Below are 57,671 nucleotides of genomic sequence, written 5' to 3'. Positions count from 1 at the left end.
GTCGTCGGCACCGCCCGTCCCGGAACCTCCGGTGCCGCAGGCGGAGACCGCGAGCGCGGTGGCCGCGGTGAGCGCGAGGGCGCCAAGACCGCGGCGTGAGAGACGGTGAAGCAAGGTCGTGTCCCCTTTTCGACGTCGTCGTCGGGACGGCGCCGGCGGAGTGCGCCCGGCCGTCCGTGGTGGTGCCGGGGAGCATGGTCGACTCGGCTCCGCGGTCGACACAGAACTTTCAATCAATGAGATTGATACTGAGTTGTCTCACGTGTCGGGTTCGGCGTGCGCGCGCCGCAGGACGAGCCCGATCTCCATCGCGACGGCGCGCAACGCGGGGAGGAAGCCGAAGACCCGGTCGTCGTTGGGCACGATCACCGACAGCGCGGCGACCGGTGAGCCGTCGGCCTCGCGCACCGGCACGGCGAGACCGCAGGCGACGTGCTCGACCCAGCCGGGCGAGGTGACGAAGCCGTTGCGGCGGGCCTCGGCGAGCGCGGACCGCAGCCGGTCCGGATCGCCGATCGTCCGGCGGGTGTAGGTCGGCAGCGGCCCGGCGAGCGCCTCCTCCTGGCGTTCCGGATCGGCGTGCGCGAGCAGCAGGACGCCGGGGGCGGTCGCGGTGGCGGGCATCCGGCCGGCCACCCGGGACAGATTGACCACCGCGCCCGGGGCGGAGAGCCGCTCCAGGAACAGGATGTCCATCCCCTCCAGCACGCTGAGCTGCGCGTGATGGCCGACCAGGTGCGTGAGGTCCTTGAGGAACGGCAGCGCGACCTGGCGCAGGGTCAGCGTCGGCGACGCCCGCAGACCCAGCTCCCACAGCCGCAGGCCAATCTGCACGGTCCGCCCCGGGCCGCGGGAGAGCAGGCCGTGCCCGGTCAGCTCGGCGACCAGCCGGGACGTCGTCGAGATGTGCAGCCCGGCCCGCCGGGAGATCTCCGAGACGCTCAGCGTCGTCTCGCCCGGCGAGAAGGCCTCGAAGATCCGGACGGCGCGGGCGAGCACCGACTCCCCCGTCGGAGTGCGTGACACGCCGGGATTCTGACACGGGCACTCCCGTCGAATGAAACTCCGCTGTTCGGGCCGGTGGCCCGCCACGCACCATCGCCGGGGAACGGCGAACGGTCGACGAGGCGGGGAGTGACCAGGTGGGATCGGACGAGCAGGTGGCCGGGGCGATCGGGCGCAGGCTGGCGGAACTCGGCGTGACCGACGTGTTCGGGGTGGTCGGGAGCGGCAACTTCCACGTGACGAACGCGCTGGTCGCCGGGGGTGCGAGCTTCGTCGCCGCGCGGCACGAGGCCGGCGCGACGGTGATGGCCGACGCGCACTCGCGGGTCACCGGCAGACCGGCCGTGGTCTCGGTGCACCAGGGCCCGGGGCTGACCAACGCGGTCACCGGGATCGTCGAGGCGGCGAAGAGCCGGACCCCGCTGCTGGTGCTCACCGGCGCGACCGCGCTGCCCGACGTCACGAGCAACTTCGTGCTGGACCAGACCGCCCTGCTGCGCGCGGCGGGCGCCGTCGTGGAGACGGTCACGACGCCGGCCACCGCGGTGCAGGAGGCGGTGCGCGCCTACCGGCGGGCCCGGGACGGGAACACGGTGGTACTCCAGCTCCCGCTGGACGTGCAGGACGCGCCGTGCCCGCCGGCCGCGGCCGCGCCCGGGCCGCCCGAGGTGCTGGTCGAGTCGGAGCCCTCGGCCGAGGCGGTCACCCGGCTCGCCGATCTGCTCGCCGGCGCCCGGCGGCCGGTGCTGCTCGGCGGGCGCGGCGCGCGGAACGCGCGCGGCCCGATCGAGGAGCTGGCCGACGCCACCGGTGCGCTGCTCACCACCTCCGCGGTGGCCCGCGGGTTGTTCGCGGGCAACCCGTGGAGCGTCGACGTGTCCGGCGGGTTCGCCACGCCGACCGCGGCCGAGCTGCTCGGCGGGGCCGATCTGCTGGTGTCGTTCGGCGCCTCGCTGAACCAGTGGACCACCCGGGGCGGGTCGCTGCCCGGGCCGGGGACGACCGTCGTCCAGGTCGACCGGGACCCGGCGGTGATCGGCGTGCACCGCGGCGTCGATCTCGGGGTGGTCGGCGACACCGGGCGCACCGCCCGCGCGCTGCTCACCGAGCTGGCCCGGCGCGGCGGCCCACCGTCGGCGCAGCGCACCCCCGAGCTGAAGGCCCGGATCGCCGGCGGCCGCTGGCGCGACGTGCCCTACGCCGACACCGGCACGCCCGGCGACGGCGGCGGTGCGCTGATCGACCCGCGGACCGTGACGATCGCGCTGGACGACCTGCTGCCGGCCGACCGGACGCTCGCCGTGGACGGCGGCAACTTCGTCGGCTACCCGAGCATGTTCCTCGACGTCGTGCAGGACGGCTTCGTGATGCCGCTGGCCTTCCAGTCGATCGGCCTCGGGCTGGCCGCCGGGATCGGGGCCGCCGTCGCGCGGCCGGACCGGGTGACCGTCGCCGCGGTCGGCGACGGCGGCTTCATGATGAGCCTGGTCGAGCTGGACACCGCCGTCCGCGCCCGGTTGCCGCTGGTCGTCCTGGTCTACGACGACGCCGCCTACGGCGCGGAGGTCCAGCACTTCGGCCCCTCCGGGCACCCGACGGACCTGGTCGAGTTCCCGGACACCGATCTCGCGGCGATCGCCCGCGGCTTCGGCTGCGACGCCGCCGTGGTGCGCTCGGTGCCGGACGTGACCGCGGCCGTGACCGATTGGCTGGCAGGCCCGCGGGACCGCCCGCTGGTGCTCGACGCGAAGATCACCGCGTTCCCCAGCTGGGTGCTTGCGCACTCGTTCGAGGATCACTGACCGGCACCGCCCGCCCGGCGCTCAGCGTCCGCCCGATCCCCCGGGCGGCGGCCAGCAGGACCGGCACATGGGCCTGCGCGTGGCCGTCGTTCGGGACGATCACCGACAGCGCGGCGACCACCTCGTTCAGCGCGCCCCGGACCGGGACGGCGACCCCGGCCGCGTCCGGGTGCAGGTGGCCGGGCAGCACGGCGTACCCGGTCCGCCGGATCGTGGCCAGCGACTCGCGCAATGCCTCCGGGGTGGCCACGCTGCGCGCCGTGCAGCGCTCCAGCGTCCCGGCGAGCACCCGGTCCTGCAGCTCGCGCGGTGCGTGCGCGAGCAGCACCTGCCCGGACGACGAGAGGTGCAGCGGGATCCGGCCGGCGATCCGGCTGTAGTTGATGATCGCGTCCCGCGCGGAGAGCCGTTCGACGAACAGCACGTCGGTACCGTCCAGCACACCGAGCTGGGTGTGCTGGACGACGACGGCGTGCACGTCCTCCAGGTAGGGCAGCGCGGCGTCGCGCAGCGACATGGTCGGTGACGCCCGGGCCGCCAGCTCCCACAGCCGGACGCCGACCCGCACCTCGCGGTGCGGCCCGCGCTCCAGCAGGCCGTGCGTGACCAGCTCGGCCACCAGCCGGGACGCGGTCGCCACGTGCAGCCCGCTGCGGCGGGCGATCTCGGAGACCCGCAGCTCCGGCTCGTCGGGGGTGAAGGCCGCGATCACCCGCACCGCGCGGGCCAGCGACGACTCCCCGGTGGCGGCTCTGGACACGGCGCGATCCTGCCAGCTCTCTCGTCCATTGAGAAGTTGCTACTCCGGCGGCCGGTTGTCGGCGGAACCTGATGACGACGACGAGGAGGTCGGGTGAGCGATACCCAGGTGTTCGAGACCGGATCGGCCGGATCGGCCGGGCCGGCAGCGCGGAGCGACGCGGAGGCCACCACCCTGCGGGTCGCGGCGAAGCGTCCGCGGGCCGACGGCGTGGTGGAGCTGGAGCTGGTCCCGCCCGCCGGGCGGCGGTTGCGGGACTGGGCGCCCGGCGCGCACATCGACCTGCAGCTGCAGAACGGCATGACCCGGCAGTACTCGCTGTGCGGGGACCGCTGGGACCCGCACCGCTACCGGGTGGCGGTGCTGCGCGAGCCGGACGGCCGCGGCGGTTCGGCCGCCGTGCACGACGAGCTCGCGGTGGGCGACGAGATCGGCGTCGGCGGGCCGCGGAACAACTTCCCGCTGGTGCCCTCCGAGCAGTACCTGTTCGTGGCAGGCGGGATCGGGATCACCCCGCTGCTGCCGATGGTCGTGCAGGCCGATCTGCTCGACGCCGACTGGCGGCTGCTCTACGGCGGCCGGAGCCGCAGCTCGATGGCGTTCCTGGACGAGCTGGCCGGCTACGGCGACCGGGTCGTCGTCGCCCCGCAGGACGAGACCGGGCTGCTCGACCTGCCCGGCTTCCTCGGGACGCCGCGCCCCGGGGTGCGGGTGTACGCCTGCGGCCCGGCGCCGCTGCTCGCCGCGACCGAGACCGCCTGCGCGGACTGGCCGGAACACACCCTGCACACCGAGCGCTTCGTCAGCGCGGAACCGGCCGCCCCCGCCCGTCGCACACCGTTCGAGATCGAGCTGGCCCGCACCGGCGTGACGGTGCGGGTCGCCCCGGACCGGACCGTGCTCGACGCGGTCGCCGAGGTCGGGGTGGAGGTGCTGTCGTCCTGCCGCCGCGGGGTCTGCGGCACCTGCGAGACCGAGGTCCTCTCCGGCGACCCGGACCACCGCGACGCACTGCTCACCGATCACGAGCGGGAGGCCGGCGACTGCATGTTCATCTGCGTGTCCCGCTCCCGCAGCGACCGGCTCGTGCTCGATCTCTGATCTCCCGAACCGCGGAGGAACCGCTGTGACCAGCACACCGACCAGTACACCGACCGGCACCCCCGGCGTCCCCGGGGGTGCCGTGCTGCCCACCGACGACACCGACCCGTTCTCGCACGACGTGCTGGAGGACCCGATCCCGCTGCACACCGCGCTGCGCGACGCCGGCCCGGTGGTGCACCTGACCCGGTACGACGTGTACGCGTTCGCCCGCTACGAGCAGGTGCACGCCGCGCTGGTGGACTGGCAGGGATTCCAGTCCTCGGCCGGGGTGGGGCTGTCCAACTTCCGCTACGAGAAGCCGTGGCGACCGCCGAGCCTGCTGTTGGAGGCCGACCCGCCGCGGCACGACGCGCCCCGCCGGGTGCTGAGCACGGTGCTCGGCCCGCGCGCGCTGCGCCGGCTGCGCGCGGGCTGGCTGGCCGACGCCGAGGCGCTCCTCGACGAGGTGCTGGCCGACGGCGACGAGTTCGACGGGGTCCGCTCGCTGGCCGAGGCGTTCCCGCTGCGGGTGTTCCCGGACGCCGTCGGGATCGGGAAGGACGGCCGGGAGAACCTGCTGCCCTACGGCGACTTCCTGTTCAACGCGTTCGGCCCGCACAACGACCTGGTCGCCGCGGCGGCGCCGCAGGCCGGCGAGCTGGCGGCCTGGGTGAACGCCCAGTGCGGCCGCGACGCGCTCAGCGAGGACGGCTTCGGCGCCCGGATCTGGGCCGCCGCCGACCGCGGCGAGATCACCCACGAGCAGGCCCCGCTGCTCGTCCGCTCGCTGCTCTCCGCGGGCGTCGACACCACCGTGCACGCGCTGTCCGCCGTGCTCCACGCGTTCGCCACCGCTCCCGGGCAGTGGGAGCGGCTGCGCGAGCGGCCCTCGCTCGCCCGGGTCGCCTTCGACGAGGCGATCCGCTGGGAGTCGCCGGTGCAGACCTTCTTCCGGACCGCGACCACCGACGTCCGGGTCGGCGACCACGTGATCCCGGAGGGCAGGAAGATCCTGATGTTCCTCGGGTCCGCCAACCGGGACCCGCGCCGCTGGACCGACCCGGACGTGTTCGACCTGTCCCGCGACCCGTCCGGGCACGTCGGGTTCGGGATGGGCCTGCACCAGTGCGTCGGCCAGCACGTCGCCCGGCTGGAGGCGGAGGCGCTGCTCACCGCGCTGGCGTCGCGGGTACGCGGCATCGAGCTCGCCGGCCCGACCGTGCGCCACCACAACAACACCCTGCGGGCCTGGGAGTCGATGCCGCTGCGCATCCAGCGGTGAGGCGGGCGGGCCGGGCCGGATCGGGAACGCGTCAGATCGCGCCCAGCCCGACCACCGCCAGCGTGCCCGCCGCGGCCAGGCCCAGGACCAGCCCGATCACCGCGTTCGCCCAGCGGGCCGCGCCACCGGCGCCGTCCCACCCGGGCCAGTGCGCCACCGCTACCCCGAGGCCCGCGCCGAAGGCCAGGCAGCCGAGCATCCAGGGCGCGACCAGCCACCAGGACACCCCGCCGCTCATGGAGGCGATGGCCAGGAAGAACAGCCCGCTCCCCGCGGTGCCGGCGAACTCGACCCGGTTCACCCGGCCCCGGCGCCCGGGCCGGCCGCCGAGCGCACCGAACAGCGTGGTCAGGCCGCCGACCAGCGGAAACAGCGTGCCGACGACGATCGGGAGCCCGTCCCGGACGAGCCCCGCAGTGCCACCGCCGGAGCCGGGGAACGGCGAGGGAGCCTCGAGCAGTCGCACGGCGAGCGCATCCACCGGGCGCCCGGAGTTGCCGAACACCACGACCGCGTCGCCGGTCGCCGGCTCGGTGAGCACGGTCGTCCAGGTGCCGGAGACCCCGCCGTTCTTCCACAGCAGGGTGCGCCCGTCGGCGTCGAGGATCTCCCAGCCGTAGCCGATCCGGCCGAGATCGGAGTCGGCGCGCGGCCGCGCGGCGAGTGCCACCGGCGAGGCCGGGTCGCCGGTCGCGGCGGCGTAGCGGACCAGGTCGTCGACGGTGGACCACACGCCGATGCCGGCGGGCGCGTCGCCCGCGCCGCGCCAGACCGGTTGCGGGCGGCCGGCGAGATCGTGCGAGCGGGCCGCGCCGGGCGGCGGTGCGTCGAGCACCGCGGTCCCGGTCATGCCGAGCGGGCCTGCGACGATCTCGTCGATGAGCTGCGGGTACGGCGTCCCGGCCCGTTCGGCGAGCGCGTGGCCGAGCAGCGCGCTGCCCAGGTTGGAGTAGTGGTGCTCGCCGCGACCGGACAGCTCGGCCCGGTCGGCGGCGGCGAGGATGTCCGCGACGTCGTTGCCGTAGGGGTTCGCGCCGACGGCGCCGCGGGCGAACTCGGCGAGCCCGCCCGGGGTCCGCGGCAGCCCGGCGTGGTGGGTCGCGAGCTCGGCGAGCGTGACGTCGCCCGCGCCGCCGGGCCGCCACGGGTGGCCGGGCAGCAGATCCCGGACCCGCTCGTCGGACCGCAGCTCGCCGCGCCGCTCCAGCTCGGCGAGCACCGCCCCGGTGACGGTCTTGGTCACCGAACCGATCTCGAACGGGGTGGCCGCGCCGATCGGCTCGCCGCGGCCGTCGTCGCCGATCCCGGCGACGGTGACCCACCCGTCCCGGACGACGGCGGCGACCAGCCCGTACCGGCCGGTCCCCGCCTCGGTCCGCAGCCGCTCGGCCAGCGCCGGATCGCCGGTGGTCTGCGGGCCGGGCGTGCTCGGCGCCGGCGCGAGCAGCCAGCCGAGCAGCCCGGCGACCAGTGCTCCGGCCACCGCGGCGGCGAGCGTCCGCCGGGTGCGGACGGCGGGCGGGGACGGGTGACCGGCGACGACCATGCCCCTACGTTATTCCGTAATTACGTCTGAGCCAAGTCAGATGGCGGTGAGCAGGCTCAGCGCGAACCGCCGGTCCGGGTCGATCCAGCGCCGGGTCGGCTCGAAGCCGGCCGCCGTGACGAACTCGTCGACGACCTCGGTGCGGAACTTGGCGGAGATCTCGGTGGCCATCTCCTCCCCCGCCAGGAAGCGCACGTCCAGGTCCAGTGCGCGCACCCGGACGTGCATGTCCCGGGAGGCGCGCAGCCGCATCTCGATCCATTCGTTGGTGGCGTCCCACAGCGCGACGTGCTCGAAGGAGTCGACCTCGAAGTTCGCGCCCAGCTCGCGGTTCAGCACGTAGAGCACGTTGCGGTTGAACTCGGCGGTGATCCCGGCCGCGTCGTCGTAGGCGGGCACCATCACCGTAGGGTCGGTGGCCAGGCCGGTGCCGAGCAGCAGCTGCTCGCCGGGCGCCAGGACGCCGCGCACATGGGTCAGGAACTCGTGCCGCGGCCCGGGCAGCAGGTTCCCGATGGTCCCGCCCAGGAACGCGATCATGCGCTTACCGCCGGGGTCGGCGCCGGGCAGCCGGTCGAGGTCGCGGGTGAAGTCCCCGACGACGCCGTGCAGCGCCAGCGACGGGTAGTCCCGGTGCAGCTCGTCGACGGCGCCGCGCAGCGCCGACTCGCTGACGTCCTGGGGCACGTAGCGGCGCAGCGTCCCGGCCGCGGCGAATGCGTCCAGCAGCAACCGGGTCTTCGTCGAGGACCCCGATCCGAGCTCAACGACGGTGTCCGCCCCCGAGGACCGGGCGATGTCGGCGACCGAGTCGGTGAGCAGCGCCCGTTCGGTGCGGAACGGGTAGTACTCCGGCAGCTCGGTGATCTTCTCGAACAGCTCGGAGCCGCGGGCGTCGTAGAACCACTTCGGCGGCAGCTCCTTGGGCTGCGCGGTCAGGCCGCGGGCCACGTCGGCGCGCAGCGCGGCGTCGGCGTCGGCGTCGGTGAGGTGGACGTCGAGCTGGATCAGTCCGGGAGTGGACACACTGCTCCTCTTGTCGGTCACCCGCGGGCTCGTGGCCCGGTCAGCGGGTACAGGTCGTGGTGCCCGGGCCGGGCCACCACCAGGTGCCGGTCGGGCACCTGTGTCCAGTCGGGGAACTCGTGGGTGGGCTCGGACGCGACCGTGGTCGCGCCGTCGTGGCCGAGCACGGCCAGCGCGTGCCGCCAGGCCGTCGCCCAGATCGTGGCGCCGTCGGTGAGCAGCAGGTTCAGCCGCGAACCCGGCGCGTCCCGGTCGACGGCCGCGCAGGTGCCGGCGAGCACGTCGGCCGGATCGTCCCCGGCCCGCAGCCGGGCCCGGACCAGCGCCCACAGCACCGCCGAGTCGGTCGGCGCGTCCAGGGTCATCAGGTCGGTCACCGGCAGCCGGGCGGCGGCACCGGCCAGCGAACCCGGCCAGTCCCGGACGACGCCGTTGTGGCTGAACAGCCAGCGGCCATCGGTGAACGGCGCGGCGGCCGTCTCCACCACGGGCATGCCGACGGTGGCCGACCGGACCGCCGCCAGCGCGGCACCGGTGCTGGTCGCCCCGGCCAGCGCGGCGAACGAGGTGTCCGCCCACAGCGGGCGGGCGGATCGGACCCGGGCCGGGCCGGCGGAACCCGCCGGGTACCAGCCCGCACCGAAGCCGTCGGCGTTGATCGTGCCGCCGCCGCGCATGTCGGCCGGCGCGTAGGACTGCCGGAGCAGCCCGTGCTCCGGTTCCAGCAGGATCTCCGCCAGGGTGCGCGGCGGACCCAGGTACGCCAGGTGCCTGCACACCGTCAGAGATCGGGGCCGGCGTCGCGGGCGAGCCGGAACCCGGAGAAGATCTGGCGGCGCACCGGGTGGTCCCAATTGCGGAAGGTGGCCCGGATCGCGGACGGATCGGTGCCGAACGAGCCGCCGCGCAGCACCGCGTAGTCGCCGCCGAAGAACACCTCGGAGTACTCCGGGTACGGGAACATCCGGAACCCGGGGTACGGGTGCCAGCCCGAGTCGCACCACTCCCAGACGTCGCCGAGCAGCTGGTGCACGCCCAGCGCCGAGGCGCCCGCCGGGTACGCCCCGGCCGGGGCCGGCCGCAGGTGCCGCTGGCCCAGGTTGGCGTGCGCGTCGGTCGGCCCGTCGTCGCCCCACGGGAAGCGCCGCGACCGGCCGGTCGCCGGGTCGTACCGGGCGGCCTTCTCCCACTCGGCCTCGGTCGGCAGCCGCTTGCCGGCCCACCGGGCGAACGCCTCCGCCTCGTGGAAGGTCACGTGCACGACCGGCTCGTCGGCCGGAACCGGCTCGACGACCCCGAACCGGCGCCGCCACCACGTGCCGTCGGCGTCCCGGGACCAGAACCGGGGCGCGGTGAGGTCCTCGGCGATCCGGTGCGCCCAGCCGGCGTCGGTCCACCAGCGCGGGTCGTCGTAGCCGCCGGCGTCGACGAACGCGGTGTAGCGGCCGTTGGTGACCGGATAGGCGTCGATCACGAAGGCGGGCAGGTCGACGGTGTGCGCCGGCCGCTCGTTGTCCAGCGCCCACGGCTCGGCCGAGGTGCCCATCTCGAACGGGCCTGCCGGGACGGCCACCTCGGCGGTGTCGTCGACCGGCGCGGCCGGGCGCGGCGGCGGCGGGGCGTCGAGCACCGGGGCGCCGGCCCGGAGCTGGTGGGTGGCGAGCATCGTCTCGTCGTGCTGCTGCTCGTGCGCGACGATCATCCCGAAGGCGAAGCCGTCGTGTTCCAGCGGCCGGCCGCGCAGCGGGCTGCGGTGCAGCGCGTCGAGCGCCTTGTCCCGGACCTCGTCGACGTACCGGCGGGCCTCGGCCGGGGTCAGCAGCGGCAGTTCCACCCGGGACGAGCGGGAGTGCTGGAAGGCGTCGTAGAGGCCGTCGATCTCGGGGCGCAGCGGTTCCCGGCCGCCGACGTCGCGGACCAGCCAGAGCTCCTCCTGGGAGCCGATGTGCGCGAGGTCCCAGACCAGCGGCGACATCAGCGGGGAGTGCTGTGCTTGCAGCTCGCCGTCGTCGAGATCGGTGAGCCGGGTGCTGCGCTCACGGGACCGGCCCAGCAGCGCGGCCACCCGCTCGCGGAGCAGTTCGGGGGTCTCCCCCGGCCCGGCGGGACCGGTGACGTGTGCGGGCCGGGCCCGCTCCGGCGGTCCCGGGTCCGGCCGGGCGGTTTCCGTGCGGGTCACGTCGGACTGGGTCACCTCACACCCTCCTGGATGCGTGCGGGATTCCGGGCCGGGTCGCCGGACGCGTCCGGTGGGACGTCGCCCAGGTACAGCCCTGGGGGGAACGGCACGGCGGTGGTCGCCGCGCCGTCGATCGTGTTCTCCAGCGGGTAGATGTCGTCGGCCGGGCAGCGGCCGCGCAGCACCCGGTGCTCGGTCACCTCGCGCAGCCGCGACAGCAGCGGTCCGGGGGCGTCGACCAGCGGATGCCCGCCGGCCGAGAGCACGTCGTGGGCGAGCGGGAACAGCGCCGCCGCGGCGGTGCCCAGCGCCGGATCGGCGAGCGCGTCGCGGGCGGCGGGCACCCACGCGTCCCGGACCGGCGCGCAGATCTCCCGCACCCGGTCGACCACCGCGTCCGACGAGGTCAGCGCCAGCAGCACGGCGGTCGGCAGCGCCCAGTCGTCGCCGGGCTGGCCGTCGACGTAGCGCACCTCCAGATGCCCGTGCGGCCGGACCGGCGGGAACAGCGTCGAGATGTGGTAATCGAGATCGGCCTCGGTCGGCGGCCGCTCCAGCACACCCTCGGCGACCCGGCCGGACACCCAGTCGGCGAACGTCACCCCGGGCGGGACCGCCCAGGTGCCGGTACCGCGCACGCACAGCAGCGGGGTGTCCAGCACCCGCCGCGCCCAGGTCGCGGCCGGATCCGGGTCGGTCACCGGCGGCGGCGCGGTGCGGCCCGGATCGAGGCTCAGCCAGCACGCCTGCCGGGACGACTTCCAGCCGGTGCGCCTGCCGTGCTGGACCGGCGAGTTCGCGAACGCCGCGACCAGCACCGGGCCGAGCTCGTGCAGCACCGCCCAGCGCTGCGCGATCCGGTCCGCCGGGCCGGTGTCCAGGCACACCTGGACCGCGGCGGTCGAGCACATGCCGCTGCGGCCGTGCGGTCCGACCCGGTCGAACACCGACTCCATCGCGGCGTACCGCGGGAGATCGAGCAGGCGCTGCGCCGGGCGGACCGGATCGGCGGCGCGGTCGTGCGGCGCCAGTCCGTGCCGGGCGAGCAGGTGATGGAGGTGCGCCGCGTCCGCTGTGACGTCTCCCACCAGCGGGAACAGCCCGTCCGACGGCGGGCTGGAGATCTCGATCTGGCCACCGGGCTCGACGGTGACGATGCCCCCGGCCGGCAGCGGCATGCCGTGCGAGGACGGGTTCAGTGCGGGCGGGGTGTGCGCGCCGAGTGCCGTGCGCAGGAGGTCCAGGTCGACCGGCTCACCGGGCCGGTCCGGGTGATGGAGCATCCACTCGATCTCGACTCCGACCAGGGCCGGGGGCCCGTGCTTGAAGCACACCGACGCCACGTAGGCCTCGGCCGCGGCTCTGCTGCGGAGCCGGCCGTCCCCCCGTGCGACGCTCTCGTCGTCCGCTGTCACCACGACGACGCTACCCCCGCCGGGTGACGGTCGCAGGTCGTCGAGAGGGTAAGCGACGCCACGTCGCGTCGCTCCCCGGCAAGCCGGACAAGCGTACGGAATACTGGGGTGCATGCCCCGCGTCAGCACGGACCAGCTCGCCGCCCGGCGCAGGCAGATCCTGGACGGTGCCCGGACCTGTTTCGCCGACCACGGCTACGAGGGCGCCACCGTCCGCCGTCTGGAGCAGTACACCCGGCTGTCCCGTGGAGCGATCTTCCACTACTTCCGGGACAAGGAGGCGCTGTTCCTGGCGCTCGCCGAGCAGGACGCCACCCGGATGGCCGACGTCGTCGCCGAGCAGGGCCTGGTGCAGGTCATGCGCGACCTGCTCGACGCCGACTCCGACCGCAGCTGGCTCGGCACCCGGCTCGAGGTCTCCCGGCGGCTGCGCACCGAGCCGGAGTTCCGGGCCCGCTGGCAGGAGCACTCGGTGGCGCTCACCGCGGCCACCCGGGCCCGGCTGGAACGGCAGGCCGCCGCCGGCGCGCTGCGCGACGACGTGCCGGTCCCGGTGCTCGCGCAGTACCTGGAGCTGGTCCTGGAGGGGCTGGTGTCGCACCTGGCGATGGGCCTGCCGACCGACGACCTCGATGCGGTCCTGGACGTCGTCGAGAACGGGGTCCGGGCGGTCACCCGCACTCCCTGATGCGGCCCGGCGGCACCGCCAGCATGATCGGGTGCATGCCGTTCCCGTTCCATCCCGCCGGCGACGACCCGGTCCCGGCCGCCGTCCGCGGCTTCGCCAGGGCACATCCCGACCTGGTCGAGCTGCACACCGATCCCGTCCACCTGGTCGCCCGCAGGCGGTCCCCGCAGCGCCGGGTCGGGCTGGTGTCCGGCGGCGGTTCCGGGCACGAGCCGCTGCACGCCGGGTTCCTCGGCCGCGGCATGCTCGACGCCGTCGCCCCCGGCGCCGTGTTCACCTCCCCGCACAACAAGGCGGTGCTGCACGCCTCCCGGGCGGCCGCCGGCCCCGACGGCGTGGTGCACGTGGTCAAGAACTACACCGGGGACCGGATCAACTTCGGGATCGCCGCCGAGCGGCTGCGGATGGAGGGCATCGACGTCCGCCGGGTGCTGGTCGACGACGATCTCGCCACCGACGGGCTGGACACCGCCACCGGCCGCCGCGGGACCGGCGCGACCGTGGTCGTGGAGAAGCTCCTCGGCGCGGCCGCCGACACCGGCACCGGCCTGGACCCGCTCGCCGAGCTGGGTACCGCCGTGGTGGCCGCGTCGCGCAGCCTGGCCGTCGCCTCCCGCGCGCAGAGCTCGGCCCGCACCGGCGAGCCGGCGTTCGCGCTCGGCGGCGAGCTCGACTACGGCGTGGGCATCCACGGCGAGCGGGCCCGGCGGTCGATCCCGCGGCCGCCGACCGAGGAGCTCGTCGGCCGGATGCTGGACGAGATCGTCGGCGGCCTGCCGGACGGGGACCCGGCCGCGGTGCTGGTCGTCAACGGGATGGGCGGGACCTCCCTGCTGGAGCTGTACGTGCTGGCCGAGCTGGCGTCGGCCGGCCTGGCCGAACGCGGGCTGGAGCCGGCCGGGCTGCTGGTCGGCACCTTCGTCCCGGCCCTGGACATGGCCGGGTTCTCGCTGACCGTGACCCGCCTGCGGCCGGACTGGATCCCGCTCTGGGCCGCCCCCGCCGAGACCCCCGCCTTCCCGCGCGCCACCACGGAGGACCAGTGAGCCGACTCGACCAGGACGCCGTGCTCGACCGTTTCGCCCGCGCCGTCGAGGACGGCCACGCCGCGCTCACCGATCTCGACCAGCACTCCGGCGACGGCGACTTCGGCGACAACCTGCGGGCCGGGGTACGGCAGGCGGTGCGGCTCGCCGAGGGCCGCCGGCGCGGGTTCGCCGCGCTCGGCGAGGTGTTCCTCGACGAGGTCGGCGGCACCAGCGGGCCGCTGCTCGGGCTGCTGTTCACCGAGATCGCGAGGGCGCTGGGGACCGTGCAGTCGGCCGACGGCGATCTCGCCGCGCTGACCTCCGGTGCCCGGGACGGGCTGACCGCGATCCAGCGGGTCGGCGAGGCCCGGGAGGGGGACCGGACGCTGGTCGACGCGCTCGCGCCCGCGGTGAGCGCGCTCGGTCACGGCTACGCTGCCGCGGCGACGGCGGCCCGGGAGGGCGCCGAGCGGACCGCCGATCTGACCGCGCGGCACGGCCGGGCGTCGTACCTGGGTGAGCGGGCGCGGGGCAGGCCGGATCCGGGCGCGGTCGGGGTGGCGCTGCTGTTCTGGGCGGTCGCGACGGTCGCCGAGCCGGACGCGGCGGCGCCGAACCCGCTGGACGGCGTCTGAGGCCCGGGCCGGGTCAGCGGGTCGTCGGCACCGTCTCCGGCGCGAACTGGGTCCGGTGCAGGGTGGCGTACCGACCGACCGCGGCCAGCAGCTCGTCGTGGGTGCCGGTCTCGACGACCCGGCCGGCCTCCAGTACCGCGATCCGGTCGGCGGCCCGGACGGTGGACAGCCGGTGCGCGATCACGATCGCGGTCCGCCCGACGAGTGCCTCGGCGAGCGCCTCCTGCACGGCGACCTCGGACTCCGAGTCCAGGTGCGCGGTGGCCTCGTCGAGGATCACCACCCGCGGCCGGGCCAGCAGCAGCCGGGCGATGGTCAGCCGCTGGCGCTCGCCGCCGGAGAGCCGGTAGCCGCGCTCGCCGACGACGGTGTCCAGGCCGTCCGGCAGCGCGGCCATCAGGTCACCGAGCCGGGCCCGCCGCAGCGCGTCGAGCATCTCGTCGTCGGTGGCCTCCGGGGCGGCGTAGCGCAGGTTCCCGCCGATCGTGTCGTGGAACAGGTGCCCGTCCTGGGTCACCATGCCGACGGTGCGGCGCAGCGTCGCGAAGTCGAGGTCCCGGACGTCGACACCGGACAGCTCGACGGCGCCGGAGTCGACGTCGTAGAGCCGCGGGACCAGGCCGGCCAGCGTGGACTTGCCCGCCCCGGAGGTCCCGACCAGTGCGAGCAGCCCGCCACCGTGCACGTGCAGGTCGATGCCGTGCAGCACCTCGGTGTTGATCCGCCGGTCGAGGACCGCGACCTCCTCCAGCGACGCCAGGGACACGTCGGCGGCGTTCGGGTAGGTGAACCGGACGTCGCGCAGCCGCACGTCCACCGGGCCGTCCGGCAGGGTCCGCGGGCGCTGCGGCTCGGTGATCGACGGGACCAGGTCGAGCACCTCGAAGACCCGCTCGAACGCGACGAGCGCGGTCATCACGTCCACCCGGGCGTTCGCCAGCGCCGTCATCGGCGTGTAGAGCCGGGTGAGCAGCAGCCCGAGCGCGACGACCGTGCCGGCCGGGATCTGCCCGGTCACCGCCAGGTAGCCGCCGAGCCCGTAGATCAGCGCCTGGGCGAGCGCGGACACCAGCTGCAGCGCAGTCACGAACAGCCGGGACACCATCGCCGACCGGACGCCGATCTCGCGGACCCGGGCGACCTGCCCGCGGAACACCCCCGCCTCCTCGGCCGCGTCGCCGAACAGCTTCACCAGCGTCGCGCCGGGGGCGGAGAACCGCTCGGTCATCTGGTTGCCCATGGTGGCGTTGAGCTCGGCCGCCTCCCGGCGCAGCTCGGCCAGCCAGATGCCCATCCGGCGGGCGGGCAGCACGAACACCGGCAGCAACAGCATCGCGAGCAGCGTGACCTGCCAGGCCAGGCCGAGCATCACAGCGATCGCCAGTACCAGCTGGATGGTGTTGGCCAGCACCGTGGACAGGGTGCTGGTGATGGCAGTCTGGGCGCCGATGACGTCGTTGTTGAGCCGGCTGACCAGTGCCCCGGTGCGGGTGCGCGCGAAGAACGCCAGCGGCATCGCCTGCACGTGCCGGAACACCGCGACCCGCAGGTCGGCGATCAGGCTCTCGCCGAGCCGGGCCGAGAACCAGCGTCCGGCGAGCCCGACCACCGCCTCCAGGACCGCCATCCCGGCGATCGCGCCGGCGATCACGATGATCACCCGGGCGGCGTCCGGGATGTCGTTGGCGGCGACGATCGTGTTGACCACCCGCCCGGCCAGCAGCGGGGTGAGCACGCCGATCACCGCGGTGACCGTGGTCAGGGCCAGGTAGCCGGCCAGCCAGCGCCGGTAGGGCCGGACGAAACCCCAGATGCGGGGCCAGGTGCCCTGCGCGATGGAGCCGCGGCGGATGGACTGTGAGTCCGCTCCCCGGATGACCCCGCGCATCAGGGTGAGCGGGCGATCCAACGATGTTCCCCTTCGCCGGTGGTGGACGGCGAGGGTTCACGTTACGACGGGGATGATCCGCCGGCGCGCCGGCTGTGCCCGGTCCGGCTGTCGGGCCGGGTCCCGGCGTGCGACGACGCCGTACCGGGGCCGTGTCGGGCCCGGTCGGCGTCGCCGGTGGTCGTGTGCGTCCGTGCGGTCCGCCCGCTGCTCGACGGACCGGTGGACGGCTACTTCTTCTTGGTGCGGGTGGCCCCGCCGCGACCGCGCAGGGTCACCCCGGTCTCGGAGAGGACGCGGTGCACGAATCCGTAGGACCGGCCGGTCTGCTCGGCGAGCGACCGGATACTGGCGCCCTTCTCGTACTTCTTCTTCAGATCGGCCGCGAGTTTCCCCCGCTGCGTCCCGGTGATCCGGGCGCCCTTCTTCAGCTCGGCCATGGGCCCTCCTCATCCCCACCGCGGATGCCCCCGCGGACCGCCGCATCCGGCGCGACGATCAGGCCATGATGATCCAGATGACGATTTCTGGCCAGAACGCGGAAAACGCGATCGGTGAGCGGTTACCCCGAATGGCGCACACGCTTCGGTGACCAGTCGGGAGTTCGTCCGTCCACCAGCAGAATGGCGTCACCCGTTGGAATCCATCTCGCACCATTCCGGCCGTTGCCGGTCACGGAGCCTCATCAAGATCGACGATCTTGGTGGTCCGGACGGGTGACCACGGGCCCGTGCGACGACCGGTCGGCCGACGCGCCGGTTCAGGCGAGCTGGACGAGCTCCAGGTAGTCGGCCGACCAGTGGTCCTCTGTACCGTCCGGCAGCACGATCACCCGGTCCGGCTCCAGCGCCTCCACCGCACCCGGGTCGTGCGTCACCAGCACGACGGCGCCCTCGAACCGGCGCAGCGCGTCGAGCACCTGCTCACGGCTCGCCGGGTCCAGGTTGTTCGTGGGCTCGTCGAGCAGCAGCACGTTCGCCGCCGACGACACCAGCCCGGCCAGCGCGAGCCGGGTCCGCTCGCCACCGGACAGCGTGCCGGCCGGCTGGTCGAGCTGCTCGCCGGAGAACATGAACGACCCGAGCAGGGTGCGCAGCTGCTGCTCCGGCGAGTCCGGCGAGGCGTGCCGGAGGTTGTCCCAGACCGACGCGTCCATGTCGAGGGTGTCGTGCTCCTGGGCGAAGTAGCCGGTCCGCAGCCCGTGCCCGGGCACGACCTCGCCGGAGTCGGCGGCCTCGGTGCCCGCGAGCAGCCGCAGCAGGGTCGTCTTGCCCGCGCCGTTGAGGCCGAGCACGACCACCTTGGTGCCGCGGTCCACCGCCAGGTCGACGCCGGTGAACACCTCCAGCGAGCCGTACGCCTTGGTCAGCCCCTCCGCGGTGAGCGGGGTCCGGCCGCACGGGGCCGGGGTGGGGAACCGGATCCTCGCCACCCGGTCGGCCTGGCGCTCGTCGTCCAGCCCGGCGAGCAGCTGGTCGGCGCGCCGCGCCATGTTCTTCGCGGCGACCGCCTTGGTGGCCTTGGCGCCCATCTTCGCGGCCTGCGCGTGCAGCGCCGACGCCTTCTTCTCCGCGTTGGCGCGCTCCCGGCGGCGGCGCTTCTCGTCGGTCGAGCGGGCCTCCAGGTAGCGCTTCCAGTCCATGTTGTACTGGTCGGCCTCGCCGCGTGTGGCGTCGAGGAACCACACCTTGTTGACGACCGCGGCCAGCAGGTCGGTGTCGTGGCTGATCACCACCAGGCCGCCCTCGTGGTTCTGCAGGAACGAGCGCAGCCAGGTGATCGAGTCGGCGTCGAGGTGGTTGGTCGGCTCGTCGAGCAGCAGCGTGGTCGCCGACTGCGAGCCGCCGTCGGAGGCGGCGAACAGGATGCGGGACAGCTCCACCCGGCGCCGCTGCCCACCGGACAGCGTCCGCATCGGCTGGGCGAGCACCCGGTCCGGCAGGCCGAGGTGGGTGCAGATCCGGGCGGCCTCCGACTCCGCGGCGTACCCGCCGAGTGCCGAGAACCGCTCCTCCAGCCGCCCGTACTCACGGACCGCCTTCTCGTTCTCCGGGCCGTCGACCAGCTCGGCCATCGCCGTCTGCGCCTTCTCCATCTTCGCCAGCAGCGTGTCGAGGCCGCGGGCGGACAGCACCCGGTCCTTCGCGGTGATCGACAGGTCACCCTCGCGCGGGTCCTGCGGCAGGTAGCCGATCGGCGAGTTGGAGCGGACGTCGCCGGAGTAGGGCTCGCCCTCCCCCGCCAGCACCCGCATCGAGGTCGTCTTCCCGGCGCCGTTGCGGCCGACCAGGCCGATCCGGTCGCCGGGCTGGACCCGCAGATCCGCACCGGAGAGCAGGATCCGCGATCCGGCGCGGAGTTCGAGGGCGTTCGCGGTGATCACGTGGAAGGGCTCCAGACGGAGTCGTCGGGGTGGGCGCTGAGAGTTCGGGAGCGACGGGGCGGGCACACGGGTGCCCGGCGACACCGGCTACTCGATCAGGACCACTCCGCCAGGCTACCGGCCCGGGCGACCCGTTTCCCCACGTAGGGTCGGCTCCCATGACCGATCTCACCTTGTCCGGGCGGACCGCCCTGGTCACCGGCGGCTCGCGCGGCATCGGGTACGGCATCGCGGCGGGCCTGCTGGCCCGCGGCGCCTCGGTGACGATCACCGGCCGGCGCGAGCCCGAGCTGGACGCGGCCGCCGCGGCGCTCGCCGACGGGATCGGCGGCGACCGGTCGCGGGTGCTCGCCGTGCCGGGTAACGCCGGCGACGAGGACCACCGCGCCGAGGTCGCCGACCGGACCGTCGCGACGTTCGGGTCGCTCGACATCCTGGTCAACAACGCCGGGATCAACCCGCAGTACGGCCCGCTGGTCGACGCCGACCTGGCCGCGGTGCGGAAGATCTTCGAGGTGAACGTGGTCGCCGCGCTGGGCTTCGTGCAGCAGGCGCACCGGGCCTGGATGGGCGGGCACGGCGGGTCGGTGGTCAACGTGGCCTCGGTCGGTGGGCTGCGGCCGACCGGGGTGATCGGCGCCTACGGCGCGTCCAAGGCCGCGCTGATCACGCTGACCGAGGAGCTGGCCGGGCAGCTCGGGCCCGGGATCCGGGTGAACGCGGTCGCCCCGGCGGTCGTGAAGACCCGCTTCGCCGAGGCGCTGTACGCGCACGACGAGGAGGGCCTCGCCGCCGGCTACCCGATGAAGCGGCTCGGGGTGCCCGCCGACGTCGCCGAGGCCGTCGCCTTCCTGGTCTCCGACGCCGCGTCCTGGATCACCGGCGAGACACTGCGGATCGACGGTGGCAGCCTGGTCTCCGGCCGGCACGTCTGACGGGAGGGTTCGGGGTGCGCACCGAGGCGGGTGACGGGGCCGGGACCGGCCCGGTTCTCGACGTGCTCGTGCTGGGCGGCGGACCGGCCGGGCGGGCGCTCGCCGGGGCGTGTGCCGGGCACGGCCTGCGGACCGCGCTCGCCGATCCCGCACCGGACCGGCCGTGGGCCGCCACCTACTGCGCCTGGCCCGAGGAGCTGCCCGCCGACCTGCCCGGATCGGCGGTGGCGGCCCGGCCGCGGGCCCGCGCGGTGCTGCCCGGCGGCGCCGCGCGCGACCTGGGCGCCTACGCCGTGCTGGACACCGCCCGCCTGCGCGACCACCTGGACTCCCGGCTCGGCGCGGTCACCGTGCTGACCGGGCGGGCCGACGCCGGGGACGTGCGCCGCACCGGCGACCGGTACCGGGTCGCGCTCCGGTCGGCGGGCGGCGGGTCCGGTGGCCCGGTCGGCACCGGCACCGGCAGCGGGGACCCGGCGGGTACCGGCAGCGGGGGTGCAGCGGCCATCGGCAGCACGGGCGCGGCGGTACCCGTCGTCGACGCCGCGCTGGTCGTCGACGCGACCGGTGCGCCGTCCCGGCTGCGCCCCCCGGCCGGCCCGGCGACCGAGCAGACCGCCTACGGCGTCGTCGTCGGCGAGGACGCCGCCCGGCCGGTCGTGGCACCGGGCGAGGCGGTGTTCATGGACTGGCACTCCCCCGCCCCCGCCCCCGCACCCGGCTGGACCGACTGGCCGACCTTCCTCTACGCCGTGCCCTACGGCGACGGGACGGTCCTGCTGGAGGAGACCTCGCTCGCCCGGCGGCCCGGCCTCCCGCTGGCCGAGCTGCGCGAACGGCTGGCCGCCCGGCTGGCCGGGCTCGGCGTCCCGGTCCCCGGCGACGCCCCGGTGGAGCGGGTCCGGTTCCCGGTCGACTCGCCGCGGGCCGCGGCGCACCCGGTGCCGTTCGGCGCGGCGACCCCGCTGGTGCACCCGGCGACCGGGTTCAGCGTCGCCCCGGCGCTGCAGCTGGCCCCCGCGGTGGCCGCGGTGCTGGCCCGCCGGCTGCCGGACGGCCCGGACGCGGCGGCGGCCGCCGTGGCGGCGCTGCTGTGGTCACCGTCGGCGCGGATGGTGCACCGGCTGCGCCGGCACGGTCTGCGGACCGTGCTCGACCTGCCCGCCCGGCTGGTTCCCGGCTTCTTCGACGCGTTCTTCGCCGGGCGAACTGGCCGGGCGTTCCTCACCGGCCGCGACGACCTCGGTGGAACGCTGGCCGGGATGGCGGATGTGTTCCGGGCCGCGCCCGCGCCGGTCAAGGGACACATGCTTCGTTCGGCCGTACGTTTTCACCCGTTCGGGTGATGGCCGACGGCCGTGCCGATCGGTTGAGCGGGGTACCGGTAGTAACATCGGGGTACTCAGCGTCGAGGGGCCGCCCGCACCGGGCGGGTGCGGTCCCGCTCCCCATCGGAGGCTGCCCATGCCCGCATACAAGACCATCGTCGTCGGGACCGACGGCTCGTCGACCTCGTTCGCGGCCGTCGAGCGTGCGGCCGGGGTTGCCGCCGACAGCGGCGCCACCCTGGTCGTCGTCTCCGCCTACACCCCGGCCAGCCGGGAGGACACCGCCGCCGCCGAGGACGCACTGAAGGACGAGGCGTACCTGGTCACCGGCTGGACGCCGGCCGAGGAGGCGCTGCGCGAGGCCGCCGACCGGGCGGCCGCGGCCGGCGCCCGGAACGTGACCACGCACGCCGAGGACGGCGCCCCGGTCGACGTGCTCCGCAAGGCCGTCAAGGACCACCACGCGGACCTGCTGGTGGTCGGCAACCGCGGGCTCAACACGTTCTCCGGGCGGCTGCTCGGGTCCGTCCCCGCCGACGCCACCCGGCGCGCCGGGGTGGACGTGCTCGTCGTGCACACCACCTGATCCGTGTCCGACGAGCGTCCCCCCGAGCGCAGGCCGCTGCCCGATCCCGCGCAGATCGACTGGAGCGAGATCGAGGCACCCGTCCTCGACGAGTTCATCCTCGGCGCCCCGCGCGAGTTCACCCGGGACGAGCTCGTCGAGGCCACCGGACTCGACCCGGAGGAGTCCGGCCGGCTGTGGCGGGCGCTCGGCTTCCCCGATCCGGACCCGGACGACCGCGTCTTCACCCGGGTCGACCTGGAGGCGGCGCGCAAGGTCGTCGACCTGACCCGCGAGTGGCTGCCCGAGCACGGCCCCCGGGAGGCCGTCGCCCGGGCGATCGCCCAGTCGCTGTCCCGGCTCGCGGAGTGGCAGGTCGGGATGCTCGCGCAGGTGGCGGCCGCGCACGTCGGCGAGCTGACCCCGCGCGACGCCGCCCGGCTCGCCGCCGAGGTCCTCCCGGAGCTGGAGAGCCTGCAGTCCTACGTCTGGCGGCGGCACCTCGCGGCGACCGCGGTCCGGTGGACGGCGGGCGCCCAGCGCTCCGACACCGAGCTGATCTCCGCCGACACCTGGCCGCTGTCGGTCGGTTTCGCCGACATGGTCGGCTTCACCCGCACCACCCGCCGCCGGTCGATGGCCGAGCTCGGCGAGATGATCGAGCGATTCGGCGCCGTCACCAACGAGGTCATCGCGAACGGCCGCGGCCGGATCATCAAGACCGTCGGCGACGAGGTGCTGTTCGCGACCGAGCATCCCGCCGACGCCGCGGCGATCGCGCTCGGGCTGCGCGACCGGGTGCGGACCGAGCCGTCGCTGCCGTTGCTGCGGATCGGGATCGCGCACGGGATGGTGCTGGCCCGCTACGGCGACGTCTACGGCGAGGTGGTCAACGTCGCCGCCCGGCTGACCTCCGAGGCCCGCCCGGACACCGTGCTGGTGGACCGGGAGATGCACGAGTCCCTGCGCGACGATCCCCGCTTCGACCTGCGGCGGATCGCCACCCTGCACACCCGCGGCTACACCCACCTGCGCGCCTGGGCGCTGCGCGGCGCCCGGGAACGCTGACCGAGCCGGGTCGGGACCGCGCTTGACCTGAACCCCGGTTCAGCAGGCAGGGTCGCCGGCATGACCAGCACCCCGGCGATCCGGCCCACCGGCTCCGGCACGCCCACGACCGGCCCCGCGCGCGCTCCCGGCAGTCCCGACGGCCAGCCTGCCGACGAGCTGCCCCCGGACGTGGTCGCGTACCTGGACCGGATCGGTGTCACACCGGGCCCGCCCGACGTCGCACTGCTGAGCCGGATCGTCCGGGCCCACGTCGCGACGATCCCGTTCGAGAACCTCGATCCGTTCACCGGCACCGAGCCGCCGGTCGAGCGGGCGGACATCGTCGCGAAGCTGGTGCACGGCCACCGCGGCGGCTGGTGCTTCGAGCACAACCGGCTGCTGCACGACGTGCTCGGCGACCTCGGGTACCGGGTCACCCCGCTGGTCGGCCGGGTCCGGCTGGGTCTGCCCGACGGCGCACCCCCGACGATGCGCACGCACCGGCTCACCCTGGTCCGGACCACAGGGACCGCGGAAACCCCAGGAGCCGCCGGGGGCACGTTCGTGGTCGACGTCGCTTCGGCGGCACGGTTCCGTCGGAGCCGCTGCGGCTGGTCAGCGGCACCGCCCAGCCGACGGCGCACGCCGAGCACCGCTTCCGGACCGATGGCGCGGGCACCTGGACCCAGCAGCGGCGCGGCGGCGGGGAGTGGCTCACCCAGTACACCTTCGATCTGACCCCGGTACCGGACATCGACTACGCGATGGGCTCCTGGTACCTGACCCACCATCCGGGGTCGCACTTCCGGACCGGGCTGGTCGCGGCGTACTCGGGCGCCGACCGGCGCGCCACGCTGGCCGGGACCCGCTACACGCTGCGCCGGACGGACGGCCGCACCGAGGAGCGGGAGCTGACCACATCGGCCGAGGTGATCCGGGTGCTCGAGGCCGAGTTCGGCATCGACACCTCGGGTGTCGCCGGCCTGGAGCAACGGATCCGCACCGCCCACCTCGGCTGAGCCCGCTCATGCCACGAGCGGGCCACCCACGGCGGTGATCGCCGCGGGAGGCCCGCTCGTCGGGGGTTGCTGCAGGTCAGACCCGGAAGCCGAGGGCGCGCAGCTGCTCGCGGCCGTCCTCGGTGATCTTCTCCGGGCCCCACGGCGGCATCCAGACCCAGTTGATCCGGATGTCGGAGACCAGCCCGCCGTCCGGACCGGCGGTGAGCGCGGAGCGGGTCTGCTCCTCGATCACGTCGGTCAGGGGGCAGGCGGCGGAGGTCAGCGTCATGTCGATGACCGCCGTGTCGCCGTCCCGGTCGATGCCGTAGACGAGGCCCAGATCGACGACGTTGATGCCGAGCTCGGGATCGACGACGTCCTTCATCGCCTCCTCCAGCTGATCCTGGGTGGCGCCCTCGGCCGGGGCCGCAGGCGGCTCGGGCATCCCGGCCGCCCCGCGGACGACGTCGGTGTCCTGCTCGGTGGTCTGCTGCTCGGTCGTGTCGCTCATGCCGGAGATCCCTCCGTCGTTGATGCCGCCGCGTCGGCGGTGTCGATCGTCGCGTCGGTGCGGGAGACCGCGTCCTTGAACGCCATCCAGCCCAGGAGAGCACACTTCACCCGGGCCGGGTACCGGGCGACGCCGGCGAAGGCGACGCCGTCGCCGATGACGTCCTCGTCCGGCTCGACCTTGCCGCGGCCCTGCGCCATCTCCTGGAACGCCGCCATGACCTTCCACGCCTCGCCGACCGGCCGGCCGACGACGAGATCGTGCAGCACCGAGACCGACGCCTGGCTGATCGAGCAGCCGAGGCTCTCGTAGGACACGTCCCGGACCACCGTCGCCGTGTCGTCCAGGGTGACCCGCAACGTCACCTCGTCCCCGCAGGTCGGGTTCACGTGGTGGGTCTCGGCGTCGTAGGGGTCACGCAGGCCGGACCCGTGCGGGTCGCGGTAGTGGTCCAGGATGATCTCCTGGTACATCTGCTGCAGCTGCACGTCGGTCACACCGTCCCGAAGAACTGCTGGGCGGCCCGGACCCCGTCGGCCAGCGCCTCGACCTCGTCGAGCGTGTTGTACACGGCGAACGACGCGCGGGCGGTGGCCACGATCCCGTAGCGCCGGTGCAGCGGCCACGCGCAGTGGTGCCCCACCCGGATCGCGATCCCGCGGTCGTCGAGCACCTGGGACAGGTCGTGCGCGTGGATACCGTCCACCACGAACGACACCGCTCCCCCGCGGCCCTGCACCGAGGTGGGTCCGACGATCCGCACACCGTCGATCGCGGACAGCCGGTCGAGTGCGGCGGCGGTGAGCTCCGCCTCGTGCGCGGCGACCGCGTCCATCCCGATGTTCTCGAGATAGTCGACGGCCGCGCCGAGCCCGACCGCCTGCGACGTCATCGGCACGCCGGCCTCGAACCGCTGCGGTGGCGCCGCGTAGGTCGAGCCCTCCATCCGCACCATCTCGATCATCGACCCGCCGGTGAGGAAGGGCGGCAGCTTCGCCAGCAGCTCGCGCCGGCCGTACAGCACGCCGACGCCGGACGGGCCGAGCATCTTGTGCCCGGAGAACACCGCGAAGTCGACGTCGAGCGCGTGCAGGTCGACCGGCATGTGCGGCACCGACTGGCAGGCGTCGAGCACGGTCAGCGCGCCGACCGCGCGGGCCCGGCGGACCAGCTCGGCCACCGGGGACACCGCCCCGGTCACGTTCGACTGGTGGGTGAAGGCGACGACCTTCGTGCGCTCGGACAGCTCGACGCCGTCGAGGTCGATCCGGCCGTCGTCGGTCACCGGGTACCAGCGCAGGGTCGCCCCGGTCCGCCGGCACAGCTCCTGCCAGGGCACCAGGTTCGCGTGGTGCTCCAGCTCGGTGGTGACGACCTCGTCGCCGGGGCCGAGCGCGAACCGCTCCGACTCCGGGCCGAGACCCTCCCGGACCGAGGCGTTGCCCATGCCGTAGGCGACCAGGTTGATGCCCTCGGTCGCGTTCTTCACGAACACGACCTCGTCGTCGTCCGCTCCGACGAACGCCGCGATACGCGCGCGGGCGGACTCGTAGGCGTCGGTGGCCTCCTCGGCGAGCTGGTGCGCACCCCGGTGAACGGCCGCGTTGTGCCGCTCCAGGAACGCCCGCTCGGCGTCGAGCACCTGGCGCGGACGCTGCGACGTCGCGCCGGAGTCGAGGTACACCAGCGGCCTCTCCTCGCGCACGGTGCGCGCGAGGATCGGGAAGTCCGCCCGGATCCGGACCACGGTGTCGGCGTCCAGGCCGCCCGTGGTCCCGGTTCCGTGGGTGAGGGTCATGATCAGACCGCCGCGGCCTTGGTGAACCGCTCGTAGCCGCTGCGCTCGAGCTCGTCGGCCAGCTCGGGACCGCCGGACTCGACGATCCGGCCGCCGGCGAACACGTGCACGTGGTCGGGCCGGATGTGGTTCAGGATCCGGGTGTAGTGCGTGATCAGCAGGACGCCGGTCTCGCCGCCCTCCCGGTACCGGTTCACGCCCTCGGAGACGACGCGCAGGGCGTCGACGTCCAGGCCGGAGTCGGTCTCGTCCAGGATGGCGATCTTCGGGTGCAGCAGGCCGAGCTGCAGCACCTCGTGCCGCTTCTTCTCGCCGCCGGAGAAGCCCTCGTTCACCGAGCGGTCGGCGAACTCGGCGGAGATGTCCAGGTCGGACATCGCCTCCTTGACCTCCTTGACCCAGGTGCGCAGCTTCGGCGCCTCGCCGCGCACCGCGGTGGCCGCGCTGCGCAGGAAGTTCGCCATCGACACGCCCGGGACCTCGACCGGGTACTGCATGGCGAGGAACAGGCCCGCCCGGGCCCGCTCGTCGACCGCCATGTCCAGGACGTTCTCGCCGTCCAGGAGCACCTCGCCCGAGGTGATCGTGTACTTCGGGTGCCCGGCGACCGCGTAGGCCAGCGTGGACTTGCCCGAGCCGTTCGGGCCCATGATCGCGTGCGTCTCGCCCGCGCGGACGGTGAGGTTCACCCCGCGCAGGATCTCCTTCGGACCGTCCTCGGTCTCGACCGAGGCGTGCAGGTCCTTGATCTCCAGAGTGGACATCTGTGGGTGGCTCCGTACTTGGTGTGGTGGTCAGGCGCCGGTCAGGGCGAGCTCGGCCTCGACGGCCGCCTCGAGCCGCTCGCGCAGCTCGGGAAGGGTGATCTTGTTCAGGACCTCGCCGAAGAAGCCGCGGACGACCAGCCGCCGGGCCTGGTCCTCCGGGATGCCGCGGCTGCGCAGGTAGAACAGCTGCTCGTCGTCGAACCGGCCGGTGGCGCTGGCGTGCCCGGCGCTCACGATCTCGCCGGTCTCGATCTCCAGGTTCGGCACCGAGTCGGCCCTGGCGTGCTCGGTGAGCACCAGGTTCCGGTTGAACTCGAACGTCTCGGTGTTCTCCGCGGCGGCCCGGATCAGCACGTCGCCGATCCACACCACGTGCGCGGAGTCGCGCGAGTCGCTCTGCAGCGCGTTCTTGTAGAGCACGTTCGACTTGCAGTTCGGCACCGAGTGGTCGACCAGCAGCCGCTGCTCCAGGTGCTGGCCGGCGTCGGCGAAGCCGAGGCCGAGCAGCTCGGCGTCACCGCCGGGGCCCGCGTAGCCGACCGTCGACGAGACGCGCACCAGGTCGCCGCCGAGCTGCACCGTGGTCGCGCGCAGCGTGGCGTCGCGGCCGATGCTGAAGTGCTCGGAGCCGACGTGCACGGCGTCGTCGTTCCACTCCTCGGTGACCACCAGGGTCAGCTGGGAGCCGTCGGCCAGCACCACCTCGGTGTTGTCCGCGAGCACCCCCGAACCCCGGTGCTCCACGACGACCGTCGCCCGGGTGTGCGGGGTGGTGCGGATGTGCAGGTGGCCGGCCGCGGTGGCGCCCTCGCCGGGGCCCTCCACGACCACGGTCACCGGCTCCGGCTCGCCGTCCAGGGTCACCAGGGTGGCCTCGCCGAAGGCCGACCAGGCGGCCGCGGCGACCCGGTCGAACGGGACACCGCCCTCGCCGATCCGGGCGTCGTCGCGCCCGACCTTCTGCACCGTGACGCCCGCGGTCTCGGTGACCGTGACCGGCGCGACCGCCTCGAACGCGGCCGAGCCGTCGTGCAGGCCCTTCAGCCTGCGCAGCGGGGTGAACCGCCAGTTCTCCTCGCGGCCACCGGGGACCTCGAAGGCGTCGACGTCGAACGATCGGAACCGCTCGCCCGCCGAGGCGATCGGCACCTCGCCCTGGCCCTCCTTGGCGCCCTTCAGCTCGGGCGCGAGGCCGGCGACATCGCCGCTGACAACTTCACTGGCCGTCATCCGACGGAACCCTCCATCTGCAGCTCGATCAGCCGGTTCAGTTCCAGCGCGTACTCCATCGGCAGCTCGCGGGCGATCGGCTCGACGAACCCGCGCACCACCATGGCCATCGCCTCGTCCTCGGTCAGACCGCGGCTCATCAGGTAGAAGAGCTGGTCGTCCGAGACCTTCGAGACCGTGGCCTCGTGGCCCATCGACACGTCGTCGTTGCGGATGTCGACGTAGGGGTAGGTGTCCGACCGGGAGATCGTGTCCACCAGCAGCGCGTCGCACTTCACCGTCGAGCGGGAGTTCTTCGCCCGCGGGTTGACCTGGACCAGGCCGCGGTAGGACGTGCGGCCGCCGCCGCGGGCGACCGACTTCGACACGATCGTGGACGACGTGTTCGGCGCCAGGTGCACCATCTTGGCGCCCGCATCCTGGTGCTGGCCCTCGCCCGCGAAGGCGATCGAGAGGACCTCGCCCTTGGCGTGCTCGCCCATCAGCCACACGGCCGGGTACTTCATGGTCACCTTGGAGCCGAGGTTGCCGTCGACCCATTCCATGGTCGCGCCCTCCTCGGCCTTGGCGCGCTTGGTGACCAGGTTGTAGACGTTGTTCGACCAGTTCTGGATCGTGGTGTAGCGGCAGCGGCCGCCCTTCTTGACCACGATCTCCACCACGGCCGAGTGCAGCGAGTCGGTCTTGTAGATCGGCGCGGTGCAGCCCTCGACGTAGTGCACGTAGGCGCCCTCGTCGACGATGATCAGCGTCCGCTCGAACTGGCCCATGTTCTCGGTGTTGATCCGGAAGTAGGCCTGCAGCGGGATGTCGACGTGCACGCCCGGCGGGACGTAGATGAACGATCCGCCCGACCAGACCGCCGAGTTCAGCGCGGAGAACTTGTTGTCCCCGGACGGGATGACCGAGCCGAAGTACTCCCGGAACAGCTCCGGGTGCTCCTTCAGCGCGGTGTCGGTGTCCAGGAAGATGACGCCCTGCTGCTCGAGGTCCTCGCGGATCGAGTGGTAGACGACCTCGGACTCGTACTGCGCCGCGACGCCGGAGACCAGCCGGGCCTTCTCCGCCTCCGGGATGCCCAGCTTGTCGTAGGTGTTCTTGATGTCCTCGGGCAGGTCCTCCCAGGTGGCGGCCTGCTTCTCCGAGGAGCGGACGAAGTACTTGATGTTGTCGAAGTCGATCCCGGACAGGTCGGAGCCCCACCGCGGCATCGGCTTCTTGCCGAAGATGTCGAGCGCCTTCTGCCGGAACTCGAGCATCCACTCGGGCTCGCTCTTCAGGCGGGAGATGTCGGCGACGACCTCGGAGGACAGGCCACGCTTCGCGATGGAGCCCGCCTCGTCGGAGTCGGCCCAGCCGAAGTCGTACCGGCCGAGCGCCGCGATCGTCTCCTCCTGGGTGAGCTCGGTGCGCACATCAGGAGTGGTCGTCATACGGACTGCCTCCCTTTCGGGGACCGTGGTGGGAGGAGGTCCCGCCGTCGGCGGGGTCTCCTTCTTCGTGCGCCTGCCGCGCCTGCACCGTGGGTTGCCGATCCACGGTGGCCGGGCGGTGGGCCTGTTGCTGCACCGGCCGGTCGCGCTGCTCGGGGGGCCGTGGGTCCCCCGCCGCGGGCCGGCGCCTGTCGTGGTGCGTCGCCCGCCCGAGGTGTTCGGGATCCTCGAGCGGGACGTGTGTGGTGCACGCGGCGTCGCCGCGCGCGATCGTCGCCAGCCGCTGCACGTGGGTACCCAGGAGATCGGCGAAGGCACGCGTCTCGGCCTCGCAGAGTTCCGGGAACTCGGTGGCGACGTGCGCCACCGGGCAGTGGTGCTGGCACAGCTGCACGCCGAGCCCGCCGCGGCGGGTCTGTGCAGCGTAGCCGCGGGCGCTCAGCACCCGGGCCAGCGCCTCGGCGCGGTCCTGCGGTGCGGCGGGTGCGGTGACCGAGTCCATGTCGGCCCCGAGCAGGTCCCGCACCCGGCGGCGGGCGAACGCGTCGACCGCCTGCTCGCCCGCCGTCTCGGCGAGGAACCGCAGCGCCGAGGTGGCCAGGTCGTCGTAGCCGTGCCCGAAGCGGACCCGGCCGGTGTCGGTGAGCAGGTACTCCCGGGCCGGACGGCCGCGCCCGCGCGGACGGGCCGATCGCGCCGGCGCCCGGACCTCCGCCTCGCCGTCGGCGATCAGCGCGTCCAGGTGCCGCCGCACGGCGGCCTCGGTCAGGGTGAGCTCGCCGGCCACGACCGCGGCCGTGACCGGACCCTGCTCCATCAGCACCCGCGCCACCGCGGCCCGGGTGCCGGTACCGGACCCGGGCAGCACCGCGTCGGACCCGTGCCCGCAGGCCGGGTCCTGGCGCGTCTGCGCGGTCCGGTTCGTTTTCACAACACCAGTGTTGCGGATATACCCGCAGTCGGCAAAACCGCCCCCGCTCCGGGTGACCGGGCTCACCCCTCCGTCCGGTCGCGGCCGGTGAGGACCGGTACCCGGTGCCGGGAGGTGCCCCCATTAACCTTCGTGGTCATGGTGACGCCCGAGGTCGCCCCACCCGGGCGCGACGACTCCCCCAGGAGCGCGGAGCCGTCGGCCGATCCGGACGGGCCCCGCTCCCGGAAGCGACCGGCGACCCGGCGCGGACTGCGTGACCAGGCCCGGATCGCGCGGCGGCTCGGCCTGACCGGCGCGATCCTGATGGGCATCAGCGCGCTGGGCTCCGGCGCGTTCCCGGTGCCGAACCCGTTGCACGGCCTGCGGGTGATCGGGCTGCCCGCCCGCAACGTCACCCTCGCGATCGCCGTCACCTACGCCGGCCTGCTGATGGTCGTCACGGCCTGGCTCTGGATCGCCCGGATGCTCACCGCCCGCGGCGCCCGGCACCCGGCCCCGGAGCGGCGCGAGCTGGGCCGCACCGCGCTGCTGTGGGGGCTGCCGCTGGCGCTGGCGCCGCCGATGTTCTCCAAGGACATCTACAGCTACCTGGCGCAGAGCGCGACGCTGGCCCGCGGGATCGACCCGTACTCGATCGGTCCGGCGCAGGCGCTGGGCATCGACGATCCGCTGACCCGCGGGATCCCGACGATCTGGCGGGACACCCCGGCCCCCTACGGCCCGCTGTTCCTCGGGCTGGGCCGGATCATCACCGCGCTGTCCGGCGAGAACGTGGTGCTCGGGATCATCGAGCACCGGATCCTCGCGCTGTTCGGCGTCGCCCTGCTGGTCTGGGTGCTGCCCCGGCTGGCCGCCCGGTTCGATCTCGACGCCGGGCTGGTGCTGTGGCTCGGCGCCGCGAACCCGCTGGTGCTGTTCCACCTGGTCAGCGGGATCCACAACGAGTCGATCATGATCCCGCTGATGCTGCTCGGGCTCTACGTGATGCTCGGCCGCGACGACACGGTGCAACCCTGGTGGAAGATCACGCTGGGGGCGGCGCTGCTGGTCGCGGCGGCGTCGGTCAAGCTCCCGGCGCTGGTCGCACTCGGCTTCGTCGGCGTCTACCTGATCCGGCGGCGCGGCGGGCGCCTCGTCGACTGGGTGGTGATGACCAGCTGGCTGACCGCCGTCGCGGCGGTGGTGTTCTCGTTCTTCAGCTTCGCCACCGGGCTGGGCTTCAACTGGCTGCGCGGGCTGTCCGCGCCCAGCGAGATCCTCAGCTGGATGTCGGTCAGCACCGACGTCGGCCTGCTCGCCGGGCAGGTCGGCCGGCTGGCCGGGCTCGGCGACCACACGACCGCCACGCTGACCCTGGCCCGCGGGCTGTTCGCGATCCCGATCGCGGTCATCGTCGTCGTGCTGCTGCTCGCCTGCCTGCGCGGGCGGGTCGATCCGGTCACCGCGACCGGGGCCGCACTCGGCGCCGTCGTGCTGCTCGGCCCGGTCGTGCACCCCTGGTACCTGTTCTGGGCGCTGCTGCCGCTGGTCGCGACCCGCGCGATGCCGCACTACCGGCGCGCGATGCTGCTGCTGTCGGCGTTCCTCGCGCTGGTGGTGCCGCCGACCGGGGCCGACTTCATCTTCCGCGGGTTCCAGCTGCCGCTCGCGGTGATCGCCGGGCTGGTCATGTTCGCGCTGTCGCTGCTGGTGGTGCGGCACGTGCTGCGCGCCCCGGCCGGTACGGCCGCCGCACCGGAACCGGAACCGGCCCGGTGAGCGCCGCGCTCGAGGTACGCGACCTGGTCGTCCGCTACGGCCCGGTCACCGCGGTCGACCGGGTCGACCTCGATCTGGCCCGCGGCGAGGTGCTCGCGCTGCTCGGCCCGAACGGGGCCGGGAAGTCCAGCACCGTCGAGGTCTGCACCGGCTTCCGCCGGGCCGACGCCGGTACCGTCACGGTGCTCGGGCGCGACCCGGGCGACGAGGCCGTCCGGCCGCGGGTCGGGGTGATGCCGCAGGGCGGCGGCGCCTACCCGGCCGTGCGCACCGGCGAGATGCTGCACCTGGTCGCCGCCTGCGCGGCGCACCCGATCGATCCCGACCACCTGATCGACGTCCTCGGGCTGCGGCCGCGGGCGGGCACGCCGTTCAAGCGGCTCTCCGGCGGGGAGCAGCAGCGGCTCGCACTCGCCTGCGCCGTCGTCGGGCGGCCGGAACTGGTGTTCCTCGACGAGCCGACCGCCGGGCTGGACCCGCAGGCCCGGCACCTGGTCTGGGAGCTGGTCCGCGCGCTGCGCCGGGACGGGGTGGGCGTCCTGCTGACCACCCACCTGATGGACGAGGCCGAGCAGCTCGCCGACGACGTCGTCATCCTGGACGGCGGCCGGATCGTCGCGCACGGCTCCCCCGCCCAGCTCACCGCGGGCGACCAGACCGAGCTGCGGTTCCGGGCCCGCCCCGGGATGGACACCGCGGGCCTGGACCTCCGGCTCCCGCACGGCTACGCGAGCAGCGAGACCGCGCCCGGCCGGTACCGGGTGCAGGGCCGGATCGATCCGGCCGCGCTGGCCGCGATCACCGCCTGGTGCGCCGACCAGGGGGTGCTCGCCGACGACGTGCAGGTGGTGCGGCGCAGCCTGGAGGACGTCTTCCTCGACCTCACCGGACGGGAGCTGCGCTCGTGACCGAACGGTTCCCCGCCGGGACCTTCGCCCCCGATCCGGGCCGCGGCGACACGCTGACGATGCTCCGCGCGCAGGGCGGCCTGGAGACCCGACTGGCCCTGCGCAACGCCGAGCAGGTGCTGCTCACCCTGCTGATCCCGGCCGCGCTGCTGGTCGGGCTCACCCTGATCCCAGCGCTGCCCTCGCCGGAGCCCCGGATCAGCTGGTTCCTGGCCTCGATGCTCGCGCTCGCGGTGATGAGCTCGGCGTTCACCAGCCAGGCGATCGCGCTCGGCTTCGACCGCCGCTACGGGGCGCTGCGCAGGCTCGCCGCGACCGCGCTGCCGCGCTGGCTGCTGGTCTGCGGCCGGCTGGTCGCGGTCGCCGTGGTGGTGCTGCTGCAGGTGCTGATGCTGACGGCGCTCGCCGCCGCCCTCGGCTGGACGCCCGCCGGTGCCCGGATCGACGGCGTGCTGGTCGCGGTGCTGCTGGGCGCCGCGGCGTTCGGCGCACTGGGCATCCTGCTCGGCGGGACGCTGCGTGCCGACATCGTGCTCGCGGTCGCCAACGTCGTGTGGTTCGTGCTGCTGCTGGCCGGCGGGATCCTGGTCCCGGTGGCCGACCTGCCCGGCCCGCTGTCCGCGGTGGCGCCCTGGCTGCCGTCGGGCGCGCTGGCCGACGCGCTGCGGGCCGCACTCGGCGAGGGCCGGTTCCCGGCGATCGGGTCGCTGCTGGTGCTCGCCGGCTGGGCGGTCGCCGCCGGTCTCGCCGCGGCCCGGCTGGTCCGCTGGCGCTGAGCCTCCCCGCGCCGGAAGAGGGGTCGTCGATCGACCTCGGTCGGCCGCGATCGTGACTTCCGGGGGATCCGGTTCGTCCGCTTCACCGTCATGATCGGGTCCGGCCGGGGGCCGTCCACCGCCCGGCCGGACGACGAGGAGGCACCCGGCCATGACCCACGAGACCGAGCGCGCGCCGCGGCCGGCGACCGGCCGGTTGCTCGCGCCGGACCTGGCGCGGGGCGCGATGCTGCTGCTCATCGCGATGGCCTACGCCGGGGTCTACGCGGCGGTGCCGTTCGGCACCGCGACCGCGGGTGCGGCGCCGGTCGACCGGATCGCGGCCGTGCTGACCACGCTGCTGCTGGACAACCGGGCGTTCCCGATGTTCGCGATCCTGTTCGGCTACGGTCTGGCCTGGTCGGTGGCCCGGCAGCAGCGCGGCCGGGACGGCCGCGAGGTCCCCGGGCCGGAGATCAGGCGATCGGTCCGCCGCCGGGGCCTGTTCCTGGTGCTGTTCGGGCTGGTGCACGCGATCCTGGTGTTCCCCGGCGAGATCCTCGCCTCCTACGGCCTCGCCGCGCTGCTCACCGGATGGCTGCTGTTCCGGCCGGACCGGACCGTCCGCCGGGCCGCGCTGTGGTTCGCCGCCGGCTACGCGGTGACCGTGCCGCTCGGCATGATCGGCCTCTGGTCGATGACCGCCTCCGGCGCCGCCGCGGAGGTGATCCCGGGCTACACCACGGCCGGTGACTGGATCGCCCGGATCGTCGGCGCCCCCGTCACACCGCTCTACGTCGGGTTCGCCTACCCGCTGCTGCTGCTGGTCGTGCTCGGCTACCTGGCCGCCCGGGCCGGCCTGCTCGACGACCCGGCGGCGCACCGCCGCACGCTGGGCCGGATCGCCGTGGGCGGTGTCACGGTGTCCGTGCTGGGCGCGGTGCCGGCCGTCCTGGTGACCACCGGGGTGCTCGTCCCGGGCGGGGCGACCGGCGGCCTGCTGCTCGCCCTGCAGGTGCTGACCGGGGTTGCCGGTGGTGCCGGGTACGCGGCGGCGTTCGCGCTGCTCGGGCTGCGCCTGCAGGACCGGCCGGGCCCGCTGGCCGGCGCGGTCGCCGCGATGGGCCGCCGCTCGCTGACCTTCTACCTGCTCAACTCGGTGCTGGTGGCGGTCGTGCTGCATCCCGATCTCGGCGGCCTCGGCCGGTACGTCGGCAACGCCGGTGCACTGCTCGCCGCGGTCGCGGTCTGGCTGGTGTCGCTGCTGGTCGCGGCCCGGCTGGAGGCCGCGGGCCGGCCGGGACCCGCGGACGCCCTGCTGCGCAGGCTGGTGTCCCGGTAACCGGACGCGGCAGCCGTTCTTCTACCATTCGTAGTGTGTCCAGCGTGACCGGTCTCCTCCGCCGTGTGCCGTCCACCCCGCCGGTGCTGATGCGCCGGCTGTCGATCGCGAACCTGGTCGCCCAGATCGGGATCGGGGTGACCGGCTCGGTCGTGCGGGTCACCGGTTCCGGGCTGGGCTGCTCGACCTGGCCGCAGTGCGAGCCGGGCAGCATGGTGCCGGTCTCGCACGCCGAGATCGCGCCGCTGCACATGTGGATCGAGTTCGGGAACCGGCTGCTCGGCATCCTCGTGGTGCTCACCGCCGGGGCGACCCTGCTCGCGGCGCTCTGCACCCGGCCGCGCCGGCGCCGGCCGACCGCGCTCGCGCTGGCCATGCCGATCGGCGTCGTCGCCCAGGCGGTGATCGGCGGGATCACCGTGCTCGCCGGGCTGGCCTGGTGGACGGTGATGCTGCACTTCCTCGCGTCCATGGTGCTGGTGTGGTTCGCGGTGCTGCTGGTCACCGCCACCACCGAGGGCGACGGCCCGGTCACGTTCACCGTCCCCGCCGCCGGTCGCGGGCTGGTGCTGTTCTCCACCGCGGTGCTCGCGGTGCTGCTGGTCGCCGGCACCCTGGTCACCGCGGCCGGTCCGCACGGCGGCGACCCGGCCACCCCGCGGCTGGCCGTCGACATCCCGCTGCTCACCCAGATCCACGTCGACGCGCTGTTCCTCTACCTCGGCGTCCTGGTCGGCATCGGCTTCCTGTTCCGCGCGGTCGGTGCGCCGGCCGCGCTGAACCGGCGGTACGCGACGCTGATCGCCGTCGTGCTCGCCCAGGGGGTGCTCGGCAGCGTCCAGTACGCGCTCGGGGTGCCGGAGCTGCTGGTGTCGCTGCACGTGCTGGGTGCCGGTCTGGTCACCGCGGCCGCGGCCTGGATGTGGGCCGGCACGGCCACCCGCCCGGCGCCGCCCGCCCCGCTCCCGCGCACCGCGGATCCGGCCCCCGGCGGCCGCCCGCTCGCCGGGGCCTCGGCCGACGCGCCCTGACCCGTCCCGGCCTCGCGCCGCTGCGCACCGGCCCGGCACGGGCCCTGCACGGTCCTGCACGGTGCTCCCGTCGTACGGCACCCTGGTGACATGACGTCCGATCCCCCGGCCGATCCCCCGGGCCGCCGGTTGCGCCGCGGCGGGATCGCCGCCGCGCTCACCGCGGCGCTGGCCGTCGCGCTCACCGCGGGCCTGGTCACCGCCCGCGCCGCGGCCGCGCCCGAGCTGCCGCCGGTGACCGCCGAGGAGCTGGTCGCCTCCGTCATCGAGGCGGAACCGGTCGCCCTCGCCGCGACCGTCCCGGTCGACAACCGGCTCGGCCTGCCTGCGCTGCCCGGCGCCGGATCGGACCTGCTCGCCGAGGGCACCTCGACCGCCCGGGTCTGGTCGGACGGCGCGGGCGGCGGCCGGGTGGCGCTGCCCCGTCCGGACAGCGAACGCACCTACGTCCGCGGCGGCGGCACGACCTGGGTCTACGACTCCGCCGACCGGGTCGCCACCCGGATCCCGGCGCACGCCGACCGCCCGGAGCGCGCCGGGACCGATCCGCAGGCCGCCGCCCGGGAGATCGTGGCGGCGCTGCGCGACACCAGCACCGTCGCCGTCGACGGCACCACCGAGATCGCCGGCCGCCCGGCCTACACCCTCGTCCTCACCCCGCAGCCGGGCGAGCGGACGGTGCTGCGCGAGGTGCGGGCGGCGGTCGACGCGCAGACCCGCACTCCGCTGGAGCTGACCGTGCTCGGCGCGGGCACCGATCCGGTGCTCCGGATCGGCGTCGACGAGATCGGGTTCGGCCCGCAGGATCCGGCGCTGTTCACCTTCACCCCGCCACCCGGCGCGCAGATCGAGGACGCGCCACCGCCCGCCCCGGCCCCGGCACCGCGCGAGGGTGCCGCACCGGCGGTCGTCGGCGACGGCTGGGACACCGTCGTCGTGTGGACGGGCCCGCTGCCGGAGGACGCGCGCGCGCCACGATCGCCGGGATCGGCACCCCGGTGTCCGGGCCGTGGGGCACCGGCCACCAGGTCACCACGAACGCGGGCTCCGCGATCGTCACCGACGACGGCCGGTTCGCCGCCGGGGCGGTCGGCACCGACGTCCTCGGCGCCGCGCTCGACCGGTGAGCGGCGGTCGATGAGCGCGGTCCCGTCCCCCGCCCCGGACGGGCCCGCCGCCCGGGTCCGGGAGCTGCGCAAGGTGTTCGGCCGGGTCACCGCGGTGGACGGCGTCGATCTGGACGTGCCCGCCGGGTCGGTGTTCGGCATGCTCGGCCCGAACGGCTCGGGCAAGACCACGCTGATCCGGATGCTGCTCGGCCTCACCCGGCCCACCTCGGGCACCGTGCAGCTGCTCGGCCGCCCGGTGCCCGGCGGGCTGCCCGCCGCGCTGCCCGACGTCGGCGCGCTCGTCGAGGGGCCCGGGTTCCATCCGTTCCTGTCCGGCCGGGAGAACCTGCGCCGAGTCGCGGCGCTCGAACCGCGGCTGACCGGCCCGGCGATCCGGCCCGCGGTGGACGCCGCGCTGGAGCGGGTCGGGCTCGCCGGGGCGGCCGGGCGCCGCTACCGCGGCTACTCGCTGGGCATGAAGCAGCGGCTCGGGCTGGCCGCCGCACTGGTGGTGCCGCGCCGGCTGGTCGTGCTCGACGAACCGACCAACGGGCTCGACCCGGCGGGCACCCGGGAGATCCGGGCGGTGGTCGCCGACCTGCGGCGCTCCGGGGTCACCGTGCTGCTGTCCTCCCACCTGCTGTCGGAGGTGGAGGCGGTGTGCACGCACGTCGCCGTACTCAAGCGGGGCGCGCTGGTCGCCTCCGGCGAGCTGCACCGGCTGCTCGACGCGGTCGCCGGCGGCTGGGAGATCGGCACCACCGACGTCGGCGGCGCGCTGCGGGTGCTGCGCGGGGCCGGGGCGAGCGCGCGGGCCGACGACGGCGGGGTGGTCGTCGACGACGGGCCGCCGGCGCCGGAGCTGTTCGCGGCGCTGGTGCGGGCCGAGGTCCCGGTGCACGGGCTGCGCAGGCAGCGCCCCGACCTGGAGACGCTGTTCACCCGGATCACCGAGGGCGACGGGTGAGCGGCGCGGCGCCGGTCCGCCCGGTCCCCTGGTCCCGGCTGCTCGGCGCCGAGCTGCGCTGGGTGCTGCGGCGGCCGCGGACGCTGGTCGGGCTGGGCCTGTTCGCGCTGGTCCCGGTACTGATGGCGGTCGGCATCGCGCTGTCCGACGGCCCGTCGCGCAGCCTGCTGTCCCAGGTGACGGGCAACGGGCTGACCCTGCCGGTGGCCGCGCTGTCGGCGCTGCTCACGCTGCTGCTGCCGCTCGCCGTGGCGGTCGCCGCGGCCGACGCGATCGCCGGCGAGTCGCAGCACGGCACCCTGCGCGGGCTGCTGCTCGCCCCGGTCGGGCGGCTGCGGCTGGTCGTCATGAAGGCGTTCGGGGTGCTGGTGGTGGCGGTGCTGGCGGTCGCCGCGGTCGTCGTGTCCGGCACGGTCGCCGGCTGGGTGCTGATCGGGCCGCCGGTGGTGCCGCTCGTCGCGGGTGACGGGGGTGCGCTGGTCAGCCTGTCCGGATCGGTGCTGCCGCTCTCCGACGCCGCCCAGCGGATCGGGCTCGCCGCGCTGTGGACGCTGGGCCAGCTGGCCGCGATCGGCGCCGTCGCGCTCGCCGTGTCGGCCTGCACCGAGCATCCGCTGGTGGTGCTGTCGTCGGTGCTGGGCGGGCTGATCCTGACCGGGGTGCTCGCCGCGATCCCGGCGCTGGAGCCGTTGCGCCCCTACCTGATCACCACCGGCTGGGACGCCGTCGCCGACGTGCTGCGCGATCCGCTGCCCTACCGCGGACTGGCCGCGAGCACCCTGGTCGCGCTCGGCCACCTACTGGTGGGGGCGGTGGTGCTGACCGTGCGGATGCGGCGCCGGGACGCCTGAGGGCATGATCGTCGGCAGCCACCGACCACGACGACGAGGAGGAGGAGTGCGCATGCGAGCGGTACGGGTGACCAGGGCCGGCGGACCGGACGTGCTGGAGGTCGCCGACGTCGAGCCGCCGGCTCCCGGACCGGGTGAGGTGCTGGTCGAGGTGGGCGCCGCCGGCGTCAACTACATCGACACCTACCAGCGTGAGGGCATCTACCCGATCGAGACCCCGTACGTGCCCGGCCTGGAGGGCAGCGGCCGGGTGACCGCGCTCGGCGAGGGCGTCGAGGGGGTCGCGGTGGGCGACCGGATCGCCTGGGCGGAGACGCTGGGCAGCTACGCCGAGCAGACCGTCGTCCCGTGGGCGAAGGCCGTGCCGGTGCCGGAGTCGATCGCCGACGACATCGCGGTCGGGGCGCTGCTGCAGGGCATGACCGCGCACTTCCTGGTCAACGACTGCTGCCCGCTGACCGGTGGCGAGACGGTGCTGGTGCACGCCGCCGCCGGCGGGGTCGGGCTGTTGCTCACCCAGCTGGCGACCGCCAAGGGCGCCCGGGTGATCGCGACGACGTCCAGCGCGGAGAAGGCCGAGCTGGCCCGCGGCGCCGGTGCCGCCGAGGTGATCGACTACACCCGGGTGGACGATCTCGCCGCCGAGGTCCGCGGGCTGACCGGCGGGACCGGCGTCGACGTCGTGTTCGACAGCGTCGGCCGGACCACCTTCGACGCGAGCCTGGCCGCGCTGCGCAAGCGCGGCACGCTGGTGCTCTACGGCGCCGCGTCCGGCCCGGTCCCGCCGGTCGACCCGCAGCGGCTCAACGCGGGCGGCTCGCTGTACCTGACCCGGCCGAAGCTGTTCGACTACGTCGACACCACCGAGACCCTGCGGGCCCGGGCGGCCGCCGTCTACACCGAGGTCGTGGCCGGCAGGCTGGACGTGCGGATCGGGCACCGCTATCCGCTCGCGCAGGCCCGGTCCGCGCACGAGGACCTGCAGGGGCGGCGCACCACCGGGAAACTCCTGCTGCTGCCCTCCTGATCGGCGGATCGGCCGGGAGCGGGGGCACCGGGGATGCTATGAACCGGGGGTGCCGACGGACGACGCCCCGAAGACCCCGTTCCACGATCTCGACGCCTACGTCGCGCTGCCCCGCCTCGGCGGGCTGGCGCTCTCGCCCGACGGCTCCCGGCTGGTGACCGGCGTCGCCGAGCTGGAGTCCGATGCGACCCGCTACCGGACGGCGCTGTGGGAGGTCGACCCGGTCGGCGGGACGCCCGCCCGGCGGCTGACCCGGGGCGCCGCCGGCGAGTCGGGTCCGGTGTTCACCCCGGCCGGTGACCTGCTGTTCCGGTCGTCGCGCCCGGACCTGGACGCCGCTCAGGAGGCCGATCCGGCCACCGCGCTGTGGCTGCTCCCGGCCGGCGGCGGCGAGGCCCGCCAGATCGGCGGCCGGCCGGGCGGGATCGCCGACGTCGCGGTCGCCACCGGCGCCGGGACCCTGGTGGCGTCGTCGCCGACGCTGCCCGGCGCGGTGACCGCCGCAGACGACGAGCAGCGGCGGTCGGCCCGCTCCGACGCGAAGGTCACCGCGATCCTGCACACCGGCTACCCGGTGCGGCACTGGGACCACGATCTCGGCCCGGCCGGGAACCGGCTGCTGGTCGCCCCGGCGGACGGCGACGGCCCCGGCGAGTCCGGCTGGACCGATCTCACCCCGGCGCCGGGCCGGGCGCTCGACGAGACCGCGTTCGACGTCTCCCCGGACGGCTCGACCGTCGTCACCGGCTGGCACCGGGGGCACGGCCACGGCAGCTGGCGGCCCGGGATCGTCGCGATCGACACCGTCACCGGCGAGCACCGCGATCTGCTGTCCGACGACGGCCACGAGTACGGCGACCCGCGGATCAGCCCGGACGGCCGGACCGTCGTCGTGCGGCGGGAGCGGGTCTCCACCCCGCAGGCGGCGCCGCGCACCGATCTGGTGCTGGTGCCGCTGGCCGGTGGCGCGGCCCGCCCGGTCGCCGAGGGCTGGGACCGCTGGCCGACCTCGGTGCGCTGGACCGCGGACTCGTCGGCGCTGATCGTCACCGCCGACGACGGCGGCCGCGGCCCGCTGTTCCGGATCGACCTGGCGCCCGGCGCCGACACGGTGACCCGGCTGACCGGCGACCACGGCTGCTACACCGATCCCTGCCCGTCACCGGACGGCCGCTGGGTGTACGCGCTGCGCAACGCCGTCGACGCGGCACCCGCGCCGGTCCGGGTGGACGCGACCGCCTGTGACGGCGCACCGGTGCAGCTGCGCGGCCCGGTGCCCGCGGTGCAGCTGCCCGGCGGGCTCACCGAGGTGGAGACGACCGCACCGGACGGCACCCGGCTGCGCAGCTGGCTGGTGCTGCCCGACGGCGCCGGGCCGGACCGGCCGGCGCCGCTGCTGCTGTGGATCCACGGCGGCCCGCTGGCCAGCTGGAACGCCTGGGCGTGGCGGTGGAACCCGTGGCTGCTCGCCGCCCGTGGCTACGCGGTGCTGCTGCCCGATCCGGCGCTGTCCACCGGCTACGGACAGGACTTCGTGCAGCGCGGCTGGGGCCGGTGGGGCGGGCCGCCCTACGAGGACCTGATGACCGCCACCGACGCCGCGCTGGCCCGCCCGGACGTCGACGACACCCGGGTCGCCGTGATGGGCGGCTCGTTCGGCGGGTACATGGCGAACTGGATCGCCGGGCACACCGACCGGTTCGCCGCGATCGTCACGCACGCCAGCCTGTGGGCGCTCGACCAGTTCGGCCCGACCACCGACCACGCCGAGTACTGGCTGACCGAGATGACGCCGGAGATGGCGGAGGCGAACAGCCCGCACCGGCACGCGGACGCGATCGTCACCCCGATGCTGGTGATCCACGGCGACAAGGACTACCGGGTGCCGATCGGCGAGGGCCTGCGGCTGTGGTGGGACCTGGTGTCCCGGCAGCCGGATCCGGCGGCGAACCCGCACCGGTTCCTGTACTTCCCGGACGAGAACCACTGGGTGCTCTCACCGAACCACTCGATCCTCTGGTACCGCACGGTGTACGCGTTCCTCGGCGAGCACGTGCTCGGCGAGCCGTGGGAGACGCCCGAGCTGCTGCGGTGAACGGCCGGGCACGCGGAGAGCAGCCGGGCCGGGCCGGATCGGCGGTGGCCGCGCTGGTCGACGTGCTGATCGAGAACGTCGCCCCCGGCTCGGCTGCTCGATCAAGTGGTCGTCGTGAGCGGCGCACCGGTGGTGGAGCTGCTGTGGTGGCCGGGCTGCCCGTCGCACCCGCGTGCGCTGGAGATCCTCGGCGCCGAGATGACCGCGCTCGGCCTCGATCCGGCGACCGTACGGTCCCGGCCGGTGCTCACCGACGACGAGGCGGCGGCCGCCCCAGCCCGCTGCCGGACCGCGGCCGGATCCGGGAGGCGCTGGCCCGCGCGGTGTCGTGATCGCCGTCGTGGTGCGTCCGGCCACGCGGATCGCGGCCCGACGCACCACGACGGTGATCTCCTGCCCCGGTCGGCCGCCGGCGGGTCGCGTCGTCCTAGAACAGGACCGGCAGGCCCAGAGCCGCGTCCACGGCGATCGCCGCGAACAGCACGCACAGGTAGATGTTCGACAAGTGGAACAGCGGCATCGGCGACACCTCGCCGCCCGCGCGGACCTCGGCGTGCAGCCGGTGCGCCCGGAACACGAAGTACGCCCCGCCGAGCAGCGCGACCGCCAGGTACACCCAGGAGGTCACCGGCAGCAGAAGCAGGCTCCAGGCCACCATCACCCAGCTGTAGACCACGATCCGCACCGAGACCGCGGGCGCCGGCGCGACCACCGGCAGCATCGGCACCCCGGCCGCGGCGTAGTCCTCGCGGTAGCGCATCGCCAGCGCCCAGAAGTGCGGCGGCGTCCAGAAGAAGATCACGCCGAACATCACCAGCGCCGGCCACTCGACGGTGCCGGTCACCGCGGCCCAGCCGATCACCACCGGCATGCAGCCGGCGGCGCCGCCCCACACGATGTTCTGCGCGGTCCGCCGCTTCAGGACCAGCGTGTAGACCAGCACGTAGAACGCGATCGCGGCCAGCGACAGCGCCGCGGCCAGCCAGTTCGTGGTGAACCCGAGCCAGACCGAGCTGGCGGCGGCGAGCACCAGGCCGAAGACCAGCGCGTGGCGGGTGGGCACCTGTCCGCGGGCCAGCGGGCGGCGCGCGGTGCGCTGCATCTTCTTGTCGATGTCGGCGTCGACGACACAGTTCAGCGCGTGTGCCGCCGCGGCCGCCATCGCGCCGCCGACCAGGGTGGCCACGATCAGCCAGAGCGAGGGGATCCCGCGCTGGGCGAGGAACATCGCGGGCACCGTGACCACGAGCAGCTGCTCGATGATCCGCGTCTTGGTCAGGCCCAGGTAGGCCAGCACGGTGGCCCGGACCCGGGCCACCCGTCCGGTGGGGGCGGCGGCCGGGGCCTCGGCTCCCGGGCGGTCCGCGGCGGGCGCGACGATCCGGTCCCGCGGGACGGACTCGACGGTCGGGCTCGGCCGCGACGCGGGTGCGCTCACCTGTTCGTACCTCGCTCGGCTCGGTGTTCGGGCTGGGCTCTAGAGCCGAGGTGCTCGCGGTAGCAGGGCGCCACGTTCTACAGCGCGTCGATGCTAACCGGTGGCATGCCGTGCGGGGCGCCGGGGTACACCCGTGTCGAGTGACCGGGCCCGGTGCCGCGACGGTCGGCAAACCCGCAGGCCCGGCGTCCGCAGTAGGGTGTGCCGGGCCGGGGGTGGCGACGATGTCACCGGGTGATCCGGGTCGCAGTGCACCGGGCCCGAACGGGGCCGGCACGCGGCGGCGTCCTCCGACGGCGTCGCCGGACACGCTCCCCCGCCGACCAGCCGCCCACGGCAGCACCGACCGCCAGATGCCGACGCGAGTACAGGAGCCACCGCCTTGTCCGAGACCGCCACGTCCCCCCACGCCGGGGACAGCGCCGTCGCCGCGCTCACCCGCGCGCACGTGCCCGACGACTGGACCGACCTGGACCGCAAGGCCGTGGACACCATCCGGGTCCTGGCCGCGGACGCGGTCCAGAAGTGCGGCAGTGGTCACCCGGGCACCGCGATGAGCCTGGCCCCGCTGGCCTACACCCTGTTCCAGCGCGTGATGCAGCACGACCCGGCCGATCCCGAGTGGCTCGGCCGGGACCGGTTCGTGCTCTCCGCCGGGCACTCCAGCCTCACCCTCTACATCCAGCTCTACCTGGCCGGCTACGGCCTGGAGCGGGAGGACCTCGAGCAGCTCCGGCAGTGGGGCTCGCTCACCCCGGGGCACCCGGAGTACGGGCACACCCGCGGGGTCGAGATGACCACCGGCCCGCTCGGCCAGGGCCTGTCTTCGGCGGTCGGGATGGCGATCGCCGCCCGCCGCGAGCGCGGCCTGTTCGACCCGGACGCCCCCGAGGGCGCCAGCCCGTTCGACCACCAGATCTACGTGATCGCCTCGGACGGCGACATCGAGGAGGGCGTCACCTCGGAGGCGTCCTCGCTGGCCGGCCGGCAGGAGCTCGGCAACCTCACGGTGATCTACGACGCCAACGAGATCTCGATCGAGGACGACACCAACATCGCCCTCAACGAGGACACCGCCAAGCGGTACGAGTCCTACGGCTGGCACGTTCAGGTCGTCGAGGGCGGCGAGAACGTCAGCGGCATCCTGGCCGCGCTGGAGGCCGCGAAGGCGGAGACCTCCCGGCCCTCGTTCATCGTGCTCCGCACGGTCATCGGCTACCCGTCGCCGAACAAGATGAACACCGGCGCCGCACACGGCTCCGCGCTCGGCGACGACGAGGTCCGGGCCGTCAAGGAGGTCCTCGGGTTCGACCCGGACAAGGAGTTCGACGTCGACGAGGCGGTGCTCGCGCACACCCGCTCGGTCGGCGAGCGTTCCCGGGCCGCGCACGACACCTGGCAGGGCACCTTCGACGAGTGGGCGCAGCGCGAGCCGGAGCGCAAGCAACTGCTGGACCGGCTGCTGGCGAAGCGGCTCCCGGAGGGCTGGGCCGACGTCCTGCCGCACTGGGACACCGACGAGAAGGGCCTGGCCACCCGCAAGGCGTCCGGTGCCGTGCTGGCCGCGGTCGCCGACGTCCTGCCGGAGCTGTGGGGTGGCTCGGCCGACCTGGCCGAGTCGAACAACACCTCGATGAAGGGCGCCGACTCGTTCGGCCCGAAGTCGGCAACCACCGGCACCTGGAACGCCCAGCCCTACGGCCGCACGCTGCACTTCGGTGTCCGCGAGCACGCCATGGGCGCGGTGCTGAACGGCATCGCGCTGCACGGCCCGACCCGCGCCTACGGCGGCACCTTCCTGGTCTTCTCCGACTACATGCGGCCCGCCGTCCGGCTCGCCGCGCTGATGAAGACCAACCCGCTGTACGTGTGGACGCACGACTCGATCGGCCTCGGCGAGGACGGGCCGACCCACCAGCCGATCGAGCACCTCGCGTCGCTGCGGGCGATCCCGGGCCTGTCCGTGGTCCGGCCCGGTGACGCGAACGAGACCGCCTACGCGTGGAAGGCCGCCCTGGAGCGGCCGTCCGACGGCCCGATCGGGTTCGCGCTGACCCGGCAGAACGTGCCGACGCTGACCGGCACCTCCGCCGAGGGCGTCGCCAGCGGCGGCTACGTGCTGGAGGAGGCGTCGTCCGGCGTCCCGCAGGTTGTGATCATCGCCACCGGCTCGGAGCTGCACCTCGCGGTCGCCGCGCGGAAGATCCTGGAGGCCGACGGCGTCGGAACCCGTGTGGTCTCCATGCCGTGTGTCGAGTGGTTCGCCGCGCAGGACGCCGGATACCGCGAGTCGGTGCTGCCGCCTGCGGTGCGGGCCCGCGTCTCGGTCGAAGCGGGCATCGCGATGCCGTGGCGGGACTACGTCGGCGACGCCGGCCGCTCGGTCTCGATCGAGCACTTCGGTGCCAGCGCCGACCAGGCCACCCTGTTCGAGAAGTTCGGCTTCACCGGCGAGACCGTCGCCGCCGCCGCGCGGGACTCGCTCGCCGCGGTGGAGAAGTCGTCCTGAGCCACTCCTGAGCCACAAGGAGACAACCATGAGCAACGATCGTCTCGCCGCGCTCTCCGCGGCGGGTGTGTCCATCTGGCTCGACGACCTGTCCCGGGAGCGACTGACCAGCGGCAACCTCGCGGAGCTGATCGAGGACAAGCACGTCGTCGGGGTCACCACCAATCCGACGATCTTCGCGGGCGCGCTGTCCGACGGCGCCGCCTACGATGAGCAGGTCCGCGAGCTCGCGGCCCGCGGCGCGGACGTCGACTCGGCGATCCGCGAGATCACCGTCGCCGACGTGCAGCAGGCCTGCGACGTGTTCTCCGGGGTCTGGGAGCGCACCGGCGGCGTCGACGGACGGGTGTCGCTCGAGGTCGATCCGCGCCTGGCGCACGACACCGAGAAGACCGTCGCCCAGGCGCTGGACCTGTGGAAGGCGGTGGACCGGCCGAACCTGCTGGTGAAGATCCCGGCGACCGAGGCCGGCCTGCCCGCGATCACCCGGGCCACCGCGGAGGGGATCAGCGTCAACGTCACGCTGATCTTCTCGGTGGCGCGGTACAAGGCCGTCATGGACGCGTACCTGACCGGGCTGGAGCAGGCCGTCGGGAACGGTCAGGACCTGGCCTCGATCCACTCGGTGGGCTCGTTCTTCGTGTCCCGGGTGGACTCCGAGATCGATGGCAGGCTGGAGGCGGCCGGCGGCGACGAGGCGCTGGGGCTGCGCGGGAAGGCGGCGGTCGCGAACTCCCGGCTGGCCTACGCGGCCTATCGGGATGCGTTCTCCGGCGCCCGCTGGGACGCGCTCGCGGCGAAGGGCGCGCACGCGCAGCGTCCGCTGTGGGCGTCCACCGGGGTGAAGAACCCGGACTACCCGGACACCCTCTACGTCTCCGAGCTGGTGGTGGACAACACCGTCAACACGATGCCGGAGAAGACCCTGGAGGCGTTCGCCGACCACGGTGAGGTCGACGGCGACAAGGTGACCGACACCGCGGGTGCCGCGCAGCAGGTCTTCACCGATCTGGAGGGCGTCGGCATCGACCTCGACGACGTCTACCTCGTCCTGGAGAACGAGGGCGTGGACAAGTTCGAGAAGTCGTGGACCGAGCTGCAGGACACGGTCCGCTCGCAGCTCGACGCCGCCAGGTAGCCGGTGGCCGACACGCCCGGCGGCGACGGGGCCGATCTCGGCTCCGCCGCCGCCGGCGGTTCCGTCCCGGCACCGGCCGCCCCGGTCCGGGTGGTGCTGGCCGGGGAGCCGTTCTCGACCGCCGCCCGCCGGATCGCCGGCGACCTGGCGGAGGAGACTGTCGCGTCCCGGGTGGCCGACGGCGATCCGAGCGTGTGGCCGGCCGTACCCGGCTCCGGCACCGGCTGGACCGGGCTGGCCCGCGCGTCTCGCCCGCTGACCGGGCAGATCGCGGCGCTGCGCGAGCGGTTCGCGGTCCTCGGCGCGCACCGGGTGCTGCTGGTCGGCACGCCGGACGCGGTCGCGGTGGCCCGGCTGGTCGCCGCGGGCTCCCCGGACACCACCCGGCTGACCGCGCTGGACTCCGCCGATCCGGTGCAGGTCGCCGAGGCGCTGGCCCGGGAACCTGCGGAGACGGTGCTCGTGGTCGCCGATCCGGCCGGTGACGATCCGGTGGTCGGCGCCGTCCGGCACGCGGTGGTGTCGGTGCTCGCCGACGAGATCGGCGCGGACGCTCTCACCGGCCGCACCGTGCACCTCACCGAACCCGGTTCGCCGCTGGACACGCCCGGTACCGGCATCACGGTGGTGACCCTTGACGCGGACGTCCCGGCCCGGTTCGGCGCACTGGGTCCGCTCGGGCTGGTCCCGGCCGGTCTGGCCGGTGCCGACGTCGCCGGGCTGCTGGCGGCGGCCGTCCCGGCGGCCGGCACGCTCGGCGAGGACGACCCGGAGAACCCGGCGCTGCTGCTCGCCGGGGCGCTCGCCGCGGCCGGCGGTTCGGTGTTGGCGCTGCGCGACGACGACCGCTCGCCCGCGCTGACCGCCTGGCTCGCGCCGCTGCTCACCGCGGCCGGGCTGGCCGCCGTCCCGACCGGGCCCGACGCGCCCGTCCCGGCCCCGCAGGTCGCGGACCCGGCCGCGCCGCCGCCGGTGGTCGACGTGCACGCCGACGGCACCGGCCCGGCGCCCGCGCCCGGGCACGGGGCGGTCCGCACCGACGCCCCGCCCGGCGCCACGATCGTGCTGTGGCAGGTCGCGGCGGCGCTGGCGGCACGGGCGCGGCGGACCGACCCGTTCGCGCCGGGCCTGCCCGCCCCCGATCCGGGCGAGCCGGAGGACGCGCCGGCGTTCGTCGACGGCGGGATCGCGGTGCACGCAGACGGCTGGCTGCCATCCGGTGTGGACACGGTCGCCGGTGCGCTGGACGCGCTGGCCGCGGTCGCGGACGACGGTGGCCACCTGGCGGTGTCCGCCTGGCTGGATCCGGAGTCCGACGCGTCGGTCGCGGTGCTGCGCGGCCCGCTCGCGGGGCGGACCGGGCTGCCGATCGCGTTCGGCTGGGCCCCGGGCTGCCGCAGCGGCGACACCGGCGGGCCGGACCGGGCGGTGCACTGCCACCTCACCGGCGGCGGACTCGATCCCGACGGATCGGGTGCTGCTCCGGAGGACCCGTTCGGCGCGGGTACCGCGCCGGAACCGTCCGGACTGGATAGCCTGCACGCGGCACAGGCCCGAGCGGTAGTCCGCGAGCAGCGCAGCCGGGGGCGCCCCGTACTGCGGTTGCACCTGACCGACCGGCTGACCGGCCTCGTCACGCTCGCCCGTGCCGTCGAGACCCGGCCGGACCACTGATCCCGACCAGCCCGACGACCAGCCGTCGAGTACCCACATCAGGAGAGGCGATGCCCACCGCGAACGGCGGCCGTACCAACCCGTTGCGCGATCCCCGTGACAAGCGCCTCCCCCGGATCGCCGGCCCCTGCGGCCTGGTGATCTTCGGGGTGACCGGGGACCTGTCCCGCAAGAAGCTGATGCCCGCGATCTACGACCTGGCGAACCGCGGCCTGCTCCCGCCGGGTTTCGCGCTCACCGGGTTCGCCCGGCGGGACTGGGACACCGAGGACTTCGGGCGGGTCGTGCACGACGCGGTCCGCCAGCACGCGCGCACGCCGTTCCGACAGGAGGTCTGGGACCGCCTCGCCGAGGGGCTACGGTTCGTGCAGGGGACCTTCGACGACGACGCCGCGTTCGACGAGCTCGAACGCACCGTCCGCGAGCTGGACGAGAAGCGCGGCACCGGCGGGAACCACGCGTTCTACCTGTCGATCCCGCCGAGCGCGTTCCCGGTGGTGTGCAAGCAGCTGGCCCGCTCCGGGTTGTCCGCGCAGGAGGACCCGGACGTGTGGCGCCGGGTGGTGATCGAGAAGCCGTTCGGGCACGACCTGGCGTCGGCCAAGGAGCTGAACGCGATCGTCAACGAGGTGTTCCCCGAGGACTCGGTCTTCCGGATCGACCACTACCTCGGCAAGGAGACCGTGCAGAACGTGCTGGCGCTGCGCTTCGCCAACCAGCTGTTCGAGCCGATCTGGAACGCCAACTACGTCGACCACGTGCAGATCACGATGGCCGAGGACATCGGGCTGGGCGGGCGCGCCGGCTACTACGACGGGATCGGCGCGGCCCGCGACGTCATCCAGAATCACCTGCTGCAGCTGCTCGCCTTCACCGCGATGGAGGAGCCGACGTCGTTCTCGTCGGACGAGCTGCGGGCCGAGAAGATCAAGGTGCTGAAGGCGGTCAAGCTGGCGCTGCCGCTGGAGGAGACCACCGCCCGCGGCCAGTACGAGGGCGGCTGGCAGGGCGGCGAGCAGGTGCCCGGCCTCAAGGAGGAGGAGGGCTTCAATCCGGGGTCCACCACCGAGACCTTCGCCGCGATCACCTACGAGGTGGAGAACCGGCGCTGGGCCGGGGTGCCGTTCTACCTGCGCACCGGCAAGCGGCTGGGCCGCCGGGTCACCGAGATCGCGGTGGTGTTCAAGCGCGCGCCGCACCTGCCGTTCGACGCCACGATGACCGAGGAGCTGGGGCAGAACGCCCTGGTGATCCGGGTGCAGCCGGACGAGGGGGTGACGATGCGGTTCGGCTCGAAGGTGCCGGGCAACCAGATGGAGGTCCGCGACGTCACGATGGACTTCGGCTACGGCAACGCCTTCACCGAGTCGTCCCCGGAGGCCTACGAGCGGCTGATCCTGGACGTGCTGCTCGGCGAGCCGTCGCTGTTCCCGGTGAACGAGGAGGTCGAGCGGTCCTGGGAGATCCTCGACCCGGTGATCGAGTTCTGGGCGGACTCCCCGGAGGGGCCGGACGGCTACCCGGCCGGGTCCTGGGGCCCGGACTCGTCGGCGGAGATGCTGGCGCGGACCGGCCGACACTGGCGCCGGCCGTGAGCCCGCGAACGGCCGCATCAGCACAGCCCGTGAGCCCGCGAACGGCCGCATCAGCACAGCCCGTGAGCCCGCGAACGGCCGCATCAGCACAACCCGTCTCCCACCCACGAGGGGTCTCGTCATGATCATCGATCTGCCGTCGAGCAACACCTCGGCGGTGAACCGCAAGCTCGTCGAGCTGCGCGAGTCCGGCGGCGTGTTCGCGCTCGGCCGGGTGCTCACGCTGGTCGTCGTGACCGACGACGGGCCGAGCCTGGAGCGGGCGGTCGACGCCGCGAACTCGGCGAGCCGGGAGCACCCGTGCCGGGTGATCGTGCTGGCCCGCGGCCAGCGCCGGGCGGCGGCCCGGCTGGACGCCCAGATCCGGGTCGGCGGCGACGCCGGCGCGAGCGAGGTGATCGTGCTGCGCGGCTACGGCGCGCTGGCCGCGGAGGACGCGGGCGCCGGCATGGTGATGCCGCTGCTGCTGCCCGACGCGCCGGTGGTGGCGTGGTGGCCGGGTGAGGCGCCGGCCAGCCCGTCGGAGGACGCGGTGGGCAGACTGGCCCAGCGCCGGATCACCGACGCGTTGTCGTCGAAGAACCCGACGAAGGCGTTCGAGCAGCGCCGCCGGGACCACGCGCCCGGGGACACCGACCTGACCTGGACCCGGCTGACGCACTGGCGGGCGCAGCTGGCGGCGGCGCTGGACGTCCCGCCGCACGACGAGGTGACCGGTGCGGTGGTCGCCGGGGAGGCGGTGTCGCCGTCGACCGAGCTGATGGCGGGCTGGCTGGCGTCGGCGCTCGGGGTGAAGGTGAAGCGGTCGCCGTCGGCGCAGGAGAACGGCCTGTCGATGATCCGGCTGAACCGGCCGTCGGGTGACGTGGAGCTGGCCCGGCCGGACGGCCGCACCGCCCGGCTGACCCAGCCCGGCCAGCCGGAGCGGCTGATCGCGCTGGCCCGCCGCGAGGTATCGGACTGCCTGGCCGAGGAGCTGCGCCGGCTCGATCCGGACGAGGTGTACCAGGAAGCCCTGGCCGGTGTGTCCCTGGTGACGCGCGGCCGAACCCCCGTGAAGGTCTGAGATGCCGGCAGGTGCGAGCGTGTCCCCGAGCGAGAAGATCCAGGTCGTCGTCCATCCGGACGCGGCGGTGCTGGCCGCGGCGACCGCGGCCCGGTTGCTGACGGCGCTGGCCGACGTCCAGTCCCGCGGGACCGTGCCGCGGGTCGTGCTGACCGGCGGCGGGGTCGGCATCCAGCTGTTGCGGGAGGTCGCCGCGTCCCCCGGGCGGGACGCCGTCGACTGGTCGGCGGTGGACGTGTTCTGGGGTGACGAGCGGTTCGTGCCCGCCGACGATCCGGATCGCAACGAGCTCCAGGCCAGGGAGGCGCTGCTCGACGGGGTGGCGCTGGACCCGGCCCGGGTGCATCCGATGCCGGCCGCGCCGGCCGGTGGCGGTTCGTCCGACGACGCGGTGCGGGCGGCCGCCGACTACGCGCGGCTGCTGGCGGACCTGGCTCGCCCGGAGGAGGACGGCGTCCCGGCGTTCGACGTGACGCTGGTCGGCATGGGCGAGGAGGGGCACACGCTGTCGGTGTTCCCGGACTCCCCCGCGGTGCACGAGCAGGCCGCCACCGTCGTCGGGGTGTTCGACTGCCCGAAGCCGCCGCCGACCCGGATCTCGCTGACCCTGGCCGCGGCCCGGCGGTCCCGCGAGGTGTGGGTGGTCGCGGCGGGCGCCGGGAAGGCTCCCGCGGTGGCGGGTGCGCTGACCGGGACACCGGAGACCGAGCTGCCGGTCGGCGGGGCCCGCGGGACCGAGCGGACCCGCTGGCTGCTCGACGCCGCGGCGGCCGGGAAGTTGCCGGACGGGTTCCTGCCGCGGGTCTGCTGACCCGGCGCGGCTGCCGACCGCTGGATGAACCGGACGTGTGACCTCGCGCCCGTTCCCTGGCGGCGCGCCGGACGACCCCGGTTAGGGTCCGGAGCCATGCGTATCGGCACCCCGCTCGGCCCGGACCCCACCCGCGTGCTGCTGCTCGGCTCGGGTGAGCTCGGCAAGGAGGTGGCGATCGCCTTCCAGCGGCTCGGTGTCGAGGTCGTCGCCGTCGACCGCTACCCGCACGCCCCCGCGCACCAGGTCGCGCACCGCTGGCACGCGATCGACATGACCGACCCGGTCACCCTGGCGACGCTGATCGAGCAGGAGGCGCCGGACCTGGTCATCCCGGAGATCGAGGCGATCGCGACGAACGCGCTGGTCGAGATCGAGGCCGCCGGGACGACCGTGGTGCCGACGGCGCGGGCGGCGAAGCTGACCATGGACCGGGAGGGCATCCGGCGGCTCGCCGCCGAGGAGCTGGGGCTGCCGACGTCGCCGTACGCGTTCGCCGACACCCTGGACGAGGTCCGGGCGGCGATCGGCCGGGTCGGGCTGCCGTGCGTGCTCAAGCCGGTGATGTCGTCGTCGGGCAAGGGCCAGTCGGTGCTCAAGGACGCCGGGGACGCCGAGGCCGCCTGGGAGCACGCCCGCACCGCCGGCCGGGTGTCGAACCCGCGGGTGATCGTCGAGGGCTTCGTCGAGTTCGACTACGAGATCACCCTGCTCACCGTGCGGCACGCCGGCGGCACCGCGTTCTGCGAGCCGGTCGGGCACCGCCAGGAGAACGGCGACTACGTCGAGTCGTGGCAGCCGCAGCCGATGTCGCCCGCCGCGCTGGCGGCCGCGCAGGACGTCGCCGGCCGGATCACCGAGGCGCTGGGCGGGCGCGGCCTGTTCGGGGTGGAGCTGTTCGTCCGCGGCGACGAGGTGCTGTTCTCCGAGGTCAGCCCGCGGCCGCACGACACCGGCCTGGTCACCCTCGCGACCCAGCGGCTCAGCGAGTTCGAGCTGCACGCGCGCGCCGTGCTCGGGCTGCCGGTGGACACCTCGCTGCGCTCCCCCGGCGCGTCCGCGGTCGTCTACGGCGGGCAGGAGCTGACCGCGCCGGACTACGAGGGCGTCGCCGAGGCGCTCGCCGTCCCGGGCGCCGACCTACGGCTGTTCGGGAAGCCGACGGCCGGTGAGCGGCGCCGGATGGGCGTCGCGGTCGCTGCCGCCGACGACGTCGCCACCGCCCGCGACCGGGCCACCGCGGCGGCCGCGCACGTCCGCCCGGTGCCGCGCGCCGGGGATCCGGGGCCGGCCGGCCGATGAGTTCCCGGGCCGCCCCCGGTCGGTGACGGTACGGGGCGCCGGCGGTCGGCGCCCCCGGCCGAAGGGACGCGCGATGCGGACGATCACACCCTGCCTCTGGTTCGACGGACGGGCCGAGGAGGCCGCCCGGTTCTACACGTCGGTGTTCCCGGACTCCGGCATCGACGAGATCACCCACTTCGGCCCCGAGATCCCGGAGCGGGAGGGACAGGTGCTCACCGTGTCGTTCCGGCTGGGCGGGCAGCGGTACACCGCGCTCGACGGCGGTCCCGGGTTCACCTTCAGCGAGGCGGTCTCGCTGGAGGTGCACTGCGACACCGCCGACGAGGTGGACCACTTCTACGACTCGCTGGTGCAGGGCGGCACGACGCAGCCCTGCGGCTGGCTGAAGGACCGCTTCGGCTTCTCCTGGCAGATCCTGCCGCCGGGTCTGCTGGGCTGGCTCAACGGCCCGGACCCCGACGCCGCGGGGCGCGTCGCGAAGGTCCTCTACGCCACCCACGGCAAGCTGGACACGGCCGCGCTGCGGGCCGCCTACGAGGGGTGACCCGCGGGTAACCTGGCTTCGGGGGTCCGAGGCGAGGGGGCGCGTGATGGCGGGACGGACCGGGCTGGTGGTGGCCGGCGCCGGCGCCCGCGGCGCCTATGAGGCGGGGGCGCTCACCGAGCTGCTGCCCCGGCTGGAGCGGACATGGTCGGCGCCGTCGGTGCTGGTCGGGACGAGTGCCGGGGCGCTCAACGTGGCCGCGCTGGCCGGTCTGGCCGGGACCCGGCCGGACGCCGCGGCGGCGGAGCTGGTCGCCCGCTGGGAGTCGGTGCGGACGGGCGACGTGGTCGCGTTGCCGTCGTCGGCACTGGAGGCCGGCCTCGCCTACGCCGGGGACCTGCTCGGCGTCCCGTCCGCGCTGCGCCGCGCCGTCGGGCTGCCGGAGCGGGTGACCCGGCTGCTCGACGCGGACCGGCTGCGCCCGGTCGTCGAGCGGGTCGTCGACTGGGACCGGCTGCACCACGCCGTCGCCGGTGGGCTCGTCGACGCCGTCGGGGTCGCCTGCACCGCGGCCGGGACCGGCGGGACGGTCGTGTTCGTCGAGCACGGGCCGGACGTCGCGCTCCCGCCGTACGATCCGGGCCGCGACATCCGCTACGTCGGCACCCGGCTGACCCCGGACCATCTGCTCGCGTCGGCGGCGGTGCCGGTGCTGTTCGCGCCGCGCCGGATCGACGGCCCGGGCGCCGGCTGGTACGTCGACGGCGGGGTCCGGCTGAACACCCCGCTGAAGCCGGCGCTGCGGCTGGGCGCCGATCGGATCGGGGTGGTCGCGACGACGCCGGCGGCGCCGTGCCCGGACGCGGCGCCGACGCCGGACCGGGTGCCCGACGTATACGCGGTCGCGGCGCTCGCGCTGCGGATCGTGCTGGGCGCCGGGGTCACCGAGGACCTGCGCACGCTGCGCGCGGTGAACGCCGAGATCGACCGGGGCACCGACGGCAGGCACGCCCGGATCGGCGCCTGGTTCGCCGGGCCGCCCGCGGACCGGGCCACCGAGCTGGCCGACCTGGCCGCCGAGATCCGCCGCCGCGAGTACGGCGGGCTGCGGGCGCTGCGCAACCCGCCGCTGCTGGTGCTGGAACGGCTGGTCGGCGGGGCCGTGCCGGACACCGATCTCACGCACGGCGCCGAGCTGCTCAGCTTCCTGTTCTTCGATCCCGCCTTCGCCGCGGCCGCCGCGGACCTCGGGGCGGCGCACGCCGCCCGGTCGACGGCCCCGGACACCGGCCGCCCGGGCGCCGGGGCACGGCGCCGGGCGCGGGTGGCCCGGCGCTGAGCCCACGGCGGCCGGGCACCGAGCCTCCGCGCACGGCGGTGTGCACCCGGACGACCGTCTCGACGGCCTGCACCCACACCTTCCCTCCGCCGACCTTCCCGGTGCGGGCCGCCTCGCAGCGCGTAGGGCCGGACGATCGCGGTCACCAGCTTCACGACGCCTCCACCGGTGGCGCGGTGGTGGCCTGCCGGCCGGCCGCGCGGACGCGGTGCCGCCGCGCAGCGTGGAGAAGTCGTAAGCGGTCTCGGCGTGCTCGGTCTCGTCGATGCCGGTGACCTCGTCGTCGCCGTCCCCCCGGAAGCCGATGGTCACCTTCACCAGGTGGAACATCACGTAGGCGAGCGCGGGCAGCGCGTCCGGCCCCGGCCACGGCGCGGTGTCCGAGCCGACGCCGACCGCCTGGCCGATCGTGTTCGCCAGCCGGCGAACTCGCCGCCGCCGAGCAGGACGCCGCCGATGTCGCGCGCTGCCCGGTCCTTCCGGGCACAGCGGTACGGACCGGTGGGATCAGCCCATCTCGTCGTCGAGCCGGCCGTTGTTGTAGTCGTCGTACGCGGCCAGGTCGAGGAAGCCGTGCCCGGAGTAGTTGAACAGGATGACCCGCTCCTCCCCGGTCTCCTTCGCGGCGAGTGCCTCGTCGATCGCGGCGGCGATCGCGTGCCCGGTCTCCGGGGCCGGGATCTTCCCCTCGCTCCGGGCGAACTGCACGGCCGCCTCGAAGACCTTGCCCTGCGGGTAGGCCGCCGCCTCCATCCGGCCGTCCTTCACCAGCGACGACACCAGTGGCGAGTCGCCGTGGTAGCGCAGGCCGCCCGCATGGATCGACGGTGGCACGAAGTCGTGGCCGAGGGTGTACATCGGCATCAGCGGGGTCAGGCCCGCGGTGTCACCGAAGTCGTAGTCGTAGCGGCCCTGGGTCAGCGTCGGGCAGGACAGCGGCTCGACGGCGAGCAGCCGCACGCTCTCGTCCGGCACGAACGGGAAGGTGATGCCGCCCAGGTTCGAGCCGCCCCCACAGGAACCGATCACGACGTCCGGCAGCGTCTCGCCGGCCAGCCCCAGCTGCTCGCGCGCCTCCAGCCCGACCACGGTCTGGTGCAAGAGCACGTGGTTGAGCACCGACCCGAGCGCGTAGTGGGTGTCGTCGCGGCCGACGCAGTCCCGCACCGCGTCCGAGATCGCCGCACCCAGCGAGCCCGGGTGGTCCGGCTCGTCGACCGGGCTCGGGACCACCTCGCCGCCCCAGGTCTCGATGGCGATCCGCCGGTAGGGCTTCTGCCCGAACGACGCCCGCACCATGTAGACCTTCAGCTCCAGGTCGAACTGGGCCGCGGCGAACGCCAGCGAGGTGCCCCACTGGCCGGCGCCGGTCTCGGTGGTGAGCCGCCGGATGCCCTCGCGGGCGTTGTAGAACGCCTGCGGCACCGCGGTGTTCGGCTTGTGGCTGCCGGCCGGGGAGACCGACTCGTCCTTGAAGTAGATGCGCGCCGGGGTGCCCAGCGCCTGCTCCAGCCGGACCGCCCGCTGCAGCGGCGTCGGCCGCCACAGCCGCAGGATGTCGAGCACCTCGCCCGGCACGTCGATCCACGGTTCGGCGCTGACCTCCTGCTCGATCAGCGACCTCGGGAACAGCGGCGCCAGGTCGGCCGGCCCGACCGGCTCCCGCGTCCCCGGGTGCAACGGCGGCTGCACCGGGCTCGGCAGGTGCGGAACGACGTTGAACCAGGCCGAGGGGATCTGTTCCGGAGGCAGCGTCCAGCGGGTCATGACCTCGGAATCTATCCCGAACGTGCCCGGGATCACGAGGGGGGCGGTCCGCCCGGCTCGTCGATCCGGACGGCGACCTGCTCGTTGTCGTAGGTGTAGCAGAGGTAGCTGTAGCCGACGTCGTGCGCGGCGGCGTACTCCCACCAGGCACGGGCCTCGTCACGCTGCCACTGCGGAAAGTTGAAGAACTCGTCGAACAGCACGATGCTGCCACAGCGCAACCGCGGGCCGACCCCGGCCAGCACGGTGACCGCGGACGAGTAGAGGTCGGAGTCGACGTGCAGGAAGTCGACCGGGCCGGGATGCGTCGCCAGGAACCCGTCGAGGGTGTCCTCGAACAGCCCGGGCACCAGCTCGGCGCCGGGCACCCGCGGGAGCTCGCCGACGTCGCCGAACGCGCCGGCCGGGAAGCCCTGGCGCCAGGTCTGCG

Annotated in this window: 50 protein-coding genes and 2 pseudogenes (2 of these 52 only partly in view); 30 read left to right on the top strand and 22 right to left on the bottom strand. The window is 74.6% G+C overall.

The features are described from left to right. Positions 1 to 114: the 5' portion of an ABC transporter substrate-binding protein gene (locus tag ABZ881_RS17120; RefSeq protein WP_358485513.1), read on the bottom strand. 849 nt of this gene lie to the left of the window's left edge; the window shows 114 of its 963 coding nt (coding positions 1–114); its start codon is at positions 112 to 114; its stop codon lies off the left edge, out of view. A 144-nt stretch (positions 115 to 258) separates the two neighbouring features. After that, a complete protein-coding gene (locus ABZ881_RS17115; protein WP_358485511.1) occupies positions 259 to 1,026 on the bottom strand; it encodes an IclR family transcriptional regulator in 768 nt (255 codons plus the stop codon). A 116-nt stretch (positions 1,027 to 1,142) separates the two neighbouring features. Here ABZ881_RS17115 and ABZ881_RS17110 point away from each other — a divergent pair, with 116 nt between their 5' ends. Then, on the top strand, positions 1,143 to 2,807 hold the full coding sequence (locus ABZ881_RS17110) for a thiamine pyrophosphate-binding protein (protein WP_358485510.1): 1,665 nt from the start codon (positions 1,143 to 1,145) through the stop codon (positions 2,805 to 2,807). Here the strand turns inward: ABZ881_RS17110 and ABZ881_RS17105 are convergent. Further along, positions 2,758 to 3,567 (bottom strand): IclR family transcriptional regulator, encoded by an 810-nt coding sequence (locus ABZ881_RS17105; protein ID WP_358485508.1) that lies wholly within the window; start codon positions 3,565 to 3,567, stop codon positions 2,758 to 2,760. The two genes, ABZ881_RS17110 and ABZ881_RS17105, sit on opposite strands and share 50 nt — an antisense overlap. Before the next feature lie 174 nt (positions 3,568 to 3,741). On the opposite strand from ABZ881_RS17105, the gene ABZ881_RS17100 reads away from it, so the two are divergent. Beyond that, positions 3,742 to 4,668: a PDR/VanB family oxidoreductase gene (locus ABZ881_RS17100; RefSeq protein WP_358485565.1), complete on the top strand. Its 927-nt coding sequence runs from the start codon at positions 3,742 to 3,744 to the stop codon at positions 4,666 to 4,668. A gap of 85 nt (positions 4,669 to 4,753) precedes the next feature. Next, the gene (locus ABZ881_RS17095; protein WP_358485563.1) at positions 4,754 to 5,932 is read left to right on the top strand and encodes a cytochrome P450; all 1,179 of its coding nucleotides are present in this window, start codon (positions 4,754 to 4,756) and stop codon (positions 5,930 to 5,932) included. Between the two features lie 31 nt (positions 5,933 to 5,963). Here the strand turns inward: ABZ881_RS17095 and ABZ881_RS17090 are convergent, their stop codons facing one another. The 5 genes from ABZ881_RS17090 to egtA form a co-directional block, all read right to left on the bottom strand. Then, entirely contained in the window at positions 5,964 to 7,478 is a 1,515-nt protein-coding gene (locus tag ABZ881_RS17090) for a serine hydrolase domain-containing protein (protein ID WP_358485506.1), read from the bottom strand. Between the two features lie 36 nt (positions 7,479 to 7,514). Continuing rightward, positions 7,515 to 8,504: an L-histidine N(alpha)-methyltransferase gene (gene egtD / locus ABZ881_RS17085; RefSeq protein ID WP_358485504.1), complete on the bottom strand. Its 990-nt coding sequence runs from the start codon at positions 8,502 to 8,504 to the stop codon at positions 7,515 to 7,517. Between the two features lie 17 nt (positions 8,505 to 8,521). After that, the gene (egtC, locus tag ABZ881_RS17080) at positions 8,522 to 9,283 is read right to left on the bottom strand and encodes an ergothioneine biosynthesis protein EgtC (protein ID WP_358485502.1); all 762 of its coding nucleotides are present in this window, start codon (positions 9,281 to 9,283) and stop codon (positions 8,522 to 8,524) included. Positions 9,284 to 9,285: 2 nt separating this feature from the next. Next, positions 9,286 to 10,584, bottom strand: a complete 1,299-nt coding sequence (gene egtB, locus ABZ881_RS17075) for an ergothioneine biosynthesis protein EgtB (RefSeq protein WP_358485562.1) — start codon at positions 10,582 to 10,584, stop codon at positions 9,286 to 9,288. 110 nt (positions 10,585 to 10,694) lie between these two features. Further along, positions 10,695 to 12,098 carry an ergothioneine biosynthesis glutamate--cysteine ligase EgtA gene (gene egtA / locus ABZ881_RS17070; protein WP_358485500.1) on the bottom strand — a complete coding sequence of 468 codons (1,404 nt, stop codon included), beginning with the start codon at positions 12,096 to 12,098 and terminating at the stop codon, positions 10,695 to 10,697. Positions 12,099 to 12,210: 112 nt separating this feature from the next. Between egtA and ABZ881_RS17065 the strand changes: the two genes are divergently transcribed. Genes ABZ881_RS17065 through ABZ881_RS17055 form a run of 3 tightly spaced genes read left to right on the top strand, consistent with a single transcriptional unit; the run spans position 12,211 to position 14,449 of the window. Then, positions 12,211 to 12,786, top strand: a complete 576-nt coding sequence (locus tag ABZ881_RS17065; protein ID WP_344030064.1) for a helix-turn-helix domain-containing protein — start codon at positions 12,211 to 12,213, stop codon at positions 12,784 to 12,786. A 35-nt stretch (positions 12,787 to 12,821) separates the two neighbouring features. Beyond that, positions 12,822 to 13,832: a dihydroxyacetone kinase subunit DhaK gene (locus ABZ881_RS17060; RefSeq protein WP_358485498.1), complete on the top strand. Its 1,011-nt coding sequence runs from the start codon at positions 12,822 to 12,824 to the stop codon at positions 13,830 to 13,832. Next, positions 13,829 to 14,449 (top strand): DAK2 domain-containing protein, encoded by a 621-nt coding sequence (locus ABZ881_RS17055; protein ID WP_358485496.1) that lies wholly within the window; start codon positions 13,829 to 13,831, stop codon positions 14,447 to 14,449. Before ABZ881_RS17060 ends, ABZ881_RS17055 begins: the two co-directional genes overlap by 4 nt. Before the next feature lie 13 nt (positions 14,450 to 14,462). Here the strand turns inward: ABZ881_RS17055 and ABZ881_RS17050 are convergent, their stop codons facing one another. The 3 genes from ABZ881_RS17050 to ABZ881_RS17040 all read right to left on the bottom strand — a co-directional run bounded on the left by ABZ881_RS17050 (position 14,463) and on the right by ABZ881_RS17040 (position 18,720). Next, positions 14,463 to 16,337 carry an ABC transporter ATP-binding protein gene (locus tag ABZ881_RS17050; RefSeq protein WP_358485560.1) on the bottom strand — a complete coding sequence of 625 codons (1,875 nt, stop codon included), beginning with the start codon at positions 16,335 to 16,337 and terminating at the stop codon, positions 14,463 to 14,465. Positions 16,338 to 16,567: 230 nt separating this feature from the next. Then, positions 16,568 to 16,777 (bottom strand): helix-turn-helix domain-containing protein, encoded by a 210-nt coding sequence (locus ABZ881_RS17045; protein ID WP_010240451.1) that lies wholly within the window; start codon positions 16,775 to 16,777, stop codon positions 16,568 to 16,570. A 320-nt stretch (positions 16,778 to 17,097) separates the two neighbouring features. Further along, positions 17,098 to 18,720 (bottom strand): ABC-F family ATP-binding cassette domain-containing protein, encoded by a 1,623-nt coding sequence (locus tag ABZ881_RS17040; RefSeq protein ID WP_358485494.1) that lies wholly within the window; start codon positions 18,718 to 18,720, stop codon positions 17,098 to 17,100. Between the two features lie 158 nt (positions 18,721 to 18,878). Between ABZ881_RS17040 and ABZ881_RS17035 the strand changes: the two genes are divergently transcribed. The 6 genes and pseudogenes from ABZ881_RS17035 (at position 18,879) to ABZ881_RS17010 (ending at position 23,617) form a co-directional block, all read left to right on the top strand. Further along, entirely contained in the window at positions 18,879 to 19,655 is a 777-nt protein-coding gene (locus tag ABZ881_RS17035; protein ID WP_344030074.1) for an SDR family oxidoreductase, read from the top strand. Between the two features lie 14 nt (positions 19,656 to 19,669). Next, positions 19,670 to 21,001, top strand: coding sequence for a lycopene cyclase family protein (locus ABZ881_RS17030; RefSeq protein ID WP_358485492.1), 1,332 nt, complete (start codon positions 19,670 to 19,672; stop codon positions 20,999 to 21,001). Positions 21,002 to 21,119: 118 nt separating this feature from the next. After that, a complete protein-coding gene (locus ABZ881_RS17025) occupies positions 21,120 to 21,569 on the top strand; it encodes a universal stress protein (RefSeq protein ID WP_358485490.1) in 450 nt (149 codons plus the stop codon). Between the two features lie 3 nt (positions 21,570 to 21,572). Then, positions 21,573 to 22,616, top strand: coding sequence for an adenylate/guanylate cyclase domain-containing protein (locus ABZ881_RS17020; RefSeq protein WP_344030080.1), 1,044 nt, complete (start codon positions 21,573 to 21,575; stop codon positions 22,614 to 22,616). A 60-nt stretch (positions 22,617 to 22,676) separates the two neighbouring features. Next, positions 22,677 to 23,117 (top strand): annotated as a pseudogene (locus tag ABZ881_RS17015) (arylamine N-acetyltransferase); the annotation flags it as partial. Between the two features lie 86 nt (positions 23,118 to 23,203). After that, complete coding sequence (locus ABZ881_RS17010) at positions 23,204 to 23,617, top strand: arylamine N-acetyltransferase (protein ID WP_358485559.1); 414 nt, start codon at positions 23,204 to 23,206, stop codon at positions 23,615 to 23,617. Between the two features lie 76 nt (positions 23,618 to 23,693). Here the strand turns inward: ABZ881_RS17010 and ABZ881_RS17005 are convergent, their stop codons facing one another. From ABZ881_RS17005 to ABZ881_RS16975, 7 genes are all read right to left on the bottom strand, one after another. Continuing rightward, positions 23,694 to 24,110: a metal-sulfur cluster assembly factor gene (locus ABZ881_RS17005; protein WP_344030085.1), complete on the bottom strand. Its 417-nt coding sequence runs from the start codon at positions 24,108 to 24,110 to the stop codon at positions 23,694 to 23,696. Further along, a complete protein-coding gene (sufU, locus tag ABZ881_RS17000; RefSeq protein WP_344030173.1) occupies positions 24,107 to 24,598 on the bottom strand; it encodes a Fe-S cluster assembly sulfur transfer protein SufU in 492 nt (163 codons plus the stop codon). The genes ABZ881_RS17005 and sufU overlap by 4 nt, the downstream gene beginning before the upstream one ends. Before the next feature lie 5 nt (positions 24,599 to 24,603). Beyond that, a complete protein-coding gene (locus ABZ881_RS16995; RefSeq protein WP_358485487.1) occupies positions 24,604 to 25,908 on the bottom strand; it encodes a cysteine desulfurase in 1,305 nt (434 codons plus the stop codon). 2 nt (positions 25,909 to 25,910) lie between these two features. Continuing rightward, on the bottom strand, positions 25,911 to 26,672 hold the full coding sequence (gene sufC / locus ABZ881_RS16990) for a Fe-S cluster assembly ATPase SufC (RefSeq protein WP_344030091.1): 762 nt from the start codon (positions 26,670 to 26,672) through the stop codon (positions 25,911 to 25,913). A gap of 30 nt (positions 26,673 to 26,702) precedes the next feature. Beyond that, positions 26,703 to 27,824 carry a Fe-S cluster assembly protein SufD gene (sufD, locus tag ABZ881_RS16985; protein ID WP_344030175.1) on the bottom strand — a complete coding sequence of 374 codons (1,122 nt, stop codon included), beginning with the start codon at positions 27,822 to 27,824 and terminating at the stop codon, positions 26,703 to 26,705. Positions 27,825 to 27,901: 77 nt separating this feature from the next. Further along, positions 27,902 to 29,338 (bottom strand): Fe-S cluster assembly protein SufB, encoded by a 1,437-nt coding sequence (gene sufB / locus ABZ881_RS16980; protein ID WP_344030094.1) that lies wholly within the window; start codon positions 29,336 to 29,338, stop codon positions 27,902 to 27,904. After that, on the bottom strand, positions 29,322 to 30,155 hold the full coding sequence (locus ABZ881_RS16975; protein ID WP_358485557.1) for a transcriptional regulator: 834 nt from the start codon (positions 30,153 to 30,155) through the stop codon (positions 29,322 to 29,324). Before ABZ881_RS16975 ends, sufB begins: the two co-directional genes overlap by 17 nt. 252 nt (positions 30,156 to 30,407) lie before the next feature. Between ABZ881_RS16975 and mptB the strand changes: the two genes are divergently transcribed. The 9 genes from mptB to ABZ881_RS16930 all read left to right on the top strand — a co-directional run bounded on the left by mptB (position 30,408) and on the right by ABZ881_RS16930 (position 42,115). Next, positions 30,408 to 32,030: a polyprenol phosphomannose-dependent alpha 1,6 mannosyltransferase MptB gene (gene mptB / locus ABZ881_RS16970; RefSeq protein WP_358485486.1), complete on the top strand. Its 1,623-nt coding sequence runs from the start codon at positions 30,408 to 30,410 to the stop codon at positions 32,028 to 32,030. Then, positions 32,027 to 32,938, top strand: a complete 912-nt coding sequence (locus ABZ881_RS16965) for an ABC transporter ATP-binding protein (RefSeq protein WP_358485485.1) — start codon at positions 32,027 to 32,029, stop codon at positions 32,936 to 32,938. Before mptB ends, ABZ881_RS16965 begins: the two co-directional genes overlap by 4 nt. Then, positions 32,935 to 33,714: an ABC transporter permease gene (locus tag ABZ881_RS16960; RefSeq protein ID WP_344030102.1), complete on the top strand. Its 780-nt coding sequence runs from the start codon at positions 32,935 to 32,937 to the stop codon at positions 33,712 to 33,714. The genes ABZ881_RS16965 and ABZ881_RS16960 overlap by 4 nt, the downstream gene beginning before the upstream one ends. Positions 33,715 to 33,865: 151 nt before the next feature. After that, positions 33,866 to 35,035, top strand: coding sequence for a DUF418 domain-containing protein (locus tag ABZ881_RS16955; RefSeq protein WP_358485483.1), 1,170 nt, complete (start codon positions 33,866 to 33,868; stop codon positions 35,033 to 35,035). 44 nt (positions 35,036 to 35,079) lie between these two features. Continuing rightward, complete coding sequence (locus ABZ881_RS16950; RefSeq protein ID WP_358485481.1) at positions 35,080 to 36,066, top strand: COX15/CtaA family protein; 987 nt, start codon at positions 35,080 to 35,082, stop codon at positions 36,064 to 36,066. Between the two features lie 1,137 nt (positions 36,067 to 37,203). Then, positions 37,204 to 38,142, top strand: coding sequence for an ABC transporter ATP-binding protein (locus ABZ881_RS16945; protein WP_344030112.1), 939 nt, complete (start codon positions 37,204 to 37,206; stop codon positions 38,140 to 38,142). Further along, the gene (locus tag ABZ881_RS16940) at positions 38,139 to 38,993 is read left to right on the top strand and encodes an ABC transporter permease (RefSeq protein ID WP_358485480.1); all 855 of its coding nucleotides are present in this window, start codon (positions 38,139 to 38,141) and stop codon (positions 38,991 to 38,993) included. Before ABZ881_RS16945 ends, ABZ881_RS16940 begins: the two co-directional genes overlap by 4 nt. A gap of 52 nt (positions 38,994 to 39,045) precedes the next feature. Beyond that, a complete protein-coding gene (locus ABZ881_RS16935) occupies positions 39,046 to 40,020 on the top strand; it encodes a quinone oxidoreductase (protein WP_358485478.1) in 975 nt (324 codons plus the stop codon). Positions 40,021 to 40,069: 49 nt separating this feature from the next. After that, complete coding sequence (locus ABZ881_RS16930) at positions 40,070 to 42,115, top strand: alpha/beta fold hydrolase (RefSeq protein ID WP_358485476.1); 2,046 nt, start codon at positions 40,070 to 40,072, stop codon at positions 42,113 to 42,115. A gap of 427 nt (positions 42,116 to 42,542) precedes the next feature. On the opposite strand, the gene ABZ881_RS16925 is transcribed toward ABZ881_RS16930, so the two are convergent. Next, the gene (locus tag ABZ881_RS16925; protein WP_358485555.1) at positions 42,543 to 43,433 is read right to left on the bottom strand and encodes a heme o synthase; all 891 of its coding nucleotides are present in this window, start codon (positions 43,431 to 43,433) and stop codon (positions 42,543 to 42,545) included. A 502-nt stretch (positions 43,434 to 43,935) separates the two neighbouring features. On the opposite strand from ABZ881_RS16925, the gene tkt reads away from it, so the two are divergent. The 9 genes from tkt to ABZ881_RS16880 all read left to right on the top strand — a co-directional run bounded on the left by tkt (position 43,936) and on the right by ABZ881_RS16880 (position 55,474). Then, complete coding sequence (gene tkt, locus ABZ881_RS16920; RefSeq protein ID WP_358485475.1) at positions 43,936 to 46,062, top strand: transketolase; 2,127 nt, start codon at positions 43,936 to 43,938, stop codon at positions 46,060 to 46,062. 28 nt (positions 46,063 to 46,090) lie between these two features. Then, positions 46,091 to 47,200, top strand: a complete 1,110-nt coding sequence (tal, locus tag ABZ881_RS16915) for a transaldolase (protein ID WP_358485473.1) — start codon at positions 46,091 to 46,093, stop codon at positions 47,198 to 47,200. 3 nt (positions 47,201 to 47,203) lie between these two features. Beyond that, entirely contained in the window at positions 47,204 to 48,874 is a 1,671-nt protein-coding gene (locus tag ABZ881_RS16910) for a hypothetical protein (RefSeq protein ID WP_358485471.1), read from the top strand. A gap of 50 nt (positions 48,875 to 48,924) precedes the next feature. Further along, positions 48,925 to 50,469 carry a glucose-6-phosphate dehydrogenase gene (gene zwf / locus ABZ881_RS16905; protein ID WP_358485469.1) on the top strand — a complete coding sequence of 515 codons (1,545 nt, stop codon included), beginning with the start codon at positions 48,925 to 48,927 and terminating at the stop codon, positions 50,467 to 50,469. Positions 50,470 to 50,590: 121 nt separating this feature from the next. Continuing rightward, entirely contained in the window at positions 50,591 to 51,535 is a 945-nt protein-coding gene (gene opcA, locus ABZ881_RS16900) for a glucose-6-phosphate dehydrogenase assembly protein OpcA (RefSeq protein ID WP_358485468.1), read from the top strand. A gap of 19 nt (positions 51,536 to 51,554) precedes the next feature. Next, positions 51,555 to 52,346, top strand: a complete 792-nt coding sequence (gene pgl, locus ABZ881_RS16895; RefSeq protein ID WP_358485466.1) for a 6-phosphogluconolactonase — start codon at positions 51,555 to 51,557, stop codon at positions 52,344 to 52,346. 96 nt (positions 52,347 to 52,442) lie between these two features. Continuing rightward, positions 52,443 to 53,648 carry a formate-dependent phosphoribosylglycinamide formyltransferase gene (purT, locus tag ABZ881_RS16890; protein WP_344030153.1) on the top strand — a complete coding sequence of 402 codons (1,206 nt, stop codon included), beginning with the start codon at positions 52,443 to 52,445 and terminating at the stop codon, positions 53,646 to 53,648. 73 nt (positions 53,649 to 53,721) lie between these two features. Next, on the top strand, positions 53,722 to 54,195 hold the full coding sequence (locus ABZ881_RS16885; RefSeq protein ID WP_358485464.1) for a VOC family protein: 474 nt from the start codon (positions 53,722 to 53,724) through the stop codon (positions 54,193 to 54,195). Between the two features lie 46 nt (positions 54,196 to 54,241). Next, entirely contained in the window at positions 54,242 to 55,474 is a 1,233-nt protein-coding gene (locus ABZ881_RS16880; protein ID WP_358485463.1) for a patatin-like phospholipase family protein, read from the top strand. Between the two features lie 25 nt (positions 55,475 to 55,499). Here the strand turns inward: ABZ881_RS16880 and ABZ881_RS16875 are convergent. The 3 genes and pseudogenes from ABZ881_RS16875 to ABZ881_RS16865 form a co-directional block, all read right to left on the bottom strand. Then, positions 55,500 to 55,589 (bottom strand): annotated as a pseudogene (locus tag ABZ881_RS16875) (P-II family nitrogen regulator); the annotation flags it as partial. Between the two features lie 392 nt (positions 55,590 to 55,981). Beyond that, positions 55,982 to 57,241, bottom strand: coding sequence for a TrpB-like pyridoxal phosphate-dependent enzyme (locus tag ABZ881_RS16870; RefSeq protein ID WP_358485461.1), 1,260 nt, complete (start codon positions 57,239 to 57,241; stop codon positions 55,982 to 55,984). A 32-nt stretch (positions 57,242 to 57,273) separates the two neighbouring features. Continuing rightward, positions 57,274 to 57,671 carry the 3' portion of a class I SAM-dependent methyltransferase gene (locus ABZ881_RS16865; protein ID WP_358485459.1) on the bottom strand. The gene runs 397 nt beyond the window's last position, so the window shows 398 of its 795 coding nt (coding positions 398–795); its start codon lies beyond the right edge, outside the window; the stop codon is at positions 57,274 to 57,276.

This window comes from Pseudonocardia sp. NPDC046786, assembly GCF_040645415.1.
In the GTDB taxonomy this organism is placed as follows: domain Bacteria; phylum Actinomycetota; class Actinomycetes; order Mycobacteriales; family Pseudonocardiaceae; genus Pseudonocardia; species Pseudonocardia kongjuensis.
The sequence above is the reverse complement of the archived record's forward strand: the minus strand, read 5'-3'. Positions and strand labels throughout refer to the sequence as shown.

Coding starts and splice junctions, on each gene's coding strand:
- ABZ881_RS17005 (WP_344030085.1), bottom strand. CDS start 24,110: ATGAGCGACACGACCGAGCAGCAGACCACCGAGCAGGACACCGACGTC.
- purT (WP_344030153.1), top strand. CDS start 52,443: ATGCGTATCGGCACCCCGCTCGGCCCGGACCCCACCCGCGTGCTGCTG.
- ABZ881_RS17025 (WP_358485490.1), top strand. CDS start 21,120: ATGCCCGCATACAAGACCATCGTCGTCGGGACCGACGGCTCGTCGACC.
- ABZ881_RS17035 (WP_344030074.1), top strand. CDS start 18,879: ATGACCGATCTCACCTTGTCCGGGCGGACCGCCCTGGTCACCGGCGGC.
- ABZ881_RS16870 (WP_358485461.1), bottom strand. CDS start 57,241: ATGACCCGCTGGACGCTGCCTCCGGAACAGATCCCCTCGGCCTGGTTC.
- ABZ881_RS16975 (WP_358485557.1), bottom strand. CDS start 30,155: ATGGAGCAGGGTCCGGTCACGGCCGCGGTCGTGGCCGGCGAGCTCACC.
- ABZ881_RS16955 (WP_358485483.1), top strand. CDS start 33,866: ATGACCCACGAGACCGAGCGCGCGCCGCGGCCGGCGACCGGCCGGTTG.
- sufB (WP_344030094.1), bottom strand. CDS start 29,338: ATGACGACCACTCCTGATGTGCGCACCGAGCTCACCCAGGAGGAGACG.
- opcA (WP_358485468.1), top strand. CDS start 50,591: ATGATCATCGATCTGCCGTCGAGCAACACCTCGGCGGTGAACCGCAAG.
- tal (WP_358485473.1), top strand. CDS start 46,091: ATGAGCAACGATCGTCTCGCCGCGCTCTCCGCGGCGGGTGTGTCCATC.
- ABZ881_RS17050 (WP_358485560.1), bottom strand. CDS start 16,337: ATGCGCGGGGTCATCCGGGGAGCGGACTCACAGTCCATCCGCCGCGGC.
- ABZ881_RS16935 (WP_358485478.1), top strand. CDS start 39,046: ATGCGAGCGGTACGGGTGACCAGGGCCGGCGGACCGGACGTGCTGGAG.
- ABZ881_RS16995 (WP_358485487.1), bottom strand. CDS start 25,908: ATGACCCTCACCCACGGAACCGGGACCACGGGCGGCCTGGACGCCGAC.
- ABZ881_RS16880 (WP_358485463.1), top strand. CDS start 54,242: ATGGCGGGACGGACCGGGCTGGTGGTGGCCGGCGCCGGCGCCCGCGGC.
- ABZ881_RS17065 (WP_344030064.1), top strand. CDS start 12,211: ATGCCCCGCGTCAGCACGGACCAGCTCGCCGCCCGGCGCAGGCAGATC.
- zwf (WP_358485469.1), top strand. CDS start 48,925: ATGCCCACCGCGAACGGCGGCCGTACCAACCCGTTGCGCGATCCCCGT.
- ABZ881_RS17045 (WP_010240451.1), bottom strand. CDS start 16,777: ATGGCCGAGCTGAAGAAGGGCGCCCGGATCACCGGGACGCAGCGGGGG.
- ABZ881_RS16945 (WP_344030112.1), top strand. CDS start 37,204: ATGAGCGCGGTCCCGTCCCCCGCCCCGGACGGGCCCGCCGCCCGGGTC.
- sufC (WP_344030091.1), bottom strand. CDS start 26,672: ATGTCCACTCTGGAGATCAAGGACCTGCACGCCTCGGTCGAGACCGAG.
- ABZ881_RS16885 (WP_358485464.1), top strand. CDS start 53,722: ATGCGGACGATCACACCCTGCCTCTGGTTCGACGGACGGGCCGAGGAG.
- mptB (WP_358485486.1), top strand. CDS start 30,408: ATGGTGACGCCCGAGGTCGCCCCACCCGGGCGCGACGACTCCCCCAGG.
- ABZ881_RS17090 (WP_358485506.1), bottom strand. CDS start 7,478: ATGGTCGTCGCCGGTCACCCGTCCCCGCCCGCCGTCCGCACCCGGCGG.
- ABZ881_RS17060 (WP_358485498.1), top strand. CDS start 12,822: ATGCCGTTCCCGTTCCATCCCGCCGGCGACGACCCGGTCCCGGCCGCC.